The organism is Streptomyces sp. HNM0575 (genome assembly GCF_012726265.1).
GTDB lineage: Bacteria > Actinomycetota > Actinomycetes > Streptomycetales > Streptomycetaceae > Streptomyces.
This window is the reverse complement of sequence record NZ_JAASAG010000009.1, coordinates 287109-343314: the sequence shown is the minus strand read 5'-3', so window position 1 is coordinate 343314 and position 56206 is coordinate 287109. Positions and strand designations below refer to the sequence as shown.

Genomic DNA, 56206 nt, shown 5'->3' with positions numbered 1-56206 from the left:
CGCAGTCGTAACAGCAGCCGCGCCGCGTCCCGAACGGGCGTGGCGCGGCCGGGTGTTCGCGGCCGGTGTACTCCCGGCCTCCGGTCGGCAGAGGGCGCCGGCCACCGCCCACCGTGACCGGGCCGGGCTAACAAAGTCCGGCGCACAAGTCCGGCGCACAAGTCCGGCCCGCAAGGCCCGCAGAGCCTGGCCGCAGAGTCCGGCCCGCACGCGCTGATCCGTCAAGATCGACCACGATCGACGGCACACTGGGGCCCGGCCGTCGTCACTGCGCGGTCAGATGCCCCGCCAAGTCCTCGGCGGGCTGCGGGATCTCACCGAAGTCCTCGTCGTCGCCCAGCACCGGAAGCCGGTGGATGACGGCCTCCAGCGCATGCGGCAGCCGCGGACGCCCGCCCCCCTGGCACTCGCTCAGCAGCCCGTGCCGCACCCTGTCCGGCAGGAGGGGCCGCGCGTACGGCCGCTGCTGACGGCGGGGGAGCGCGGCACCCGGCGTACGGGCGCGCTGCGCCAGCCCCGCCGACTGCCCGCGCCAGTAGTCGGCGTCCCGGAACTCGCCGTGCCGCCGGTGGTGCAGACACAGACAGAAGGCGGCGGTCCGGCAACCGCCGCCGGCGGCGAACTGCCACCAGAACTGCGCCGCTTCGCGGTAGCGCGCCAGATGGAGCAGACAGCCGAAGACCAGTGCGCCCTCCGGAGCGATGGACTCCTGGTCGTCGACGAGTCCGGCGAGACCGTCGGCCGCACCGGGGGCGTTGACGACGAGGCTCACGGCCAAGTTCAGGTCGTGCGCGGCCTGTTCGCACTCCGTCGGGTAATGCCGCGCACGTACTCCCCTGTGTGCCGGGGCCGGTGACACATACGGGCCCGACGGCTCATCCCGCACGTCCCGCGCGCCCGGCACAGCCGATGCACCGGATGCAGGCGATGCACCGGATGACGCGTGCGCGGCGCCGACCGGACCGCCGGACTCCCCGGACGCCAGCAGTCGCCGGCGCACCGCGTCCACGTCGCGGTCGTCGTAGTCCTCGGCCAGCACCTCCGCGTCGCTCAACAGCGCGTCGATGGTGCGGTGTTCGTACCTCCCCCGCATCAGCCGTCCCCAGTGCCTGGCCCGGGCGCCGTACGCAGCTCACGGGCGAGCTTCCGTTTCGCATAGCGTATGTGGGAGCGCACCGAGGCCGTCTCGAAACCGAGAAAGCCGGCGACCTCCTCCTCCGAGCAGCCCAGCACGTACCGCAGCACCATCACGTCGTACTGCCGCTCCGGGAGACGCCCGATCGCCGCGTACAGCCCGATCTCGCCCTCCAGCACGGCGAATTCGTCCCGCAGCTCGTGCAGCAGCGCCTTCTGCACGGCCGCGTGGAAGGCCGCGGTCTCGGCCAGCCGCGGCCGCAGTCCCCGCTCGCCGAGCCAGTCGGCGACATGCTCCTTCAGCACCGTCCAGGCGTATCCGGTGAGCGACTCCTGGCGCAGCGCGTGCTCCCAGTGGTCCAGCAGGTGGCGGCACGCGTCCTCGACGATGCGCTCCGCGGCCTGACGGTTTCCGGCCTGGGTGTGCGCGTAACGAAGCCACAGCCGGTGGTGGGAGGCGTCGAAGGCGTCGAACGAGAGCAGCAGCCTTCGGCGGACGCTGTCCTGCGACGGGTCCACGGCGGCGTCCGCCGCGATTCCCGCACCGGCCCCGGGGCGCGGCGGCTGATGGTCCTCGGCGCTCATCGAGGAGCCCTCTCATGGGAGAACACAGGTCAGAAGGCGCGAACAGGCAGTCGATGCCCGTGTACGCGAAAGTCCGGCCAAACTACTACACAGAGTGAAAGTCCCGCTACCGGGCCCTCGCGGACGTGCACCTTTCCGGCCGCCCGCCCTCGGCTTCCGCTCCGGCTTCCTCGTCGGCTTCCGGACTCCCGGCCCCGCGTGCGGCCCCAGCCGCCGGCCGCCGCCCGCGTCGCCTTCCGAGGCGTCCTGACAGGCGTCTTCGCGCCACCGTGTGGCCGGTCCTGCCCTCAACTCCCATGTGCCCTGGGCAATTTCGCCCGAGTGGCGCACGATAGCTGCCTGGCACGGGCAGGTGGCGAGGAAACGGGAGAAAGGCGGAAACCTGTGGCCGTCGACGAAGGCGCAGTGGATCTGGACCTGGAGCTGGACAGGGCCCATTCGGCGAGGATGTACGACTACTTCCTCGGCGGCACGACCAACTTCCCCGCCGACCGCGAGAGCGCCGGCAAGGCCATGGCCGCATTCCCGCAGGTGCTGGTGGCCGCACGGGCCAACCGGCAGTTCATGCACCGCTCCGTGCGGCATCTGGCACAGCTGGGAATGCGGCAGTTCCTCGACGTCGGCACCGGCATCCCCACCTCGCCCAACCTGCACGAGATCGCCCAGCGGACCGCGCCCGACGCCCGCGTCGTCTACACCGACAACGACCCGATCGTCCTCACCCACGCACACGCCCTGCTGCGCAGCAGCCCCGAGGGCCGCACCGCCTACTCCCAGTGCGACGCCCGGGACCCCGAGGCGCTGCTGGCCTCCCCGGAGGTGCGCGCCACCCTCGACATGAGCCGCCCCGTCGCCCTCAGCCTCATAGCGCTCCTGCACTTCGTGCCCGGCGACCGCACCGCGCACGCCGTCGTCGAGCGCCTCAAGGACGCTCTGCCCCCGGGCAGCACCCTCACGGTCAGCCACGTCACGCCGGACTTCGACTCCGCGGGTCTGGCGCGTGCCCTCAAGGCCTACGAGGCGGCGGGCACTCCCGTACAGGCGCGTACGCGCGAGGAGTTCACGCGCTTCTTCGACGGCTGGGAGCTGCTCGACCCGGGCGTCACCGTCACCCACCGCTGGCGTCCCGACCCCGAGCACGACCTCACCCAGGTCACCGACGCCGAGGCGGCCTGCTACGGCGCCGTCGCGCGCAAGCCCTGACCCGCCGCCCGCCTCCTCGCGGCGCCCGGAGCGCGCCCCCGAGCACGCCTGGAGCACGTCTGAACCACGCCTGGAGCGTCCGATCCGTTTCGCGTGCAGTTGTTAGCAACCCGGGCCGGGGGGTAACCGGGGCACTGATTCCAACGCGAAACGCGAAACAGGAGGAGTCATGCCTGCTGGTTCGAACGCCAAGCGTGAGCGGCAGTACGAGCACATCAAGCAAGGCGCCGAGCAGCGCGGAGCCTCCAAGGGCCGCGCCGAGGAGATCGCCTCCCGAACGGTCAACAAGGAGCGTGCCCGTACGGGCGAGGCGGACCGTGCCAGCCGCACGTCCACCAGGGGCAAGTCGGCCGCGGCCCGCGGCGGCACCCGCTCCGGCAGGGGCATGGGCCCCCAGGGCGGCCCCACCCGCGACCAGCTCTACAACGAGGCCCGGCAGCGCGGCATCGAGGGCCGCTCCTCGATGAACAAGCGCCAGCTCCAGAAGGCTCTGGGCCGCTGATCGGGTTCGCGGCCGGTACGGCGAGGAGAACGGGCATGGCCCAAGAGGCGCCCCCGGTCGACGGCGCGCCCTGCTGGGTGAGCCTGGCGACCGGCGATCTGGAGAGCGCCCAGCGCTTCTACGGAGAGGTGCTGGGCTGGTCCTTCCGGCCGGGCAGCATCGGCGAGGAGTTCAGCGTCGCCTACGCGGAGGGGGTGCCCGTGGCCGGACTGGGCGCCATCGCCCGCACGATGGGCGTGGCCGTGCAGTGGACCCCGTTCTTCGCCGTGCCGGACGCGAACACCACGGCGGCCCGCGTACGCGAGCGGAGCGCCACCGTGGCCGTCGGCCCGATCCGCATGGGCGAGGGCCGTACCGCACTCGCGGCGGACCTCGCCGGGGCGACGTTCGGGTTCTGGGAGGGCGCGGTGCTCTCCAGCTGGGACGCCGCGACCCGCGACCTGCCGGCACGGCTGGAGCTGCGCACAAGGGACGCGTTCGCGGCGGCCATCTTCTACGCGGAGGTCTTCGACTGGGCGTCCGACACCGGACGTTGCGAGGTGGACTACCAGTACGAGGCGGTGATCGTGCGGGTCGACGGCCGGACCGTGGCCACCATCCGCGGCGGCGCGATCGAATCGGCGCCCGACCCGCACATCCGCCCCCGCTGGAACACCTCGTTCTCCGTGGACGACGTCGACGACGCCGCGAAGACGGCGGTGGCGGCGGGCGGCGCCATCGCCACGAGCCCCGCGGACAATCCCTTCGGGCGCTCCGCGGGCCTCTTCGACCCCGAGGGCGGCCTGTTCACCGTGCACTCCCGCGAGAGGTGACGGGCCGCCCCCGGCACCCCGCTCCTACATCGTCTTCATCTTGAAGTAGCGCACCGCGTCCGGAGCGCTGACCGCGGCCATCGCAGCCGCCATGACGACCACGGCACCGACGGCGACGCGTACCGCGACCGCCGGGACGAAGATCCCTTTCCTCATGTGCCTCACCTCCTTCCCCGCCTCCGGTTCCGCCTCGGGTTCCGCCTGCGAGGCCCGCCGCGGCGCCGTCCCGCCCCTCGCTATCGCAGGGCGGGGCTGCTCAGGTCGCGTTGCGGGTCGCACAGCAGCTCGCCGGTGAGGGACTCCAGCATGTCCGCGGCCCGCGCCACCGCTTCCCGTACCGGCCCGCTCAGCCCGACCACCACGTCCGGCTCGTCGCCCCGCATCCGTACGGACGGTTCACAGCCCAGTACGAGCACGCGCGGCAGCGGCTGCGGCGCTCCGGTCCCCTCGCCGAGGTGCCGCGCGAGCGCCAGCACCTGCACCGGGTCCATGCCGTGCGCCTGCGGCAGTACGCGCTCCGCGGGTCCGGGGGGCGCGGCGGGCAGCGGCCCCGGGTCGATGAGCTGGAGCGTGCCGGGCTCCTTGCCGCGCGGCGCCGCGTCGACGAGTACGGCCACGTCGTAACCGTCCAGCAGCCGGTAGGCGAGGTCCATGCCGCGGATCCCGAAGTCGGCGATGTGCACGCCCTCCGGGAGGCTGCGGCCGCGCATGGCCGCGACCACCTCCGGCCCGAAGGCGTCGTCGGCCATGAACATGTTCCCGATGCCTGCCACGAGGATGCGGGGCCCGGACGGGCCCTCCCCGACGGGCTCCACCTCTTCGGGAGTGAAGAAGAACCGGTGGCCCAGGCCCGTGCGGAAGTCCCGCCCCTCGTCCCCGTCGACCGTGACCACCACCTGTACCCGGCCCTCCAGGTCCTCCTCGACGGCGGCGACCTCCGCCGTGCGTCCCGTGAGCGCCAGATCGAGAACGTCCGCGGACCGCCCGGGACGCAGCCGCACCCGGCTGCCGCGGCCGATCCGTGCGCCCCCGGCGACCACCGACCGCTCCTGCTGCGTGCTCCCGTCGCCCATCGGCCCGTCCACCATCGGCCCTTCGCCTCCCGGCCCTTCGTCCCTCGGCCCTTCGGCGCTCAGCCCCTCGCCCGTGCTCATCGCATCTCCGCCACCGGCCCGAATGCGCGGATCGTGCCGTGCAGCGCCGCCATCTCCTCGGGTTCCAGGGACGCGCAGCGGTCCAGGATCTCCCGGGCCCGCGGGTCGCTGGCCCGCGCCTCCTCCTGCTCGCGCGGGGTCAGGCTGAGGACGCTGAGGATCAGCAGCTGGTCGATCTCGCCCCCGTCGAACAGGTCGCCCGGGGACTCGGGGGCGACGGCCGGATAGTCGTAGAGCGTGATCGGCGAGCAGAGCACCTCCGACGAGTAGTGCGGGCTGCGCACCCCGGCCTGCGGGTCCTCCGACACCAGCACGGGCCACACGCCGACGTTCTCGCAGGCCGCCGCGGCCTCCCGCAGCTCCTCCGGCGGGTCGGTCAGCGACACGAAGTCGCCGGTCTCGGTGTGCAGCACGACGTGCGTCGAGACGAAGGCGTACGGCGCCGCCGCGTCACGCGCGCCCGGCCCACCGTCCGCCGGCACCGGGCACGGCGAGGTGTTCTCGATGTCCGCTGTCACCCGCATCACGGTGTCCGTGACGGGCACGGACGTCAGCCGGACGCTCCCCGTCAGCCGCTGCCAGCTCCGTACCAGCGTGCCCGCGACGCTGCCGGACTCCGCGCGCAGCGCCTCACGGTCGGCGCCCGCCGCGATGTCGACGGTCGTGGTGCGCGGACCGCGCCGCGGCGACCACGGAGGGCAGATCCAGCGCCGCTCGGTCGCCTCCTGCCACGTCAGATGGCTGTGGCCCTCGACGCGCAGCTCGTCGACGGGTACGGGACCGGTCGGCCCGTTGCGGTACACCTGGCGGTCCACGACGTGCAGGAACCGCACGTGCACCGTCAGCCTCGCCGCCGGCCCGCCGCGCAGCAGCACCTCGGCGCGCATGCGCGAGGGCTCGCCCAGCACCCCGGCACAGCGCTGCGGATAGACCCCGCCGAAGGTCCAGCGCCGGGCGTTCTTCAGGGCACCCCTGCGGTACGGCCACAGCAGGTACCCCTCGTACAGGCACGCACGGGCGATCTTCTCTACGGAGTCCACGCCGCACCTCCCGCGGCGGTGCCGGTGGTCTCATCGGTGCCTGCGGCGGTACCGGTGATTCCGTCGGTCCCGGTCCCGGCGCCGGTCCCGGTCCCGGCGCGGGCGAGCAGGTCCGCGACCGTCTCGTCCCATCCGGTCAGCGCGTGCCGGTCCCTGTGTGCCGTGAGCCTGCCGTACGTGCCGGAGGAGAGCGGCAGCCAGCTCGTGCCGCGGTCGTAGCGGCCGGTCGCCTCGTGCCACAGCTCGGCGGGCAGCCGCCAGGCGGCGTCCTTGGACCAGGAGATCTGCGCGGTGCGCAGCCGCCCGTCGGGCCCGTCGTGGAAGACGGTCCCGCTGAAGAGGAAGTCCAGCGGGACCTCGCCGTCCCGCACGCCGTGGAAGTAGGAGGTGACGGCGAGGTCCATGTCGCGGCTGCACGGCACCGGCAGGTCCGTCTCGGTCTGCTCGTCGAAGGCCGGCACGACCGTGCTGACCCGGGCCCATGTCAGAGGGCGCATGCTCGTCGCCCACTGTTCCGGCTGGCCGAAGAGGCGGGCCATAACGAGCCGGTCGGCACGCTCGTATCCGCGGTGCGCGACCGCGATCCGTACGTCCGTGACGAGGGAGACCGAGCGGACCCTGCCGCCGCCGGTGCGGCTCACCGCCAGCCGGAAGGCCAGCGTCGGCACGGCCGCGTCACGCACCGCGCGGGCGCCGTTGACGGCGAAGTCCAGATCGGGGAGGTCCGTACGCGGCCCGGCGCCGGTCCCTGCACCGGCGCCGGGCATGGTCTGCGCGCTCACGCGGGGGAGAGGTTCGGCATGCCGGGCGCGATGGGGTTCTTCGCCTTCGCGCTGACGCCCGTCGACCTGCGGGACGTGGAGGTGTCGTCCGGACGGTGTCCGGGCTGCCGCTTGTACGAGCCTTCGTGGTTGCCCTGCCGTACACCGCACACGTGGGCCGCCTTGTCGAGCCTCACGTGGGGTTTGCCGAGCTTGATCTCAGACATGCTGACTCCTCGGTTCGTCTGCCGTGCGGGACGTTCCGGCGAGTCCCGCGAAGAACGCGTCGATGTGCTCGCGCACCTCGGGGCCGCCGGACAGCCCCCGCCAGTGGGTGCGGACCAGGGCGGCGAGCCGGTAGCAGTCGTCGAGCGGGACGATCCAGTGCCGCCCGCGGGCGTGCGCGGAACCGTCCGGTCCCTCCGTGCGGTGCACCAGGAGCGCCTCCACGTCGTCCGCGAGTTCCACCGGCTCCGGGTACCCCCGTACGACCTCTTCCCAGACCTCCGGACCGACGGCCGAACGGGCCACGCCGAGCGGGCTCGGATACCCCACCCGTACCTCCCCGGTCGCCCCGTCCCGTACGAAGAAGGCCAGGTCCACGGGCACGCCGAGCCGGGCCCAGACCATCGGGTCGATGCGGAAGCCCGGCAGTTCGGCCCTGCGCCCGGGCAGCAGCTTGTAGGTCCGGCCGCCCGCCGTGCTGTGCGCGAAGAGGAGCGCGCACGGTCCGCACGTGCACAGCACCTCGCTGCGCTGTACGTCGAGCATGTGACGGTGGCCGTCCTGGACCGGCGCGGCACACAGGTCGCAGCGCTCGGCGGGTTCAGCGGCGGCCGCAGCACCGGCACCCGGCGCGGGCCCCGTCGAGTGCGGGCGGTGCAGCAGCGCGCGGAGCGGGCCGCCGGGCACGCCGGGTGCCGCCTCGGCCGCCGCCCCGCCTGCGTTTTCGGCCGCATTGCCTGCCGTATCGCTTGCCGTACCGGTCGCCGTGCCGGTCCCCGTGCCGCTCGCCGCGTTCACGCGGTCCGCGGGCGTCACGGGCGTCACCGCTTTCCGGCGGGCTGTGCTGCCGCCCCCTGGAAGCCGTCCTTTCGGAAAAGCGAGTCCACCGGGATCACCGACGGTTCCGGCGCGGCCTCCTCCGTCTCCACCCGCGGCACCTCGGGCGCGGCCCGGGCCACCGCGTCCCTTACGGTCCGCGCCAGCTGCTCCGCCGGCGGGGAGCCGCAGCCCTGCGGGGCGATCCGCACCCGCACCGCCGACTCGTCGGCCGAGACCACCGTCACGCCCAGTACGTCCTCCAGCGCGCGGCGCACCCGCTGCCCGGCCGTCTCGGGGTGGAGTTCGTGCACGAGAAGCAGATGGCCGACCAGTTCGTCGTCCGCGAGTGCCGACCGGGCGGCCTCGTCCACGCTGCCCATCACGCGGGCCAGGCACTCGCCGTACATCTCGGCCAGTGCCTGGAGCGCGTCCAGTGCGCGGTCGCGTGCCGCGGTGTCGGCCACGGCGGTCAGCCCGGACAGCAACTCCTCGGTGCGGGCGACGTGTTCACGCGCCTCGCGCTCGGTCCATGTCATCACCGGCGCCCTTACGCGTGCGCGCCGAAGGTGGGCGAGTGGCTCTCGCGCACGGTCCGCCCGTCGCCGAGGTACATGTGCACGCCGCACGGCAGGCACGGGTCGAAGCTGCGGACGGTGCGCATGATGTCGATGCCCTTGAAGTTCTCCGGGGTGTTCTCCTCGAAGATCGGCATGCCCTGCACGGCGTCCTCGTACGGGCCGGGAGTGCCGAAGTGGTCGCGCGGGCTGGCGTTCCACGGAGTCGGCGGATACGGGTGGTAGTTGGCGATCTTGCCGTCGCGGATGACGAGGTGGTGGGAGAGCACACCGCGCACCGCCTCGTGGAAGCCGACGCCGATGGCCTCGTCGGGGACCTTGAAGTCCTCGAAGACCTTGGTGCGTCCGGCGCGCACCTCGGCGAGCGCGCGGTCCACGAAGTACAGCGCCATGCCCGCGGCGTACGCGACGAAGTACATCCGCGCGCGGTTGCGCTCCAGGGTGTTGGGGAAGGCCGGCGGCTTCCACTCCAGCCGTGTCTCGGGCGTCATCGGGGTCTTCGGGAGGTCGATCTGGACGCTGCGCCCGTTGGAGCGCACATACGGGGTGCTCACCTTGCCGGCCAGCGCCGTCGCCCACAGCCGTGCGATGGGGCCGCCGCCGGTGTCGAGAGCCAGGTGGTCGCCCGTGCGCTTGTCGAACCAGCGGGGGCTCATGACCCAGCTGTACTTGCCGCCGTCCAGGTCGCGCTTCTGCGGCTGCGGCAGGGTCGTCTGGTTCCAGGGGTGGCGCCTGTCGACGGGGTTGCCCAGCGGATCGCGGTCGACGTACGTCTCCTCGGAGGTCCAGTCCTCGTAGTAGCTGCTGCCGAGCAGGATGCGCATGCCGAGGTTGATGTCGACGAGGTCGGTGGTCACCAGCTCGTTGTCGACGACGATGCCGGGGGTCACGAACATCGAGTTCCCCCACGTGTTCATCGTCCGGTAGTCGTAGTCGACGACGTCGGGGTCCTGGAAGCAGCCCCAACAGGCAAGCAGCGTGCGTCTGCGGCCGACCTCCTCGTAGCCGGGCAGCGCCTCGTAGAAGAAGTCGAAGACGTCGTCGTTCATGGCGACCGCGCGCTTGATGAAGTCCATGCACCGCATCAGCCGCACCAGGTAGTCGGTGAACAGCTGCGGGGTGGCGACCGTGCCGACGCCGCCCGGGTAGATCGTCGACGGGTGGACGTGGCGGCCCTCCATCAGACAGCACATCTCGCGGGTCAGCCGGCTCATCACCAGCGCCTGCTTGTACGTCTCGCCCTCGAACGGGTTGAAGGAGCGCATGATGTCGGCGATCGTGCGGTGGCCGTGCGACCCGGCGCGCGGCGCGGGGGTGCGCTCGGCACGCTCCAGGACGCTCGGGTTGGTCTCCCTGACCATGCGCTCGCAGTAGTCGACGAAGACCATGTTGTCCTGGAAGATCGTGTGGTCGAACATGAACTCGGCCGCCTCGCCGAGGTTGATGATCCAGTCGGCGAGCGGCGGCGGCTTCACGCCGTACGCCATGTTCTGCGCGTAGACGGAGCACGTGGCGTGGTTGTCGCCGCAGATCCCGCAGATGCGGCTGGTGATGAAGTGCGAGTCCCGCGGGTCCTTGCCCTTCATGAAGACGCTGTAGCCGCGGAAGATCGACGAGGTGCTGCGGCACTCCGCCACCTCCCGGCCGGGGAAGTCGATCTTCGTGTAGATGCCGAGGTTGCCGACGATCCGCGTGATGGGATCGAAGGCCACGTCGGTCAGTTCGCGTTCCCCGCTGCCGGGCTTCCGGGTGGACTGCTGGGCGGTCGCCACTTCTCGTTCCTCTCGCAGGTCGCTTCGCTGACTATTCGCGGCCGGTCCAGCGGGGCTGGTAGCCGGAGGTGAGGGCGGGCTCGTTGTGCCGCCACTTCGGTTCCCGGTCCACCGACCGGTTGGTGATCGACCGCATGCTGCGGATGAACGGTCCGTAGAGACTCACCAGCGTCGAGGAGAGCGAGCCGCCGGGAGGCTCGTCCATGAACGGCATGAACTTGTCGGGGAAGCCCGGCATGGTGCAGCCGATGCAGATGCCGCCCACGTTGGGGCAGCCGCCGATGCCGTCCATCCAGCCCCGCTTGGTGACGTTGCAGTTGACGACCGGGCCCCAACAGCCGATCTTCACAAGGCACTTGGGGGAGTTGTAGTCCTTGGCGAAGTCGCCCTGCTCGTAGTACGAGCCGCGGTCACAGCCCTCGTGGACGGTCTTGCCGAACAGCCAGGTGGGCCGCAGCTGCTCGTCCAGCGGGATGGTCGGTGCGAGCCCCGCCGCCTGGTGCAGCACCCACAGCAGCGTCTCCATGAAGTTGTCCGGCTGTACGGGACAGCCCGGCACGTTGACGACCGGCAGGCCCGCCCTGGTGCGGTACTCCGGGCCGAGATAGTCCACCAGCCCCATGCAGCCGGTCGGATTGCCCGCCATGGCGTGGATGCCGCCGTACGTAGCGCAGGTGCCGGCGGCGACGACGGCCCAGGCGTGCGGGGCGAGCCGGTCCAGCCAGGTGTTGAGAGTGATCGGCTCCCCGGTGTCCGGGTCGTTGCCCATGGACGTCCAGTAGCCGTCGCCGTTGATGTTCTCGTTCGGGATGGAGCCCTCGACGACGAGGATGAACGGACCCAGTTCGCCGTCGGCCGCCTTGCGGAAGGCCGAGACGAAGTCCTCGCCGGTCTCGTACGCCAGGACCTTGTTGTGCAGGTGGACCTTCGGAAGGCCGGGGATCGCGCCGAGCACCACGTCCTCGAGGCTGGGCAGCGACGCCGCGGTCACCGAGACCGTGTCGCCGTCACAGCTCATGCCCTCGGAGGTCCAGAGGATGTGGATCTCGTCGATGACCTCCGGTGCCGCTGCCGTCGTGGTCGTTGCCGCCTCGTCGCCCATGGGACCGATCCCTTCGCACCGTCGCCGACCGCCCGTACAGCTCTCAGAGCAATGCCGCTGAAAAATCTGACATATACGTAGATACGCCACAACGTAAGCGCGCCGGGGCACGTGAGCCGAACGGATCACCTTGCCCGCGGAGGGCGGCGTGTCAGGGAAGCCCCCTCGGGGGCCGGGCCTGTAATGAACCGCGAAGCGGAGGGATCAGATGCACGAGATGTCCATCGCGGTCGCGATGGTGGAGCAGGTGACGGAGACCCCCGCTGCGGAGGGGCACGGAAAGGTGACCGCCGTACGGCTGCGGCTCGGTGAACTCGCCGGTGTGGTGGCCGACTCACTGCGCTTCTGCTTCCAGCTCGCCTGCGCCGGCACCCCGCTCGAAGGTGCCGTGCTCCTCATCGACTTCGTGCCGGGCCGTGCCCGCTGTGCCCCCTGCGGAGCGGAGTGGGCCACGGGCATGCCGCCGCAGCTGTGCTGCCCCCAGTGCGAAGGCGGCAGGACCGAGCTGGTGGCGGGGCGCGAGCTCCAGGTCACCGGCCTCCGCCACGCGGACGGCGACCCGGCCGGCCGCAACACCCACCCCGCGCCCGTACTCGCCGAGGAGAGCTGAGACGTATGTGCCGAGTCGTCGATCTACAGCAGACGGTGCTCGTGAAGAACGACGAGCGCGCCGGTGCTCTGCGCACCGAACTGGCCGCCCGCGGGACCACGGTCGTCAATCTGCTCTCCAGTCCGGGCAGCGGGAAGACGGAACTGCTCGAAGCCGAGCTCGCCCTCGCCGCCTCGCGCGGGGTGCCGGTGGCGGCTCTGACGGCGGACCTCGCCACGGAGCACGACGCGGAGCGCCTCGCGCGTGCCGGTGTGCCCGTCAAGCAGGTGCTGACCGACGGGCTGTGCCACCTGGAGGCCGACATGCTCGCGGCACAGCTGGAGGGCTGGCTGCCCGACGGCACGCGGCTGCTGTTCGTCGAGAACGTCGGCAACCTCGTCTGCCCGGCCTCGTACGACCTGGGGGAGTCGCTGCGGGTCGTCCTCGCGTCGGTGACGGAGGGCGAGGACAAGCCGCTGAAGTACCCCACGGCGTTCGGGCTGGCGCAGCTGGTGGTGGTCACGAAGGACGACATCGCGGAGGCCGTGGGGTTCGACGAGGAAGCCTTCCGGGCCAACGTCCGCCAGATCAACCCGGGGGTGGAGGTGGTGGTCACCTCGGCACGGCGGGGCGCCGGCGTGGGCATCGTGCTGGAGCGGGCGCTGGACGTCGCGGGCGGCGGCGCCGTGCACCGGCCGGTCATGGCCCGCACGGGCGCGGGCTCCGGTTCCGGCTCGGGTGCCGGGGCGGACGCGGGCACGGCGTACGGGCACACACATGTCCGTACGCTCCCGGATGCCGGCACGCATTCGCACCCGCACCAGCACCCGCACCCCGATACGCACGCGCATGCCCCGGCCGCCGGTGTGCCGGTACGCAGCCACTCGTGAACCCGCAGCACGGCACCGCGACCGCTGCCCTCACGGGGGCGGCGGAGGCGGCGGGTCCGGACGGTGAACGCGGCAGCGCGGAGGCCGCCCCCGGGGCCGAGCGCCGGAAGGTGACCGTCCGCGGAGTGGTACAGGGCGTGGGCTTCCGGCCCTTCGTCTACGCGCTCGCCGGGGAGCTCGGACTCTCCGGCCACGTCGCCAACACCGGCGACGGCGTCGTCGCCGAGGTCGAGGGCGGGACCGGCGCGCTCGCGGCGTTCTGCGGCCGCATCAGTACGGACGCCCCGCCGCTGGCCGTGGTCCAGTCGGTGACGCACGAGCCGATGGACCCGGCAGGGGAGCGCGGTTTCAGCATCGCGGAGTCCCGTGGCAGCGGCGGTACGGCCCGTACCCTCGTCGCGCCCGACACCGCGACCTGCGCGGACTGCCTCGCGGAGATGAGCGATCCGGCCGACCGGCGCCACCGGCACCCCTTCATCACATGCACGCACTGCGGGCCCCGGTTCACCATCGTCACCGGGCTTCCCTACGACCGCGCCCACACCACCATGGAGCGCTTCCCGATGTGCGAGCGGTGCGCGCACGAGTACGCGGACCCGAGGGACCGGCGCTTCCACGCGCAGCCCGTCTCCTGTCACGACTGCGGTCCGCGGCTGCGGCTGCACGTGCCGGGCGGCGGGGCCGCGGACGGTGAACCCGTCGCCGCCGCACGGCGGTTGCTCGCCGAGGGCGCGGTCGTGGCCGTCAAGGGCCTCGGCGGCTACCACCTGGCCTGCGACGCCTCGAACTCCGATGCCGTGCGGCTGCTGCGCCGGCGCAAGTGCCGCGGGGACAAGCCGTTCGCGCTCATGGCACGCCGACTGGAGGACGTGGAGCGGCTGGTGTGCCTCGACTCCGTCGCGCGCGGTCTGCTCAGCGGCGGCCGCCGGCCGATCGTGCTGCTGCGCAGGCGTACGGACCCGGAGGCGCCCGCCGGGCCCGGCGGTCTCGCGGTCGCCCCCGAAGTGGCCCCGCGCAGTGCGGACTTGGGCGTGATGCTGCCGTACACGCCGCTGCACCATCTGCTGCTCGGCCTCCCCGGCGACCCTCCCGGTCCGCGGCTGCTCGTGATGACCAGCGGCAACCTCGGCGGCGAGCCGATCGTCACGTCCGACGAGGACGCCCTTGAGCGGCTCGCACCGCTCGCCGACGCCTGGCTGATGCACGACCGGCCGATCCAAGTGCCCTGCGACGACTCGGTGGTGAGGGTCACGGACGGGGAGCAGCTGCCGGTGCGGCGCTCCCGCGGCCACGCCCCGTTCCCCGTCAATCTGCCGAGGCCCGTGACGGCGGCGCTCGCCGTGGGCGGCGACTTGAAGAACACCTTCTGCGTCGGCGAGGGCCATCACGCCTGGCTCTCGGCGCACGTCGGCGACATGGACGACCTGGCCACGCTCACGGCCTTCGACGGTGCGGTGCGGCAGCTGACCGGCATCACGGGAGTCCGCCCCTCGCTGCTCGCCGCGGACCGGCATCCCGGTTACCGCTCCGTGGGCTGGGCCCGACGCAACGCGGACGGGCGGCCGTTGCACCGCGTACAGCACCATCACGCCCATGTCGCCTCGGTGATGGCGGAGCACGGGCTGGACGGCGGCGAACCCGTCATCGGGGTCGCCTTCGACGGGACGGGATACGGGGACGACGGAAGCGTGTGGGGCGGGGAGTTCCTGCTCGCCGACTACGACGGCTACCGGCGGCTGGCCCATCTCAGCCCGGTGCCGCTGCCCGGCGGTGACGCGGCGGTGCGGCGCCCGTACCGGATGGCGCTCGCCCACCTGCGTGCGGCGGGCCTGCCGTGGGACGCCGCACTGCCCTGCACGGCCGCCTGTCCCGACGACGAACTCAAGGCGCTGGCCGTGCAGTTGGAGCGCGGGCTGGGCTGTGTGCCGACCTCCAGCATGGGACGGCTCTTCGACGCGGCGGCGTCGCTCGCGGGCGTGTGCCACCACGCCGGATACGAGGCGCAGGCAGCGATGGAGTTCGAGGCGGCCGCGGTGGGTTGGGAAGCGGGAGCCGGGGGTGGGCGGTGCGACGGCGAACCGGGCGGCAGGGACTGGGCGTTCACGCTGCGTACGACCGCGGGGGAGGCGCTGGCCTGCGACCCGGCGCCGGTGCTGGCGGGCATCGCGGCTGACGTACGGGCAGGTGTGCCCGCCGGGGCGATTGCGGCGCGCTTCCACCGGTCCGTGGCGGGGCTGGTGCTGCGCGTCTGCCGTACCGCGCGGGAACGGCACCGGCTCGGAACGGTCGCGCTCAGCGGCGGCGTGTTCGCCAACTCGCTGCTGTCGGCGGCCTGTGCGCGACGCCTGCGGGAGGACGGCTTCACCGTGCTGCGCCATCGCCTCGTACCGCCCAACGACGGGGGGCTGGCACTGGGCCAGTTGATGATCGCGGCCCGGTCCGGGGCCGACGCGGGCGTGGACGGCGCCGGTACGGCCGCGAACGGCCGTACCGGCGCCGTCCGCTGATCCGCACCGAGGCGAGTCGGCGAGCGCCTCACGAGCAGACCCACCCGAGGAGCGAGGAGAGACACCATGTGCCTGGCGGTACCCGGCAAGGTGCTGGAGATCAAGGAGCGGGACGGCACCCGCATGGCCACCGTCGATTTCGGCGGCGTGGCGAAGGAAGTGTGCTGCGAGTACCTGCCGGACCTGAAGGCCGGGGAGTACGCCATCGTCCACGTCGGCTTCGCGCTTCAGCGGCTGGACGAGGAGTCCGCGAGGCAGACGCTCGCGCTGTTCGAAGAACTCGGGCTGCTGGAGGAGGAGTTCGGCGACCCCTGGGAGCTTGCTGCGCAGGAGGCGGCGAAATGAAGTACATCGACGAGTTCCAGGACCCGGAGTTGGCACGGAGACTGGTGGACGACATCCACGCGAACGTCACCCGCCCCTGGGCGCTGATGGAGGTCTGCGGCGGCCAGACCCACTCCATCATCCGGCACGGGATCGACCAACTCCTGCCGGACGAAGTGGAGTTGATCCACGGACCGGGGTGCCCGGTCTGTGTCACGCCGCTGGAGGTCATCGACAAGGCCCTGGAGATCGCGTCCCGCCCGGAGGTGATCTTCTGTAGCTACGGCGACATGCTGCGCGTGCCCGGCACCGGCCGCGACCTGTACCAGGTGCGCGGTGAGGGCGGTGACGTGCGTGTCGTCTACTCGCCGCTGGACGCGCTGCGCATCGCGCAGGAGAACCCGGAACGCGAAGTGGTCTTCTTCGGCATCGGGTTCGAGACGACCGCGCCGCCGAACGCGATGACCGTGCACCAGGCGCGCAGGCTCGGCATCCGCAACTTCAGCCTGCTCGTGTCGCACGTGCTCGTGCCCCCGGCCATCGAGGCGATCATGCGCTCCGAGTCCTGCCGGGTGCAGGGCTTCCTCGCCGCGGGACATGTGTGCAGCGTGATGGGCACCGGTGAATACCCGGCGCTGGCCGAGCGGTTCAGGGTGCCGATCGTGGTGACGGGCTTCGAGCCGCTGGACGTGCTGGAGGGCGTACGCCGCACCGTGCGGCAGCTGGAGCGCGGCGAGCACACCGTCGAGAACGCCTACGCGCGGGTCGTGCCGCCCGAGGGCAACCCGGCGGCCAGGGCGATGCTCGCCGACATCTTCGAGGTCACCGACAGGGCCTGGCGGGGCATCGGCGTGATCCCCCGCAGCGGATGGCGACTCGCGTCGCGCTACCGGGAGTTCGACGCCGAGCACCGCTTCTCGGTGAGCGGCATCGACACTCGCGAGCCCGAGGAGTGCCGCAGCGGCGAGGTGCTGCAAGGGCTGCTCAAGCCGCACGAGTGCGAGGCGTTCGGCACCGCGTGCACTCCCCGCACACCGCTGGGCGCGACGATGGTCTCCAGCGAGGGGGCGTGCGCCGCGTACTACCTGTACCGCCGGCTGGAGCGCGGCGCCGGGGCGGCCGGTACCGCCGTCGCGGCGCCCCGCAGCGGGGACGGCACGGCCACGGCGCCCGGGCAGGCCATGGCGCCCGGGCCGGCGGCGTCCGCCGCCGCACCGGCGGGCCCGTCACGGGCCGAGATCGCCGATTCCGAGACCGCCCGATCCGAGGCCGCTCGATCCGAGGCCGCCCGATCCGGGGCCGGGCGCGGGTCCTCGGCAGAGCCGGGCCCCGGACGTGAATCCCGGCCCGAATCCGCACCGTTGGAGGGAAGCCCCGTTGTCTGAGACCACCGGCCTGGCCGAGCCGGGCACCGAGACCGCCGAACCCGACTTCTCCGGCTGGACCTGTCCCGCGCCGCTGCGCGACCAGCCGCGGGTGGTGATGGGGCACGGCGGCGGGGGAGCGCTCTCCTCCGAACTCGTACAGCACATCTTCGCGCCCGCCTTCGGCGGCGACCTGCTCGCCGGGATGCCGGACTCCGCGGCCGTCACGCTCGGCGGTACGCGGCTGGCCTTCTCCACCGACTCCTTCGTCGTGCGGCCGCTGTTCTTCCCCGGCGGCAGCATCGGCGACCTCGCCGTCAACGGCACCGTCAACGACCTGGCCATGAGCGGCGCGCGCGCCGCGTATCTCTCCTGCGGATTCATCCTGGAGGAGGGCGTCGAGGTGCCGCTGGTCTCGCGGGTGGCGGAGGCGCTCGGCGCCGCGGCCCGTACGGCGGGCGTCGAGGTGGCCACCGGCGACACCAAGGTGGTGGAGTCCGGGCACGGCGACGGGCTCTACCTCAACACCGCGGGCATCGGGCTGATCCCCGACGGCGTCGACATCCGGCCGCAGCGCGCCGCACCGGGCGACGTCGTCATCGTCAGCGGCGCGATCGGCGCGCACGGCGTGGCCGTGATGAGCGTCCGCGACGGGCTGGAGTTCGGCGTGGAGATCGAGAGCGACTGCGCTGCTCTCGGCGGACTCGTCGAGTCGATGCTGGCCGTCACCCCGGATCTGCACGTGCTGCGCGACCCGACACGGGGCGGGCTCGCCGCGGCGCTCAACGAGATCGCGGTGGCGGCGGCCGTCGGGGTCGTCGTGAACGAGCGGGCGGTGCCGGTGCCGGAGCCCGTGGCCAACGCCTGCGCGGTGCTGGGCCTCGACCCGATGTACGTCGCGAACGAGGGCAAGCTCGTCGCCTTCGTCCCGCGTGAGCACGCCGAGGCGGTGCTCGCGGCCATGCGGGACCATCCGCTGGGCGCGGAGGCCGCAGTGATCGGCGAGTGCGTGGAGCCGCATCCCGGCATGGTGGTCGCGCGCACCGGTCTCGGGGGCACACGCGTGGTGGACCTGCCCGTGGGCGAGCAGCTGCCCCGGATCTGCTGAACGGGCGCCGCGGGCAGGCCTGTTGACCGTTGCCCGCAGGCCGCCGCTCGCCGGCAGCCGGCCGCCGCCAGACCGGCAGCTGCCGCCCGGCCGCCCGTTCCGCCGCCGCCCGCCGTACGGACCCTCCCGTACGGCGGGCGGCTTCGCGCGTCAGGACGGCCGGAGGGCCGCAGGCCCGGCCAGCAGTCCGTGCTCCGCGAGCGGCCCCACCGTCCACCCCTCGGCCCTGCACCGCATCACCAGGTGCGGCAGCGCCTCCAGCCCCGAGTGCCATGCGCCGGGCGCGCAGGCGTGATCGGAGTCGTGCAGCAGTACCGTCGCGCCGCCGCCCATCCGTTTCGCCAGTTCGGCCAGGACGCTGTCCGCGTCGGCCTTCGCCGTCCAGTCACGGCCCCACGCGGTCCACAGCACAGGGCGCAGGCCCAGCCGCCGTGCCGCCTCCAGCCGGGTCGCGGTCAGCACGCCGTAGGGCGGCCGGTACCAGCGGGGCCTCGTACCGGCGACGCGGTGCACCGAATCCGTCGCCCGCGCCAGATCGCGCAGGTCGCCGCGGGGCCTCGGGCGCCAGAACCGTTCGTGCCGCCAGCCGTGGACGGCCAGTTCGTGCCCTTCGTCGACGATGCGCCGCCCCAGCTGCGGGAACCGCTCCAGACGGTTGCCGAGCACGAAGAAGGTGGCGCGTGCCTCCAGCCGTTCCAGCTCCTCCAGGAAGTACGGGGTGCTCAGCGGGTCCGGCCCGTCGTCGAAGGTGAGCGCCACATGACCGGGATCGCCCCGGCCGTCCAGACCCGGGCTGAGCACCCTGCGCACGCCGGGCAGCCAGCTCGCCGCCGGAACGATGTGCCAGGCCGCCGCCGTGAGGGCGGTGGCGCCCGCCCACAGCAAGCCGTCACGGGCGGCTCGTTGCCCGTCACGGGCGGCGACCGCGCTCACCACACTTCTCCCTGCTCGTCGCCCGAGACCTCCGGCGTCCTGGCCAGTTGGAGGCTGCCGGCGCCCACGAGTGCCAGCGCCCCAAGCTCCGGCACGACCAGGATTCCGAGCCGCAGCTGCTCGTCGAAGAGGACCGCGCCCAGCACGAGGCTCATCAGCGAGTCGCCCAGGGTGAGCGCCGGCTGGGAGGCCACTAGCGTTCCCGCGCGCAGCGCCATCTGGAGAAGCAGGAAGCTGCCCAGGCCCACCACGCCGACCGCGTAGGTCTGCCAGGCCGTGAACAGTGCGACCAGCCCGTCGGACAGGCGGGCCACGGCGTCCTTCATCAGGGCCGCCGTGGCGGAGAAGCCGAAGGACGTCGCCGCCCCCAGCACCGTCGCGCGCGGCGAGGACGGCAGCCGTGTAGCGAGAACGATCAGCAGGATCACGATGGTCAGCAGGACGGCGCCCGCCGCCAGCCACCGCCCGACCGGCACCCGCGTCGTGCCCACGGACGGGTCGATGAGGACGAGGAAGACGGCCAGCCCCGTCACCATCGTCAGGAACGCCCGCCACGCACGGGCGTCCGGGCGGCGGTGGAAGAAGACGCTCCCCACGACCAGCGTGAACAGCAGCTCCGTCGCCATCACCGGCTGCACGACCGCCAGCGGCCCGGTGGCCAGCGCCCCCGCCTGGAAGATCCCGGAGAAGATCAGCATCGCCGAGCCCCACATCCACACCGGGCGGTGCAGGAGGTGGGTCAGCCAGGAGAAGCGCCGGCCGCTGGGGGCGACCCGCTCCGTCGCCGCCGCACGCCGCTGGAGCACCGACGCCGCGGCATTGGCGAGGGCCCCGAACAGGGCGAGTACGACGGACAGCACCAACAGCCACACGTTGCAGCGACCCCTAACCGAAGCGCTGAGCGAGGGAGCGGAAGACACCGGGCGCGGCTCCGTGCAGCCGTGCGGGCATGCCGAGCCAGCCCGGTACGTAGGCGTCGGGCCGCCCGTATACCAGCGCCCTGCGCACCGCCTCCGCCACCTGCGCGGGCGGTACGGGCCGGGGTCTCGTGCGGTGGTACGGGACGCCGCGGCGCCCGAAGAAGGGGGTGTCCACGGCGCCCGGCATCACGATCGACACCCGTACGCCCGTGGACGCCAGCTCGTACCGCAGGCTGTCCGCGAAGGCCAGCAGACCGCCCTTGGTCGCCGAGTACACGGCCTCGTCGCGCACGCCCACGCTTCCCGCCATCGAGCCGATCAGCACGATGCGGCCCCTGCGGCGGGCGACCATGCCGGGCAGCAGCAGCCGCACCAGGTGCACCACGGCGGCGAGGTTGACCGCCAGCAGCCGGTCGATGGACTCGACGGGCTGTGCCGTGAAGGGGCCCGCCCAGCCGATGCCGGCGCCCGCGACCAGGGCGTCGACGCGTCCGCCGTGCGCGACGGCCTCCCGGGCGAGGCGGGCTCGGGCCTCCGGATCGGTGACGTCGGCGGGCAGAGCCGTGCCCCGGGTGCGGACCGCTACGTCGCCGAGCCGGTCCTCGTCCCGTCCGTTCAGCAGCAGGCGCCAGCTGCCCTCCGTGGCGAGCTGCTCGGCGACCGCCGTCCCGATGCCCGACGAGGCGCCGGTGATGAGCGCCACCGGGCGCTGCGTGCCGTGCGCCACGAGCCGGCCGGAACCCTCGAACATGACACCCTCCGGGTGATCAGGAGCAGGACTCTCAGAATGCTGGCTATCGGCCCGGGCCGCCTGTGGGGGTTTCCGCGCGCAGCAGCCCGGACCACTCGATCGGGCCCGGTTCGCGGGGGCACGGCGCGGCACCCAGCCATCTTGTACGGGCTGCCGGTTCGGACGTCCGGCGTCGATCATCGAACCTGGTGGGGCACTGTGCGGCAACGGTTTCTGCTGCTGAGCGCGAGCATGGGCGCGGGGCACGACGCCGTCGCGGGCGAACTCGCCGAGCGGCTGCGCGCGCGTGGCCACGAGGCCCGCGTCGAGGATGTGCTGACGCTGCTCCCCTCGGGGGTAGGGCTCGGGCTGCGTGCGGGCTACCGTGCGGCCGTCCGTCACGTACCGCGGCTGTACGCATGGATCTACGCCGCCTTTCTCGCGCCCGGGCCCGGAGCACCGGGCGGGCCGCCGGCGCCGCCGGACGGCGTGGCCGTGCCGAGGCCGGGCAGCGCGCCGCTGGCGGCGCTCGCGGAGCGTCCGCTGATGCGCGTCGTCGACGGATGGCGGCCCGATGCCGTGATCTCCACCTTCCATCTCTCGGCGCAGGTCACGGGGAGGCTGCGCGAGCGCGGTGTGCTGCGGGTGCCGAGCGTCGTGACGGTCGTCGACTTCGCGGTGCACCGCGGCTGGCTCCACCCGGGCAACGACGTGTATCTGTGCGTGACCGAGGCCGCGGCCCGTGCGGCGGGGGCCGCCACGGGCGCCGTGGCGGAGGCGAGCGGGCCCGTCGTGCCGGAGCGGTTCGCGCGGGGGAGTGCCGCGGCGGCGGGGGCGGCCGCCGCCGGGCGGTGGCGCGCCGGGTTCGAGCGGGTGGCGCCGGGGCTGCCGGTGGTGCTGCTCTCCGCGGGGGCGTGGGGGGTCGGTTCCCAACTGCGGCGTACGGCACTTCAGTTGGCGGAGCGCGAGTTCTGTCCCGTGCTGCTGTGCGGCAGGGACGAGCGGCTGCGGCGGCGGGCGGGGCGGCTGCCCGGGACGCTCGCGCTGGGGTGGGTCCAGGACATGGCGGGACTGATGGCGTCCGCGGACGCGCTCGTCGACAACGCGGCCGGGCAGACCGCAGCGCAGGCGCTCGCCGCCGGGCTCCCGGTGATCGGCTACCGGCCGCTTCCCGGTCATGGCGCCGAGGGGGTGCGGGCCATGGCCGAGGCCGGTGCGGCCGGACTCGCCCGCGACGACGGGGAGTTGACGGCGACGCTGGAGGAAGCCGTCCGGCACGGGCCGGTGCGCGAGGGGTATGTCGAAGGGGGCCGCGCGCTCTTCCATGCGGACGCCGCGCAGCGGATCGCGGAGCTGACCCTCGCGGGGGTGCGGGCGTCCTGACGGCGTTCCGCAGCCGGGCTGCGGGCCGGTACGGCGCGCGGTCGTGCCGTTGCGCGCCGGGTCGGTACCGGGTCCGCGCCGTCCGCTGTCTGTTTTGTCCCGTACGGGGCGGGAACCTGGAGCCGATGAGTGAACACGAGCGTTCCCGCACGGTGGCGGCCCTTCCCGAGGAGGTATTCGCCCAGGCCGCCGACGTGGACCAGATCGAGACGTGGATTCCGCGGGAGCTGCACGTACAGCGCGAGGAACCGCCCGCCGTCACCATGCACGACGACGAGACCGGCAGGGACAGCCCCGTGCTGCTGCGCGCGCGGCGGGACCAGCTCCGTCTGGAGTGGGGCACCAGGGACGGCGGGCGCTACGCGGGCTGGCTGCGGGTGGAGGGGATCGGCAGCGGCGCGAGCGCGGTCACGGTGCACCTGTCCTTCTTCGACGAGGGGCAGGCGCCGCCCGACCACGAGGTGACCCTCGCACTCGACGAGAGCCTGGACAGGCTGGCGGAACAGGTGCGGGTGCGGGCCGACCGGGCGGGGCACTAGCCGCGGCAGGTGTGGCGCGTGTGGTGCTGGCTGCGGTGCGGCAGGCGCGGTGCGGGCGGCAGTTACGGTGCGGGGCCGTGCGGACCGGCCCGGTTCCCTCACGTCCTTCGCGGGTGTCCGTCGACCGGTCCGGTCGTCGCCGGGACCTGACCCGCCCGGGGCGGACCCGGGGCGGACCGGGCGCGTGGGTCAGCCCGCTTCCGCTCTTCCGCTCTCCTCGGCGATCAACGCCACCCACCCGTACGGCAGTTCCTCGCCGTCGACCGTGATCGCCTCGACGGTGCGGGTGCGCGGATCGACGTCCGCCTCCACCCCTTCGCCCGCGTAGCGGGGATAGCCGCTCTCACCGGCTGCGCCCGTCGCCCGTACGGTGATCACCCGCAGTACCGGGCCGTGCTCGGGGTGGCCCTCGAAGTCGGCGGTCTGCGGTTGCAGACGGATGTCGTAGCGAGGCTCACCGCGGTGCATGTCTTCGACGATAGGGCCGCGGGTGGCGGGCCGCCTCCGGAGACGGGAGCCGGAGCGGGGGGGGGGGGGGGAGAGAGACGGGGAGCGGGGGACCGGCGGGCGGAGGCCGCGGGTAGCCTCTGCCTTCACCGCCAGGTCAACCGTCAGGTCATCCGTCCCCGTCGTCCCCCCCGTCATCCGATGTCTGGAGCGGCCGTGCGCATCCTCGTACTCAATCCGAACACCACCGCCTCCATGACCGCGGCGATCAGGGCGCTGGCGGAGGAGAGCGCCCGCCCCGGTACGCGGATCACCGCCGCCGAGCCCCTGTGGGGACCGGAGTCGATCGAGGGCCATTTCGAGGGGCAGTTGAGCGCCGCCGCCGTACTCGACCGGCTCGCCACCTTCCAGGACCCGTTCGACGCGCTGGTGATGGCGGGCTTCGGCGAACCGGGCCGGGAGGCCGCGCAGGAACTGCTCGACGTGCCCGTCTTCGACATCACCGAGTGCGCCGCGCAGATGGCGATGATGCTCGGACACTCCTACGCGGTCGTCACGACCCTCGACCGTGCCGTACCGCAGATCGAGGACCGGCTGCTGACGGCCGGCCTGCTTCAGCGCTGCGCCTCCGTGCGGGGAACCGGCCTCGGCGTGCTGGAGCTGGAGGAGGACACGGAGCGGACCGTGCGGGAGATCGTGACCCAGGCGCGGGCCGCCGTGGAGGAGGACCGGGCGGAGGTGATCTGCCTGGGCTGCGGCGGCATGGCCGGGCTGCGGGAGCGCGTCGAGGCTGAACTCGGCGTGCCCGTCGTCGACGGAGTCGCCGCGGCCGTCGGCTTCGCCGAGGCGGTGGTGGGGCTGGGCCTGACCACCAGCAAGGTGCGCAGCTTCGCCCCGCCGCGGCCCAAGAGCATCACGTCATGGCCGCTGAGCAGGCACCTTCCGCGTTCCGGCTGATCTCGCGGCAATGGCGTCGCAACGATGTCGCAACACACCTCGTGGACCGTAGGGTTCGGCCGGAACCGGTCGGGCGGAATTGTGTTTCCGCCCACCGGAGTGCCGGATCGACGGAAGGCATGCACGTGACGAATCCCCCCTCGCCCTCCCCGGACCCCCGCCTGTACAACGCGGACCTCGCACCCGCCGCGGAACGCAGATGGGGCGCGTACTCCATCTTCGCGCTGTGGATGTCGGACACCCACGCGATCAGCAACTACGCCTTCGCGGCAAGCCTGTTCGTGCTGGGGCTGCCGCCCTGGGAGGTCTTCCTCGCCCTCCTCGCCGGCGTCTGCGTCCTCCAGTGGCTGATGAACAGGATGGGCCACGCCGGGCACCGCACGGGCGTCCCCTTCCCGGTGCTCGCCCGCGCCAGCTGGGGTGTCTACGGCGCCAACATCCCCGCGCTGCTGCGGGCGATGATGGCCGTGGCCTGGTACGGCATCCAGACCTGGCTCGCCTCCAAGGCGCTGGTCCTGCTCGCCCTCCAGATCTCGCCCGGTCTGGAGAGCCTCGACACCGGCGGCCTGCTCGGGCAGACGAGGCTGGGCTGGATCTCGTTCCTGGTGATGTGGGGAGCGCAGGCCGTACTGCTCACCCGCGGCATGGAGTTCATACGCAAGGTCCAGGACATCGCCACGGGTCCCGTGGTGTGGGTCGTGATGCTCGCGCTCGCGGCATGGCTGCTGGTGAAGGCGGGCGGCGACATCTCGCTGACGAAGTCGGTGACGGGGCTGAGCGCGGGCGAGCAGTTCCACGAGAGCGCCGTCGCGGTCTCGCTGACGGTCACCACGTTCCTCACGCTCGTGCTCAACTACGCGGACTTCGCACGCTTCACGCCCGACCACCGGGCCTACCGGCGCGGCAACCTGTGGGGCCTTCCGGTGAACTTCACCGCGTTCGCCGTGGCCGCCGTGCTGATGACCGCGGGCACCGTCTCCGTCTTCGGTGACGCGGTCAGCGACCCCGTCGAGGTCATCCACCGCATCGACAATCCGTGGGTGACGGTGATCGGCGCCGTCTCCTTCATGATCGCCACGATCGGGATCAACGTCGTCGCCAACTTCGTATCGCCCGCGTACGACTTCGCCAACCTCCTGCCGAAGTACCTGGACTTCAAGCGCGGCGGCATGGTCACGGCGCTGCTCGCGATCGCCGTACTGCCGTGGAAGCTGTACTCCACGCCTGTGATCATCCAGTACTTCCTGGGAGGACTGGGCGCGTTCCTCGGGCCGATGGTGGCCGTACTGCTCGTCGACTACTACCTGATCCGGCGCGGCAGGATCGATGTGGACGCCCTGTTCAGCGCTGAGCGCAGCGGTGCCTACCACTTCCGGCGCGGCTTCAACCCGGAGGCGATCGTGGCCTTCGTGCCGTCGGCGGTCGTCTCCGCGGTGCTGGCTCTCGTGCCCGCGTTCTCGGACGTGGCGCCGTTCGCCTGGGTCTTCGGGCTGCTGCTGGCCGGGGGCATCTACTACGTGCGCTCCGCGGGCAGGCGCGAGGAGGGCCCGGTGGCGGACGAGGTCATCCCCGCCCTCGTACGGGGAGACGCGGTCGAGGCGGAGAAGGCGGGACTGCCGGACCATCCGGCTCCGGTGCGGGGCGGCTGAGCGGGCGGCGGCCCGGCTGCGGGTCACGGTGGGGCGGCGGGCGTATCGGTGCGCCCGGGGCCCGGTGCGCTCAACGCCCGGTGTGCTCAGGCCCGGTGTGCCCGGGTGCCCGTGCTCTCAGGGGGTCGGCACGCCCGCCGGCCGGGCGGGCCGCGAGAACCGCACGGGCACGCCCGGCGAATACAGCACGCTGACCGGGTCCCCGGCGGGCGCCGGCAGTCCCGCCGCCGTCACCAGGTCCTCGTCGCATTCGAGGAGTTCGGCCCGGTGCAGCGGCCAGCGCGGATGGTCGTTGGGCAGATACACGGGCCGGTCGAAGAAGGCGTTGTGCATTCCCCAGCGGGCCGTCAGAAAGTGTTCGAGCTCCGTCGGCTCCTCGATGGGAGCCCCGATGCCCACGGTCATCCGGCAGCGCGCGCCCCGCGGGCCGGGCCAGCGTCGCCTGCTGGCGTACGCGATGGACGTGCCCTGCCTCCGCATGGACATCCGCGCCCACCGGTACGGCATGCGGAACGCGGCGAGCGCGACCGTCACGGGTATCAGCCGGGATGCGTCGAGCGAGCGGAACACCACGCCGCGACGGCCGAGTTCGTCCACCGAGTACAGGCGTACGTTCGTCTCCGGGAAGCTGCCCAGATAGGGGACGCCGGGCAGCCCGAACCAGCCGACCCGGTGCATCCGGAAGGCCACCAGCCCGACGTACGTCGTGCCGTGCAGCACATCGGGGACGGTGCCGCGCGGCAGCAGCGGCGCCACGTCCGCGGGGTCGGCCGCCCAGTGCACGAACGACAGGTCGAGCCAGGACTGGGTGAGCAGGGGCGTGGGCGCGCGGCCGGGGCTGCGGCCCGGGGAGCGCGATGTGCCGTGCCCGTCGTATGTGCCGCCCGCGTCCGGCGGTCCGGCCGTGCTCGGCGGGTCGGGCGTTATGGGCTGCGGGTCGCGGGACGAGTGCGGCACCCGGTCAGCATCGCAGACGGCACGCCGCGGCCCGCCGCCCGGGAGAGCGCGGAAGAAGGGGGAGAAGCGGAAAGAGCGCGGAAGAAGGGGGAGAAGCCGCCCGGGTGCGGCACGGGGAGAGAAGAGAGGGATGCGGCCGGGGAGCGCGACCCGGCCGCACCCCTCTGTCAGGGCTGCCGCGTCAGGACAGCAGCCGTTTCCAGTCGGTCTGAGTGAGCCTGCCGTCGGCCGGGAGCGTGGTGGAGCGCCGCGACGTCCGCATCAGCGCACGGACCGCGTCGTCGGTGTCCTCGCCGCCGGCCGTACGGGAGGACGGGGTGATCAGGGGCCAGATGTCCGAGCCGAGGTATCCCGTCTCGTCGGCCGTGTTGTGGTGCGCGGCCGCGCAGGTGTGCCGCTCCACGCAGTGCCGCTCGGCGAGTTCGGCCACGGCGCGCTTGGTGTCCGTGCCGAAGACGCCGTCCACCGGCACCTTGTAGCCCTTGCCGCGCAGCAGATGCTGAGCCGCCCGCACCTGCGCCCCGACGGCGCCGGGTTTCAGCAGCGGCCAGGTCAGCACCTCGTCGGCCGAGGGGGAGGAGACGCCGAGGACGCGGCCGACGGCGTCCCGCAGCTCCTGAAGGCGTCCGTAGAGCACGTTGCCGGGGCATTCGGTGGAGTTGAAGTCCCGGTGGCCCTGGATGTTCTTCAGGTCGGTGCCGTACTGCGACGCGATCCACGCGACGAGCTGGACGAGGGAGTCCCACAGCGCCGCGGGCACGTCCACGTCGGTGTAGAGGCCCTCGTTCTCGATCCCGATGACCTCGCTGTTGTGACCGCCGACGTTGGCGCCCTGCACGTGCTGGGTGCCGCCCCGTACGACGGCCAGGCTCTGATGCCTGCCTTCGAGCCGGAAACCCCCTCGGGAGTTGGTGAACTGCTGGCCGGTGTCGGACCAGCCGTTGCCGTCCATGTGGTGGTCCTGGATGTCGCGGCAGATCTGCTTCGCGTGCTCCAGCGAGTAGTCCTCGCTGTTTCCGGGGTCGGCGGTGTGGTGGACGACGATGAAGGTCGGTACGTGGTCTTCGATGACGATCTCTTGAGAGGGGGGCCGCGCGCCCCACTCCTCGGTGGTGTAGATGCGCGGCTCGGCGGCCTTGCCGCGGGAGGCCCGCAGCGGTCGGGCCGTTCCGGCAGAGGGGGCGGCGTGCGCGGCGCCGGCGGTGCTCAGGCCGATGGCACCGGCGGCCGTGGCCGCCACGCCGCCGCGCAGCAGGGCACGACGGTCGAAGCCTGGCTGTCCAGCCATTCGGTCTCCTTCGGGAGTAGGAAGGAACGGTGACTCCCGCGCTCGGAGTTCGGTCACCGATGCGTGGGGACCCGTGCGGGGAGAGGGCTGCCCGCCCTCGCCCCGCACGGGCTGAAATCGGATTCCGCGCTTCGCCAGTAAAAGCAGCACGCCATGAACGCGACAACCCCAACGAAGCAACGCGTTACGACTTTCTGGGAGTTCTGAAAGAAACGCGGGCCACGAATCACCTGTAGCAGAGCGAACCGGGCCCCGCCTCCTGTGGTCGGCCCTCTGAAAGCGCAGGTTGGCGGAGCGTCAGCTGACGGCCCGGCAGATTCCGACGGCAGCGGCGGCGGTAGATCGGACGGCGCGTCAGTCGAAGGGGTTCCGGGGGTCTGCGCCAGGCGGGGCGGCCGGCGTGGCCGCCTCGGGCCGTCGAGGGCGGGGGCTTCCGGCCTCCCCGGGGCCGTGGAACGCCAGGTGGTTGCACGGTTCGCGCATCTTGCATGAAACACGCAGTGGGCGTTACGTTCCGCCGGAACGCAGCGCACGCCCCCACGGTGCGGCGCCCGGAACGTGGTGGACGGAAGGCGGACCGCACATGTCGATACCGATCAAGGCGAGCCTCGAGAGGGTCCCCGGCGGCATGATGCTCGTGCCGCTCCTGGTGGGCGCGGTGATCAACACCGCGCACGCGGGGACGGGGGAGTTCTTCGGCTCGTTCACCGGGGCGCTCTTCTCCGGTGCGCTGACCATCCTCGCCGTCTTCTACGTCTGCATGGGCGCGACGATCGAGCTGCGTACGACGCCGTACATCCTGAAGAAGGGCGGTGCCCTGCTCGTCACCAAGGCGGGCATCGCGGTCGTCGCCGGAGTGGTGATGGGCCGCTTCCTCGACGAGGCGCCCGTCGACGGCGGAGTCTTCGCCGGCATCTCCACCCTCGCGGTCGTCGCGGCGCTCAACGACACCAACGGCGGCCTGTACATGGCGCTGATGAGCCAGTTCGGGCGCGGCCGGGACGCCGCCGCGTACTCGCTGATGAGCCTGGAGTCCGGCCCGTTCCTGACCATGCTGACCCTCGGCGTCGCGGGCCTTTCCGCCTTCCCCTGGCAGACGATGCTCGGGGCGATCCTGCCGCTGCTCGTCGGGATGGTCCTCGGCAACCTCGACCCGCAGATGCGTACGTTCCTGGGCGCGGCCGTGCCCGTGTGCATCCCCTTCTTCGGCTTCGCGCTCGGTTCGGGCATCGACCTGGCCGCGGTGTGGACGGCGGGGCTGCTGGGCATCGGGCTGGGTCTGTTCGTGCTCGTCGTCAGCGGTGTGACCCTCTTCTTCGCGGACCGTCTCGTCGGCGGCAGTGGGCTCGCGGGGCTGGCCGCCGCCACCACGGCGGGCAACGCCACGGCCGTGCCCGCGGTCGTGGCCGCGGCGAACCCCGCGTACGAGGAGGCCGCCGACAAGGCGACGATCCTGGTGGCGGCGGCGGTCGTCGTGACCTCGCTGCTCGTGCCGGTCATCACGCTCGCCTACCACCGCAGGCTGGAGCGCCTCGGCGTGACGGACGGTCAGGACGCGAGGAACGCGCGGGCGGCGGAGGCCGAGCCGACGGGCGATACGGGCACGGGTACGGGCATGGACACGAGCACGGACGCGGACGCGAGCACCGGCACCGGTACGGACAGCGGCACGGACGCGGAGGGGGTGCCCGGGAGGCGGCGCGGGAGCGGGAGCGGCGAGCCGGCCGCCGTGGACGGGTCCGGGGAAGCGGCGGCGGAGTCCCGGTGAGCACGCTTCCGACGGGCCCGGCCCCCGGCGTACTGATCGTCGCCGACGACCTCTCGGGCGCCGCCGACAGCGCCGCCGCGCTGGCGCCGCGTGCGCGCACCGCCGTGACGCTGGACGCGTCCGCGGCATGGCCGCCCGCGGCGGACGTCGTCGCGGTGGACACCGACAGCCGTCATCTGCCCGCGGCGGACGCGGCCGCAGCCGCCGCGGCGGCCGTCGGCAGGGCCGCGCCGCACACCCTCGTCTACAAGAAGATCGACTCCACGCTGCGCGGCAGCATCGGCCCCGAGACGGCCGCGGCGCTCTCCGTCATGTCGGGCCGCCCGCAGGGCGAGGACGGCCGCGCGGCACCCGGCCGGCCGCGTTCGGGCCGTTTCCTCGCGGTGGTCGCGCCTGCCTTCCCCGCGACGGGCCGTACCGTCCTGCACGGCGAGGTACGCGTCGACGGCGAGCCGCTCGCGTACCGGCGTCCCGAACGGCGGCCGCTGACCGACCAGTTGCGTGCGGCGGGACTCGAAGTCGCCCGTCTCTCCCTCGGGGAGCTGCGCCGCGACCGTCCGGCGACGTCGCTGCGGGCGATGGCCGGGCACGTGGACGCCGTCGTCGTCGACGCCCTCACCGACGACGATCTCGCCCGAACGGTGCGCGCCTGCAAGGGACTTCGCGTGCTGCTGGTGGGCTCCGGCGGGCTGGCGCGCCATCTGCCGCTTCCCTCGAAGGGCGGCCCGGCCACCGGGCACCCGGCCGCCGGGCACCCGGCCGCCGGGCACCCGGCCGACTCGGCTGCGTGCGGGTCCGGAGCGGGCCGGGGTCCCGATCCCGTCCCGAGCCCTGTCATGGCTCCCGTCACGGACCCCGTCACCGATCCCGTCAGCGGCTCCGGAGCCGGATCCGCCCGGCCGCCCGTGCTCTTCTGCGTCGGCAGCCGCAGCGAGACCGCACACGCCCAGCGCCGCGCGCTGCTCGACGGTGTCCCGGCGGTGCCCGTGCCCGTACGGGCGGATGCCCCGGCAGACGCACCGGCAGACGTACGGGGACGCGCTCCCGCGGACGCACGGGGTGCGCGGGATGTCGCGGACGCCGCACGGCAGGCGGCCGCCGCCCTGGAGGACGGCCGGGACGTGGTCGTCTTCCCCGACCCGGACGCCCCGGTGGAGCCGCACCGCGCCGGTGAAGTCGCCGCGGCGCTCGCATCGGTGGCCTCCGCGGGCCTCTGCGCCGCGGGCACGCTCGTCGCCACCGGCGGCGAGACCGCGCGTGCGGTGCTGCGCCGCGCCGACGTGGCGACCCTGGAGGTGCTGGGGGAGAGCGAGCCGGGCGTGGTGTGGATGAGCACGCCGGGACGGCTTCGGGTGATCACCAAGGCCGGTTCGTTCGGGGACGCCGGGACGCTGTTGCGCGTCGCCCGCTCACTGAGCACGGACGGGGCCGCCGTCACGCCCGGACGTCCGCCCTGCCCGCTCTGACCCCGCGCAGCCCCTTCTCCCGGGCTCTCCCCGGCCCTCCCTCCCGACCGTCCCCGACCTCTGATCCCGACCCGCCGACACCGGCCTCCTGCCCACCGTGCCCTGCCCGCCGTCCCTGCCCTTGACCTCTCGCCGGGCCGCCGGGCCCGCCCCCCGTTTCGCGTCAACTCCTCGTCTGCGTAAGGCTGTCACCATGTCCCGACCCGTCATCGCCATCACCATGGGGGACGCCGCGGGCGTCGGCCCCGAGGTCGTCGTCAAGGCACTCGCCCGCACCGTCGGACCCGCCGGCACGGCCGGCGCCACCGACGCCGCCCACAGCGCGGCCTTCCGGCCGCTCGTCGTGGGCGACGCCGCCCGGCTGCGCCGCGCGGCCGAAGTGACGGGCGCGGAGCTGGAGATCGCGGCGGTCGGCTCGCCCGAGGAGGCCCGCTGGGAGCCGGGCACCGCCGACTGCATCGACCTGGCGAACATCCCCGCGGATCTGCCCTTCGGGGAACTCTCCCCGGTGGCGGGCGAAGCCGCGTACCGGTACGTCGAGACCGCGACCCGGCTGGCCACCGGGCACCGCGTCGACGCGATCTGCACCGCGCCCCTCAACAAGGAGGCGCTGCACGCCGCCGGGCACCGCTATCCCGGCCACACCGAGCTGCTCGCCGACCTGACCGGCACCGACGAGGTGTCGATGCTGCTGTCCGCGCCGTCCCTGCGCGTCATCCACGTCACCACGCACATCGGCCTCGTCGACGCCGTCGCGAAGATCGAACCCGGCCTCGTGGAGCGCACGGTGCGGCGCGGACACGAGACCCTGCGCTCCTCGGGCGTGGCCCGGCCCCGTATCGCCGTGTGCGGCATCAATCCGCACGCCGGGGAGAACGGGCTCTTCGGCCACGGCGAGGAGGAGACCAAAGTGGTGCCCGCCATCGAGGCCCTGCGCCGGGACGGCATCGACGCCCAGGGGCCGCTGCCCGCCGACACCGTCTTCTTCCGCGCCGTGCGCGGCGACTTCGACCTGGTCGTGGCGATGTACCACGACCAGGGCCACGGACCGGTGAAGGTGCTCGGCCTGGACGCGGGCGTCAACGTCACCGTCGGGCTGCCGGTCATCCGTACGAGCGTCGACCACGGCACCGCCTTCGATATCGCCGGTACGGGCGCCGCGGACGAGGCGTCGATGCTGGAGGCACTGCGTCAGGCCACCGAGCTGGCGCCGCGGCGCGCGGACGCCGCCGCATGAACGGCGCGGCGAGACGCGACGAGATCCGCGACCTGCTGCGGGTGCGGCCCATCGCGGTGGCCGAACTCGCCGGGCGCTACGGCGTGTCCGAGTCGACCATCCGCCGTGATCTGACGCGCCTTTCGGAGACGGGCCGGATCGTGCGGACGTACGGCGGGGCCCTCTCGCATGGCCACGGCGAGGAGCAGACGCTCCACGAGCGCGAGGGGATCGCCGTCGCGCAGAAGGCCGCCATCGCGCGCGCGGCGGAGCCTCATGCGGCGGACTGCCGGATGGTGCTGCTGGACGCCGGTACGACGGTCGGCGCGCTCGCGGAGCGGCTGGCGGCACGCGGCGGGCTCACGGTCGCCACTCCGGGGCTGACGTCGATCAACATCCTGGCCGGTGTCCCGGGCATCGATCTGGTCGTACTGGGCGGCAGCGTACGGCAGTTGAGCCTCGGCATGGTCGGCCCGCTGGCCGAGGCCGCGGTCTCCAGGCTCAGCGCCGACGCCGTCTTCCTCGGGGCGGACGGAGTGGTCGCCGGGCGCGGCATCTGCGAGGCGTCACCGGAGCAGAGCGCGCTGAAGCAGCTGATGATCGACCGCTCGCGCGACGTCCACGTCCTCGCGGACGCGGGGAAGCTGGGCCGCGCCGACTCCCACTGGTGGTCCGTCTTCGAACGCCCCTGGAATCTCGTCACCGACGGCGGCGCGAGCGAGGAGCAGCTGGCGCCGTTCCGCGACGACCCGCTGTGCACGGTGCGGGTGGCTTCGGCGGCAGGCTGAACTCCCATGCGGGCGGGGCCCGTTGAGGCCGGACCCCGCCCGCGCGGCGGCCGTCCCTCAGGCCCTGCCGCTCGCCGAGTCCGCCGCGAACGCGTCCACGCCCGTCAGTTCGGCCGACAGCGCCCACAGCCGTGCCGCCTCCCGCGGATCGACCGCGTACTCCCGTACGCCCGACGCCGTGCCCGGAGGGGTCACCGACGTCTGGTCGCCGGACGCGACGGGCGCGATGTCGCAGTCCTCGCAGTAGACGCCGCCCATGCCGTCCAGCTGCGGCGAAGTCGCGGCCCACACCTGCGTCGCCGCGCCCTGTTCGGGGGTCTTGAAGGAGGGGAGCAGCGGATTGCCGTCCTCGTCGATCCACCCGGCGCGGACCATCTCCTCGGCGGGCAGGTGGCGTTGGAGAGGGGTGAGGATCCCTCCGGGGTGGAGTGAGAAGGCCCGTACGCCGAACTCGCGGCCGCGCGCGTCGAGTTCGACGGCGAACAGCGCGTTCGCGGTCTTGGCCTGCCCGTAGGCCTGCCACTTGTCGTAACCGTGCTCGAAGTGGACGTCGTCCCAGCGGATCGCCGAGCGGTGGTGTCCCCGGGAGGACACGGAGACCACGCGTGCTCCGCCGTCCCGTACGAGGGCGGGCCACAGCCGGTTGACGAGCGCGTAGTGGCCCAGGTGGTTGGTGGCGAACTGGGCCTCCCAGCCCGGGCCCACCCGGGTCTCGGGACAGGCCATGATCGCGGCGCTGCCGATCAGGACGTCGATGCCGCGGCCGGTGGAGAGGAAGCGGTCGGCGAAGGACCGGACGCTGTCGAGGTCGCCGAGATCGAGGGCGTCGGTCTCGACGCGCGCGATCCCTTCGAGGGCCTCACGCGCGGCCTCGGGCCGCCGGGCCGGCACCACGACATGGGCGCCCGCTGCGGCGAGCGCGCGTGTGGTCTCCAGGCCGAGTCCCGAGTAGCCGCCGGTGACGACTGCGAGCTTCCCGGACAAGTCGATTCCGTCGAGGACTTCGGCGGCGGTGGTGCCGGCGCCGAAGCCCGAGCCGATGGGGCGCTGCGGGGTGGGTGCGGGGGAAGAAGTGGATGGGGTCATGGACGGAACGCTACGAATTGGAGTGCGCTCCAGCGCAAACGAAATGCGCAGGTTCACCCGTCGCGGTGCGCGGGCCCGCCCGGAACGTGATCCGGAGTCGCCGGACCCCTGCGAGCCGCGGGAGGAACCCGCGGAGCGTGACCGGACGCGGAGACGCGCCGCGCCGGACCGTGAGGCCCGGGGCGGCGCTTCCCTCGATCGGGGTCCCGCTCCGTACGGCACGAGCCGCAGCGGACCGGAGGGCGGACCGGAGAGCACTCGGCTCCACGGGGCTCCGCTCCGGCAGAGAGGCCCCACTTCAGGCAGAGAGGCCCCTCTCCGGCGGTGAGCCCCCTCTCAGGCGGTGAGGAAGTCGGCCGCGCCGGCCTTCGCTCCCTCGATGAACGCGGTGATCTCCTCCGGGGTGTAGAGCAGGACGGGGCCCTCGGGATCTGTGGACTGTCGCAGCGCCACCCGGCCGTCGGGCAGCTTCTTCGCCTCTACGCAGGCTCCGCCGTTCTGCCCGCTCCAGGGCTTGTGCCAGCCCTCGGTGCCCAGTTCACGCGCGGGCATCCCGTTACGCAGACGGCCGGTCTCGGGGGTTGCAGCATCAGGGTTCATGTTCCGGACTCCTTACGGAGGTTGATCAGTACGCGCGCGGTCGGGGTGCACGTACGCGTGGTGCTCCGGCAAGAGACGTGTGTGAGCGCTTCCAGAGGACCGGGCCCCCGAACCCGGCTGCCGGTCCCGGCACATCGCACGGAGCTGCTGTATGAGCGTCAACACAAGCGTTTTCCTTGCCACTTACTTTGAAATTATCAGAACGATGCTTGCGGCTTGAAGCCCACAAGGACATAGTGTCAACGTGATGCTGAACACCGGCCACCGGTTTTCAGTCCGCCAACCTGCCGGGGCAGGGCCGGGCTTGGGGGGTACGGCGTCGTGCTGCGGGGGAGTGCGGCGTCGTCCAAGCGCTATCCGGCCCGCGAAAGGGCGCCGCTCCCGGACCGCTTCGCTGCGGCCTGCGAAGCCGGACCGGGAGCGGCGGCCCGTCGGCGGACGGGCCGCCCCGGGGCGCCGAGGCCCGGCGGTACGGCGATTCGGCCGTCGCTGAGCGGTAGTTGACCGGCGGACCCCGCGGTCCGTGCGTACCGCCGCTGCGGCACCGGTCGCGCGGGTCGCATCGATCGCCCATCAGCGCACGGCACTCGGGCACTCTCCGGCGAATCCGAACCGGAACCCGAAGCGGAATCCGAAGCGGGCGTCCGCCGACGTACCAGGCATACGCGACTCCGAGGGATCCGAGGGACGCTACGGGGCAGCAGGTGACGGGACCTCCGGGCTCCCGGACGCGGAAGGCGTGCGGCGGGTACCGTTCACCCGGACACGGACGGCACGCACCACCCGGGCGGCACCGGGACGGGCGGGAGCCGGCGCACCGACCAGCGAACGAGGGCTTCGAAGATGCGGATCCTGATCATCGGTGGCGGCATCGCCGGAACCGCCGCGGCGCTCGCCCTGAACAAGGCGGGCATCGACGTCGGCGTCCACGAGGCCCATCCGGACAGCGGTGCGGACATCGGGGCCTTTCTGACCCTCGCGAGCAACGGCATGCTCGCGCTCGCGCAGTTCGGCGCGGCGGAGGCCGTCGCACGCGCCGGTTTCGAGCTGACGGCGATGCGCCTCACCGGTGACAAGGGGTCCGTGGTCTCCACCGTTCCGCTGGGCGAGACCGGCGATCCGCTCCGGCGGTTCCGTTGCCTGCGCCGCGCCGAACTCGGCGCCGTGCTGCGGGAGGAGGCCGCGGCGCGCGGGATCCCGGTCCGTTACGGGGAGCGGTTCGTGTGGGCCACGGAGGACGAGGAAGGTGTCACGGCCCGCTTCGCCGACGGCAGCACCGCGCGCGGCGATCTGCTGCTCGGCGCGGACGGAATCCACTCCGTCGTAAGGCCGTTGACGGATCCGGAAGCCGAAGGGCCGCGCTATGCGGGTCAGCGAGTCTTCTACGGATACACCACCGAGGCGGCGCCGCCGAACGCACCAGGGCGCATCGAGATGCTGCGCGGCAGCTCGTCCGCCATGGGGTACGCGGTCTCGCCGGCAGGGGAGACCTACTGGTTCGCCCGTGTGTCGGCGGAGGAGCTGACCGACGCCGAGATCGCGGACACCACTCCCGCTCAGTGGCGCGAGCAGCTGCTGCCGCTGCTGCGGCCGGACGCGACGCCCGCAGCGGACATCGTGGAGGCCACCGGCAGCAGGCTGATGGTGACCAACGCCCGTGACCTGTCGACCGTGACGAGGTGGCGTACGGAGCGCATCCTCCTCATCGGCGACGCCGCGCACGCGGCCTCACCGGCCACGGGGCAGGGCGCTTCGATGGCGCTGGAGGACGCGGTCGTGCTCGCCAAGTCCCTGCGTGACGCGCCCGATACGCCGTCCGCGCTGGAGCGGTACGAGAGGCTCCGCCGGCCGCGCGTGGAACGCAACATCGTCAACAGCGCCCGGCTCACGCCCCGTCGGGCACCGAACCGCATGCAGCGGACGCTGGAGAACTACCGCGCGCGGTGGAAGAGCCGCAACGGTGCCGCCGGGCCGGGCTCCTCGTCCGCGTCTCCCGCCGACGAGGAACTGGCCGCCCAGCTGGACTGGAACACGCCGCTGCCCGCCGACTCGCCCGCCGTGCAGGGAAGTTGAGGCACGAGGCACAGGGCACAAGGACATAAGGCACACGGCACAAGGGCACAGGGCGCCGCGCGCCCGTCCCGTACGCGTGCCCGGCGCGCTCCCGGCCGCGCCCCCTCGGGCCGGGTACGGGTACGGGTACGGCAGCCTCAGCCGCTCACCGGCGCGGCCGCCCGCGTCGCCGGTGAGCGCCGGGCGAGGTGCAGCGCCAGCCCGCTCGGCATGAGCGTGAGCCGCTCGGAGACCCGCAGCCGGTAGTCCGGGTCGGCCCGGAAGTCGTAGCGCCGCAGCAGCAGTCCCAGCACCAGCGTCGCCTCGTGCAGCGCGAACTGCCGCCCTATGCACGCGCGTGCGCCCGTACCGAACGGCTTGAAGGCGTGCGGAGGGCGCCCGCGCACGGCCTTCGGCTCGAAGCGGTCCGGGTCGAAGTCCTCCGCGTGCTCGCCCCAGACGGCGGGGTCGCGGTGCAGCATCATGATCAGTACGAGCGCCCAGGCGCCCTTGTTCATCGGGTGTTCGCCGCCGAGCACGGTGTCGCGCAGCGCCTCGCGGGAGAAGGCCGGTGCCGTGTGGGCCACAGCCGCAGCGACTCGTCCAGTACGCGGCGTACGTAGCGCAGCCGTGCGACCTGCTCGTACGCCGGCTCCTCCACGTCGCCCCAGACGTCCTCCACCTCTGCCCGCGCACGTGCCGCGACCTCCGGGTGCCGGGAGAGGTAGTGGAGCGCGAACGAGAGCGCGCCGGAGGTGGTTTCGTGCCCCGCGACGAGGAACGTGACGACCTGCCGCCGGATGTTCTCCGCCGACAGCCGTTCGCCGGTGGTGGGGTGGGCCGTCTCCAGCATGCGGTCCAGCAGGTCGCCGCGCGCACCTGAGGAGCCGGCGCCGCGCCGTGCCTCGACCACCTCGTCAACGGTGTCGTTGAGGTACGCGCGGTCGGCCGCGTTGCGCTTCGCGGCGCCGCGCTGAAGCAGCGGGCCGAGCAGCGGCGGGACGGTGTTGCGGCGCTGCGCGTACGACAGCGCCCCCACCATGGCCGTCACGAACGGGTGCGGCCGCGACCGTTCGAAGGAGCCGAAGTCGTGGCCGAAGCCGGTGCGGGCGATGGTCTCCAGGGTCAGATTCGTCATGTCGCCCGGCACGTCGACGGCGTCCCCCGCGCGGCTGCTCTCGTCCCAGTGCGCGGTCAACTGCCCTGCCACGTCCAGCATCAGCGGGTGGTAGCCCTCCATGGCCGCGCGGCTGAAGCCCGGAGCGAGCACGTCGTGCGCGAGCTGCCAGTTGGGCTCGTGGTTGTAGGCGGTGAAGAGGCCGTCGCCGGCGAGCGGACGGAGATTGGCGACGCCGAGACCGACGTGCTTGGCGAATCGGGACTCGTCGGCGAGCTCGGCCACGAGGTCCGCGCCCCACGCGAAGACGATCTCCCTGTCGAAGGCCTTGCGCCGGAAGATCGGGCCCAGTTCGCGGGCGATGCGCATGGAGTCCTGCACCGGGGACTGCACGCTCGCGTTCGCTATGTCCCCCAGCACCGGCACGCGGCGAGGCGGATGCGGAATGCGGTGCAGTTCGGGCCAGCCGAGCCGGGCGCTGCGGAACCCACGGGCGGGGGCGCCGTGTTCGGATCGCGGACTGCTTCCGGCTTCCGCGGTGCCTTCCGCTTCGGCGGTATGTCCCGCTTCCGCGGTGCCTTCCGCTTCCGCGGTGCGTCCCGCCTCCGCCGTGCCACCGGCATCCGTGCCCGGCCGCACCTGCGGCCGGGCCTCCTGTGAGCGGGTCCCGGTCATCTGCCTCAACTCCCCGCGCCGTACGCCGACATGGCTTGTTGTACATCGGTTCAATAGGGCTCCAGTCTGGGCGGGCCGCTGTACGGGCGTCAAGTAAAGTGACGCCATGGGCGAGAGGCAGGGCGGGCGCACCCGCGAGCGGACCCGCCGCCGGCTCAGCACCGAGGAGCGCCGCGAGGAGCTTCTGGCCGTAGGGGCGAGGCTGTTCGCGAGCAGCGCGCACGAGGACGTCTCGATCGAGCAGGTCGCCGAGATCGCCGGTGTCTCGCGCGGGCTGCTGTATCACTACTTCCCGACCAAGAACGACTTCTTCGCCGCCGTCGTCGAGCGCGAGAGCCGGCGGATGCTGCGGCTGACGGCCGCCGTGCCCGGCGTGCCCGTGCGGGAGCAGCTGACGAGCGGCCTCGACTGCTTCCTGGAGTACGTCGAGAGCCACGCGCAGGGCTTCCGCGCCTTCCACCGCGCGGAGGCCGCGGGCGACCCGGCAGTGCGCCGCGTGTACCAGGAGGGCCTGGCCGCGCAGGAGCGGCAGATCCTCGACGCCCTCGCCGCGGACCCGGAGGCCGCCAGCATCGCGGGGGACGTGCCCACGCTGCGCATCGCCGTGCGCGGCTGGCTGTCGTTCATGGTGACGGTCTGCCTGGAGTGGCTGGCGGAGGAGCCCCGTATGCCCCGCGACCACGTACGCGACCTGTGCGCACGCGCACTGCTGGGCGCGATCACCCCGCCGCGGGACGGGCACTGCTGACAGGCCCGCGAGCACCACGGACAGAGCACGAAGGCTCGCGTAGGACCACGAGCATTCGTGAGCCCACGAGCACTTCCCGAGATCCCGAGGAGAGCATCACGTGCCGTCCCAGCCGAAGGCCCTCGTACGACCGCCCGTGCCGCGCCTCGCGGAGGGCCTGGTCACCCACGTCGAGCGGGTGCCCGTGGACCGGGAGCTCGCGGTGCGCCAATGGGAGGGCTATGTGCGGGCGTTGCGGGACCACGGCTGGCAGACGGTGGAGTTGCCGCCCGAAGAGGCGTGCCCGGACAGCGTGTTCGTGGAGGACGCCGTGGTCGTGCTGGGCGGTACGGCGCTGGTCTGCCGTCCGGGAGCACCCTCCCGCCGGGCGGAGACGCGGGCGGCGGAGGAGGCGGTGCGCGCCCTCGGCTACGCCGTGCGCCGCGTGGAGGCACCCGGGACGCTCGACGGCGGCGACGTGCTCAAGAGCGGCGGGACCGTGTACGTGGGGCTCGGCGGCCGTACGGACGAGGGTGGCGTCCGTCAACTGCGGGCCGCCTTCGAGCCGTTGGGAGCCCGCGTCGTCCCCGTGCCCGTCACGCGGGTGCTGCACCTGAAGTCCGCCGTGACGGCGCTGCCCGACGGCACGGTCCTCGGCCACCCGGACCTCGCCCCCGATCCCTCGTGCTTCCCCCGGTTCCGGCCCGTGCCTGAGGAGGCGGGAGCCCATGTCGTACTGCTCGGCGGGGACCGCCTGCTCATGGCTTCGAGTGCGCCGCGCAGCGCGGAGCTTCTCGCGTCGCTCGGCTACGAGCCGGTCCCGGTCGACATCGGCGAGTTCGAGAAGCTGGAGGGCTGCGTGACCTGCCTGTCCGTGCGGCTGCGGGACCTGCCCGAGCCGCCCGCGGGGTGACCGCCCGTGCGCGGCGGGCCCGCGTCCGGTGCGCCCAGGGCACGTGAGATCGCTGCCGCCGCGACCTGCACGAGCGGGATCAGGGTGTGCGCGGGCACGGTCTCCACGTGGGCGACGACCGAGACGGCCGCGACGACCTCGCCCGGTCCGTGACCGGGGCCGTGTCCGGGGCCGGTCACGGGTCCGTGTCCCGGCCCGTGCACCGGAGCGGCCACGGAGACGCTGTCCATCGTGACCTGCCGCTCGCACACGGCGACCCCGGTCTGCCGCACCTCGGCCAGCGCCTGCCGCAGCCGTACGGGATCGCACTCGGTCCGCTCCGTATAGCGCACGGCCCGCTGCGCGAGGGCGCGCTCCTGCACGTCGGCGGGCGCGTGCGCGAGCAGTACGCGGCCGACGCCGGTCGGCGTGAGCGCGAAACGGCCGCCGACGCGCGTGAGCACGGGCACCGAGTCGCGTCCCGCCAGCCGCTCCACATACACCACGGACAGCTGCTCGCGCACCGCCAGCTGCACGTTCTCACCGGTCACGCGCGCCAGGTCGGACAGGTGGGGCAGGGCGACCTCGCGCAGGCCCAGGCCGCGCGGTGCGAGCGCGGCGATCTCCCACAGGCGCAGGCCTATGCGGTAGCCGCCCTCCGGGTCGCGCTCCAGGGCGCCCCATCCGGCCAGCTCGCTGACCAGCCGGTGTGCCGTGGTCAGCGGGAGTCCCGTGCGGCGGGAGATCTCCGTGAGCGTGAGCACGGGGGCCGCGGGCGAGAAGACCTCCAGCACGCGCAGCGCCCTGCCGGTCACCGAGCCGGTGCCCGCCCCCGTCCGGTTCCCCTCGTGCATGTGGCTCTCCTTCGGACGAATCGGACGGGCCGCCTCGGCGAAAGCTAGACAGGCGTGAGTCATCCGTCAACGCAAGCGACGGAACGACCTGGGAGGACCATGAGGCCCGGGCCCCGGGGACCACGAGGCCCCGGGCCGCCCCGCAAGGAATCAGTCCTTGATCAGCCCTTCCGTTTCTGTGGCCGGGGCCTTGCCGCCCGGCGGGCCACCGCGCACGCTGCCCGCATGGCCACCCTTCCGGCGCGCACGCCCGCCCACCTCGCCAATCTCGACCTGAACCTGCTGGTCACGCTGCGCGAGCTGTTCCGGGAGCGCAACGTGACCAGGGCGGCACGGCAGCTGGGCGTCTCGCAGCCCGCCGTCAGCGCCTCGCTGTCCAGGCTGCGCCGGCACTTCGGCGACGAGTTGCTGGTGCGCACAGGGGGCGCATATGTGCTGACTCCTCTCGCCACGCAGCTGACGGAGCAGGTCGAGACGGTCTGCGGTGCCGCCGAGCGGCTCTTCGCCACCGGCAGCGGTTTCGAACCGGCCGCCTCCCGGCGCGAGTTCACGCTGCTGATGTCCGACTATCCGGCGACCGTGCTCGGCGACCGGCTCTCCCGGCTGCTGGCACGCGAGGCGCCGCGGGCGTCGCTGCACATGCGGCTCGTACGGGAGACGATCGGCGGCGACATCGTGGAGACCATCAGGCTCGTCGACGGGATGGTCTCACCGCGCCTGGGCCACTTCCGTACGCCCGTCAGCTCGCGGCCCCTGTTCACCGACCGCTGGATGTGCCTGCTCTCCGAGGGGCATCCGCTGTGCGGGGCGGACTCGTTCGGGCTGGAGGACCTCACGCCGCTGCCGTGGGTGGTGCCGTACCACCGGGACGCCGGATATCCCTCCGCCTCGCCCGCCACCCGGCAGCTGACCGCGCTCGGCATACGGCCGCGGATCGCCGTGCGCGTGGAGAGCTACCGTGCCGTGCCGGACTTCGTCGCCGGTACGGAGCGGGTCGCGCTGTACCCGGCGCGGCTCGCGGCACGGCTGCCGGCGGAACGCGGCGTACGGGCCCTGGAGTGGCCGGTCCCGATCGACGGCATCGACGAACTGCTGTGGTGGGACACCGTCTACGACAAGGACCCGGCGAACGTCTGGCTCCGCGGCCTGGTGGCGCGCGCCGCTGCCGAGGCCGCCCCGAGCCCGTCCCTGCGGCCCGCGCCATAAACGGGGTTGATGGCAGCCAGCCGAAAGGCCTATTGAACCGGACGTTCCCTTTCCGGACGCGGGCTTCCTAATCTGCCCCGCGAAACAGTGCTCCGTCGTGCTCCGTCCCGTACGGCCGATTTCCGCGGTCTGCCGTGCTCTGCCGCGTCCACCGTGCGCCGCCGCACCTCGCCGAAGGAGGCCGCATGCCCCACGCGCTGACCGAACTCACCCTGCACACCGTCACCAGGGCGGCGCGCCCGGAGCCGCACGCCCTGGATGCGGACGTGTGCGTGGTCGGCGCGGGAGTCTCCGGGGTCTCGGCCGCGATCGAATCGGCCCGGCTCGGACGCGACGTCGTGCTGGTCGACAGCCTGCCCGTGCTCGGCGGCCAGATGGTCAACTCCCTCATCGGGCTCTTCTGCGGAGTCTTCGGCAACGCACCCGGCTACCGGCAGCTCACCCACGGCATGTTCGACGACATCTTCGACGGCCTCGGAGCCGACGGGGACCTGCACTTCAACCGCGGACACACCATCACCGTCAGTTATGACGAGGTGGCGCTCGGCCGGTGGGTCGAGCGGAGGATCAGCGAACTGGGCATCCGCGTCGTGCTGGGCGCCTCGATCACCGGCGCGGAGCGCGACGGCCGCCGCATCGACGCCGTCACCTTCGCCACCCGCTTCGGCGACGTACGGGTCACGGCACCCGGCTTCGTCGACTCGACCGGCGACGCGGCCCTCACCTGGGAGGCGGGCCTGCCGTGCCGGGTGCCCGAGCGCACCATCTACGGCTCGCAGCAGATCGTCCTCGAACACCTCGACGAGACACACCAGCCGGGACGGGAGGAACTCGCGGAACACGTCGCCCGCAGCGCCGACCGGTACGGGCTGCTGCGCCGCGACGGCCTCGCCTTCTTCTTCCCCGGCCGCAACACGGCGGTGATGAACATGACCCACATCGAGGCGCCGCTCGACCCCGTACGCGCGGCTCAGGCACAGCTCGAAGGGCGCGAACAGGCCGACCGCGTCGTGGAGTTCCTGCGCGCCGAATACCCGAAGGCCTTCGGGCGGGCACGGGTGCGCTCGTACGGGCTGCCGGGCCGCCGCCAGACCCGGTGGATCAAGTCGGTGCACGCGCTAAGCCTCGACGAGGTGCGCGCGGGCACCCGCTTCCCCGACTCCGTCGCGCGCACCGCCTGGCCGATCGAGCTGCACGACCGTGCCGAGGGCTACGTGTGGGAGATGTTCGACGCCGACCACCTGCACTACGTGCCGCTGCGCTCGATGCTCTCCCCGGACGCCGACAACCTCGTCGCCGCGGGCCGCTGCGCCGACGGCGACGCCGCCGCGCTCTCCAGCGTCCGCGTGATGGGCCCGTGCGCCGCGATGGGAGCGGGGGCGGCGCACGCACTGGACCTCGCGGGAGGTGACGGCAGCGTGCACGAGACCGACGTGACGGCACTGGCCCGCCGGCTCGCCGCGAACCTCGACGACTGACCGGCGAGACGACGGCCGCGGAGACGACCGGCCGGCGGCACGAATGACCGGCGAGACGAATGACCGGTGAGACGACCAACGAGAGCAGGCACCCGGGAGAGAAGGGGCAGGCCATGACGCGGCTGCGCAGCAACTACCGGCCCGGCACATCCCCCTGGGCGGTCCGCCGGGCACAGTGGCGCGCCCTCGGGCTCTCCGACGAGGACATGGCCAAGCCGAAGATCGCCATCGTCAACTCCTCGTCGTCGCTGGCCACTTGCTACAGCCATCTGGACGCGGTCGCCGCGGCGGCGAAGGAGGCCGTGGCGGAGGCGGGCGGCCTCGGCTTCGAGATCCGCACCGTCGCGCCCAGCGACTTCATCCACTCCGCGGGCGGGCGCGGCGGCTACATCCTCTCCGCCCGCGACCTGATCAGCCACGACATCGAGGCGGCCGTGGAGGGCGCACAGCTGGACGGAATGGTGTGCCTCGCCTCGTGCGACAAGACCGCGCCGGGCCAGCTGATGGCCGCCGCCCGCATCGACCTGCCCACCGTGATGGTCGGCTGCGGCTACCAGGCGTCCGGCACGTACCGCGGCCGGCACTGCGACATCGAGGACGTCTTCCTCGCCGCGGGCCACCACGCCCAAGGGCGGCTGTCCCTGGAGGAGTTGACCGGGATGAGCGAGAACGCCGTCGCCGGTCCCGGGGTGTGCGCGGGCATGGGCACCGCCAACTCCATGCACATGGCCTGCGAGGCGCTCGGTGTGGCGATGCCCGGGACGACGCCCGTACTCGCCGGAAGCGGGAAGATGTGGGACGGCGTGCGCGCGGCCGCACGCCGCGCCGTCGCCCTCGTCCACGAGGACCTGCGCCCCCGCCGGCTGCTCACGCGGCAGGCCTTCGAGAACGCCGTGACGCTGATGCTCTCCGTCAGCGCCTCCGTCAACTCCGTGAAGCACCTCCAGGCGGTCGCCGAGGAGGCGGAGTCCGGAGTAGACGTATACGGGCTGTACGAGCAACTCGCCGACCGGGTGCCGCTGCTCGCGGCCGTACGTCCCAACGGACCTGATTCCATCGAGGAGTTCGAGGCGGCGGGCGGCGCCGCGGCCGTGCTGCGCGGCCTCGGGGACCTGCTGCACACCGGTGCCGTCACGGTGACCGGCCGCACCCTCGGCGAGGACCTGGCCGACGCCCCGCCGCCCGACGGGCGCGTCATACGTCCCGCGGACCGGCCGCACGGGCGGCGGCCCACCATCGTCCTCGTCCGCGGGAGCCTCGCCCCCGCCACCGGCATCGTCAAGCTCGCCGTCGACGAGCGGCGCGAGACGTCGTTCACCGGACCCGCCAGGGTCTACGAGGACCCGCAGACCGCGCTCGACGCCCTGCGCGACGGCGCCGTGCAGCCTGGAGACGTGCTGGTGCTGCGCGGGCTCGGCCCCAAGGGCACACCCGGCATGGGCATGGCCTCCCGGCCCGTCTTCGCGCTGGACGGCGCGGGGCTGACCGGACGGGTCGCCGTCGTCACCGACGGACAGCTCTCCGGCCTCGTCAACAAGGGCGTCGTCGTCGGCGAGGTGTCGCCGGAGGCCGCGGACGGCGGCCCCCTCGCGCTCGTACGCGACGGCGACACCATCACCGTCGACCTCACCGCACGCCGCGCCGACCTCCATGTGCTCGACGGCGAACTCGCCGAGCGCAGGCGCCTGTTGGAGGCCGGAGCGGAGCGGGACGCCCGGTCCGCGGAACCGGAGCCGCGCGGCTGGCTCTCGGTCTACCGGCGCACCGTGCGCCCCCTTCAGGAGGGCGCCGTCCTCTCACCACGCGCGCAAGGAGACCGCCGCTGATGCTGCTCACCGACTCCGACAAGGCCATGCTGGACGGCGCCGAAGGCCCCGCCACGGCGGCGGCCATGGACCTGCTCGTCCGCTACGGGCAGGCGCTCGACGCCGAGAAGCTGTGCGACGTGCGCAACGTCGCCGGGACGATGACGCAGCCCTCGCCCGTGAAGGCGCAACTCGTGCGCGAGGGCGGCTGGGACAAGGCGTACGCGGTGATCAACCTCGACAGCGACGAGGACCTGGAGATCCCAGCCATGCGGGTGCCGACGTGCCAGCTCCAGCAGTCCTTCGGACCGGACTCCGAGGGCGTCGCCCCGTACCCCAAGGAGATGATCGAGCTCCAGAGCGACGCCGAGTCCTTCTACGGCCGCAAAGGCGTCAACATCCTTGCCACGTGCACGCCTTACCAGGTCGGGAACATCCCCGTACGCGGCGAGCACGTCGCGTGGATGGAGTCCTCCGCGGTGGTGTACGCCAACTCGGTGCTCGGCGCCCGTACCAACTGCGAGGGCACGGCGTCCACCGGAGCCGCGTCGCTGACCGGGCGCATCCCCTGCTGGGGCAACCACCACGAGGCCAACCGCCGCGGCACTCACCTCATCGAGGCGCACACGCCCGTGGAGGGGCCGCTGGAGTGGGGCATGCTCGGCTACTTCGCCGGCGGGCTCGTCCAGGACGAACGGCCCGTCGTCACCGGTGAGTTGAGGCAGCCGGACCTGCTGGACCTCAAGCACTTCGGGGCGGCCGCCGCCTCGTCCGGGGGAGTGGAGATCTACCACCTGCCCGGCATCACGCCCGAAGCCCCCACCCCACAGGCCGCGTTCGGCACGACGGCCGCCGCACTGCCGGAGTCCGTGCCGTACGGGGAACGCGAACGCCGGGCCGTCTACGAGGACCTCAACTCCCAAGGGCAGTGCGCCGACGTCGACTTCGTGCTCCTCGGTTGCCCGCACGCCTCCCTCGACCAGGTCCGCGAGACCGCCCGCCTGCTCGAAGGCCGCACGCTGCACTCCGCCACCCGGCTGTGGCTGATGGTGCCCAGAGCGCTGCGCACCACCGCCGACCGCAACGGCTGGACCGCGACGATCGAAGCGGCAGGCGGCAGCGTGCTCACCGACTCCTGCCCCGCCATGTCCCGTTCCGCACCCCCCGGCACCAGGGTCTTCGCCACCGACTCGGCCAAGCAGGCCCACTACCTGCCCGCGATCCTCGGGATCGAGGCCTGGTTCGGCACGCTCCAGGACTGTGTCTCCGCAGCGGTCACCGGCCGCTGGAAGGGAGAGCTGCGATGAGCCTCCACCGCGCGCGGGAGAGCGCCGCGTCCCCCGCACCGCCCCCGGTGTCCGCAGCCCAGGGCGAACAGCCTGGCGGCGTACTGGAGTTGTGGGGCAGGACCGTCGTGCCCGGTACGGCGGAGGGCGAGGCGCTCGTCTCCTACGAGACCATCTCCGGCTGGGGCGGCATCGACCCCGCCGAAGGCGTGATCATCGAACGCCGGCACCCGCTTCACGGGCAGTCCTTCGCGGGGCGGGTGCTGGTCTTCCCCGGTGCCAAGGGCTCCTCGGGCTGGGCCGGGTTCTTCCAGTCCACGCGGCTGCTCGGCACCGCGCCGCTCGCGATGATCTACGTGACGACGACGACCAAGGCCGCACTCGGCGCGGTCGTCACCCGCGTCCCCACCGTCACCGGGCTCGACCAGGACCCGCTCACCGTGATCCGTACCGGCGACCGCGTGCGCGTCGACGCGGACCGCGGCCTGGTCTCCGTACACCCCAAGCACCCCGCGCACCTCGCGCGACCTCAATGACGAGGAGCTTCCCATGCCCACCGCACCGTCGTCCCCGGACGGGCACGCCTCACCGCCCGTCGTCGAACTCGCACCGCTCATCGAGCGGCAGCAGGGCCGCAGGGCCTGGTACCGGGTCTTCGCCGTCTGCTGTCTGATCACCTTCCTCGACGGCTTCGACTTCCAGATCCTCTCCTTCACCGCCACATATCTGAAAGGGGACTTCGGCCTCAGCGACACCCAGCTGGGGACGCTCGGCACGGTCGGCCTCTTCGGCACGCTCGTCGGCGGTCTGTGCATGGGATATCTGGGCGACCGCATCGGCCGTAAGCCCTCGATCGTCGTGTGCGTGGCCGGATTCGGCGTCTTCATGCTGGCCTTCGCGCTCGCCGGGACGTACGCGCATCTCTTCGCGCTGCGCTTCGTCTCCGGCTTCTTCCTCGGCGGGGTGCTGCCGCTGTCCTGGGCGCTGACGGCGGAGTACGCGCCGAAGCGGGTCCGCGTCACCGCGATCTCCGTGATCATGGTGGGCTACACGCTGGGCGGGGCGGCCGGCGGGCCCGTCTCCAACCTGCTGGTGCCCGGCCACGGCTGGAGCTCCGTGTTCGTCGCGGGCGGCCTCTGCTCGCTGCTGGCCCTCGTGCCCGTGCTGCTCTTCCTGCCCGAATCGGTCAAGTTCCTCGCCCAGCGCGCCCGTCCGGACGCCGACCGGCGCATAGCTGCGACCCTCGCTCGGCTCTGGCCCGCCCAACGGCTCGCCGACGGGGCGCACTTCGTGCCCGGCGACCCCCAACCGCCCGCGCCCGAGAAGAAGTTCACCCCGGCCACGCTCTTCCGCGGCTCGCTCGCACGCATCACACCGCTGCTGTGGATCGTGTACGTGTGCTCGTCCGCGCTCATCTACTTCATGGTCTTCTGGACCCCGATGATCAACGAGCGGATGGGCTTCAGCGTCAGCGCCGCCGCCCTCATCGCCGCGGCGGCAAGCGTCGCGGGTGCCGTCGCGCAGCTCGCGATCAGCCGCTTCGTGGACCGCAGGGGAGTGGGCAGCATCCTGTGGATGCCGCTCGCGGCCACGGCCGCGATGCTGATGCTGGGCCTGGGGTCGCCGGGGCCCGCGCTGTACATCTGCGTCATCATCTCCGCGAAGATGTTCGTCAACGGCGGCCACGGCGGCATCACCAGCATCGCCGGCACGTTCTATCCGACGGCGATACGGGCCAACGGCGCCGCGTGGGCGTCGTCCGTCGCCAAGGTCGGGGCCATGGTGGGGCCTTGGCTGGGCGGCGTCCTGCTGGACGCGGGCATCGGCACGTCCGGCGCGTTCACCAGCTTCGCGCTCTGCCCCGCGATCATGATCGTCGTGCTGTTCGCGATGGGCCGCGTGCAGAGGGGGCTCTCGCCGGACACGGAGGGCGCGCTGGCGACGGCCTCCGTGCCCGCTGCGCTCGCCGCGCCGGATGGAGCCGGTGCCGGGGCCGGTACCGGTGCCGGTGCCGTGGCCGGAGACGGGACGGAAGCGGTGGCGGCGCGTACGGGAGCGGACGCCGTGCCGGCCGCGTCCGTACCGGCGGGCGGTGACGGTGACGCTGAAGTGGCCGCCCCCGGGCGCCAGAAGCCGGAGCCGCAGGCCTGAGCCGAAGCGGGCCCCGGTGGCGCCCTGGCGACTCGTGGAGGGTGGCTAATCGGTCCGGGCCCGGACCCGAGGAGCGGCGCCCCGAGGCCGTTCGGTCGCCGGTCCGGCCCCGGGCCCGAACTGGGGCCGGGGGAGCGGTAGTTCTGGCGCGCCCAGCCGAAGGTTCGGGCAGCCGGGCCCCAGTGGCCCTGGCGGCTCGTCGACGGTGACCCGTGGGACGGCGGGATCCGTGGCCGGGCCGCGCGGTCCGTTCCGGTCAGCCGCGGGCGGGGCCCGGCGGGCCCGGGACCCGGGGCGTGACCTGGGTGCCCGGCGGGTGCGGAGCCGCGCCCGGCGACATCGAGCGCCGTCCCACCTCGCGGATCCTCGAATCGAGCGTGGCGGCCGGGTCGTCCGAGAAGCGGTGCAGCGCGACCGCAGCGGTCAGGATGACGTCGCACAGCTCGGAGGCCACGTCCTCGGTGGTGTGCGTGTGGCCCTTGCGCGGGTTCTGGCCCGTCGCGCCGATGTACGCCTGCATCACCTCGCCCGACTCCTCGGCGAGCTTCATCAGCCGCATCGCGGTCTCGTGCTCGCCGTCGCCGTTGGCGGAGTCCAGCCACTCCACAAGCCGCTGGATCGTCGCCCACTGATCGGGCGTCATCGGTAGCCCCCTTCGTTCACGGACTCGCCCCGGCAGCGTACGGGGGAGGAGCCGGACGCCCGCGCCGAGCCCGGTACGTACGGGCGCCGGCTCCCGGCCGGATGTGTCCGCAAACGGCCCGCAAACCGCCGGGCCAGTCCGCGAGTTGGCATCGCCCGCCTCCGGGACGGACACAGGCGGGACTCCGCGGGACCGACCTCCCCGGACAGCACGCCTAGTTCCAGATGTCGGGGCCGCCGCCGCGCCACTCGATGAGGTTCGGGTCGTCGAGCTGGATCTCGTCCTCGCTCAGGCCCGCGGTCCGCAGGAACTCGCCCACGTCCTCGGGGCGGAAGGCGATCCCCAACTGCTCGGCGTGCGCGGTGACCCGGCGGCCGCCCCCGGCCGTCGGCGGGTGCACGACGATGGGCGGCGTCATGCGGTCGCCTCCCTTCGCGCGGCGGTGCGGGCCGGACCGGCCGGCCGGCGGCACCGGTCCGGCGGGCCGGACCGTGCGGACCCGGCGGCCCGGTCCGTCACCGCCGTGGGCCCGCGGAACAGCGGGGCCGTCGGCGCGGGCGCGGCCACGAGCGCGGGCAAGGGCGCGGGATCAGCTTTCATCTGCGGCTCCGATCCATGGAGGGGGCACGGCCGGTCCGGCCCATCACCGACGACCGTAGGAACGCGCTCTCGCGGCCCGGCCGCGCCACTCGCCCCCTTCGACCGAATGCCCCGCAGGTGCCTACCTTCCGGCACCGCGGCCCGGTGCGCGGTGCACTGCGGCGGCCCTGTTGACCGGCGGTGCGGCGCCGACAAGACTGCCCGCCATGGTGATCACAGGACGTTCGGCAGGGCAGCGGATCCGCAGGGCGGCGGCAGAGGCCGTGGCGCGCACCACCCGGCCCGACGGCTCCGGCCGCGGCTCGCTCGTCGCGTTCGGCGCTCTCGCCGCGGCCGATCTGGCAGCGGTCGCGGGCGACCGTACGCGCGGGGTGCGCCGCGCGGCCAAGCCGCTGCTGATGCCCGCCCTCGCCTCGTACGTCCTGCGCCGCCGTGCCGGCGAGCGGACACCCGCGCCCGCCCCGCTCGTCGCCGGTCTGGCGTGCGCCGCCGCGGGCGACACCGCGCTCCTCTTCGACGAGCACGAACCGGCCTTCCTCCTCGGCATGGCCGCCTTCCTCGGCACCCAGGCGGGGTACACGGCGGGCTATGTCCGGCTCGGCGCGCTGCGCGGCCTGCGGCGCAGGCCCTGGCCGGCGGTCGGCTGCCTCGCGGGCTGGGCCGCCGTGAACGCGGCGCTCGCACCGTCGCTGGAGAAGCGGCTGCGGCTGCCCGTCGCGGGGTACAGCCTCGCCCTGACCGCGATGGGCGCCGCCGCTCTCGGGGTCGGCGGCAGGGTCGCCGCGGGTGCCGCCGCGTTCGTCGGTTCGGATCTGCTGATCGGGCTTCAGGCGGCGGGCCGCAGGGTCCCTTCGCAGGAGCTGCTGATCATGGCCGGGTACATCCTCGGGCAGTACCTGATCACCACCGGCTGGCTCGACCGCCTCGACGAGCCCGTCCCCGGCGCCGGGCGCGAGGCGGACACCCGTGCCGGCGCCGGCGGCGCACCCTCCGAGCGCTCCGCGCCGCGACTCCGGGCCGTATGAGCCGTATCCGCATGGGCTGTATGGGCTGTATGGGCCCGCCGCGGCCCCGCTGCGGGGCCGCCCAAGCCGCAACTGCCCCAATCCGCCCTGAAAGGCGGGTACTTGATGCGTACCCGGACTTCAACGGCGCCATGAACTCCTGATATTTTCAACTCGACGGCATCGGGCTGAAGTTCACAACGAAGTTCACGACAGCGCCGTTCAACTGAGGTGCTCCTGTACGCCCTTGTCACCCCCCGGTCAGGAGGTAGCGTGAGCGGCTCGCTGCCGAGCGGTCAGAGCGCGCCCACGGTGCTGCGCATCATCCTGGGCAAGCGGCTGCGTGAGCTGCGCGAGGAGCGGGGGCTCGGCCTCGCCGACGCCGCCCGCGTGCTGGACGTCAACCAGCTGACGGTGCGCCGTCTCGAGAGCGGCCACGTGGGCTTCAAACTGCCCTACGTCAGGCTGCTGCTGGAGCTGTACCAGGTACCGGCCGCCGAGGCCGCGGAGTTCACCGGCATGATCGAGCAGGCCAACAGGCCCGGCTGGTGGCATCCGTTCCGGGAGGCGCTGCCCGACTGGTTCCGCGCGTACATCAGCCTGGAGACCTCCGCCCTCGTGCTGCGCGTCTACGAACCGCACTACGTCACCGGCCTGTTGCAGACCCGCGACTACGCACGCGCCGTCATACGCGCCGGGTTCCCCGAGGCCACCAGGGACGCCCTCGAGCAGCGCGTCGAACTGCGGCTGCGCCGGCAGGACATGCTCGGCACACCGGACGCGCCCGTGCTGTGGGTGGTGATGGAGGAGGCCGCGCTGCGCCGCGTCGTCGGAGCGCCGCGGGTGATGCGCGACCAGATCAGCCGGCTGATCGAGGTGCTGGACGACCCGGGCATCACGTTACGCATCGTGCCGCTGGCCGCGGGCGCGCACTCCGGCACCAGCGGCCACTTCACGTATTTCCGGTTCAAGGAACGGGAGTTGCAGGACATCGTCTACACCGAGGTGGGTCTCACCAGCGCCCTCTACTACGACCAGCGCCGCGACGTCGTACCCCACCTGGAGACGCACACCCGCATATCCCGGCTCGCCGCGAAGCACATACCCGACGCGCGCACCTATCTGACCGGACTCCACAAGGAGTTCGGCCGATGACCGCGGTGGATCGGCTGCCTCGCTAGTACCGGCTGTCACCGGCCCGCAGCCGTGACGACGGTGCGCATCACTTCGGGTTCGAGGACTACGGCCATGCCGAACTGATGCAGATCGCCGAACCCATGGTCGCCGAGGAGAATTTCCGTTTCGACGAGCATGCCCGGCTGACCGGCACCTCCGCTCTCCGAATTCCCGTCCCGGCACCGGAAATTCATCGGAACAAGGATTCCGCATTTCCGGGCGCCGTAACAGCGCCCGGCCGTACCGAAACCGCAGAGAAGGGGCTGAACGTGGTCATAGACGCCGTCTATGAGGGCATCGAACGCTTCTGTTTGACCCGCGTCGGCGGCTGCCGAAGAATTGCCCTTCGCGTACACCGACGCGGATGCAGAAAAGGGCAAACGGAAAAGAGGTTGAGGCAGGCCCATGGGCACGATCGAGGATCCGAGCGAAGACCTGGCCGTCGAACCGCCCAAGACCTGGGCGGCAGGCGTGCCCGCGGTGGCCCACGCCCTCAAGTACTCGCTGGAGGAGAACTCCGTCCGGCGCACGGCGCTGACCCTGCTCAACATCAACCAGGCCAAGGGCTTCGACTGCCCGGGGTGCGCCTGGCCGGAGCCCGGCGGCCACCGGCACATGAACGAGTACTGCGAGAACGGCGCGAAGCACGTCAACGACGAGGCCACCACGCGCCGGGTCACCCCGGACTTCTTCCGCGAGCACTCCGTCGCCGAACTCGACGGGAAGTCCGATCTCTGGCTCAACCAGCAGGGGCGGCTGACCTCTCCGATGGTCAAACGCCCAGGGGCGACGCACTACGCACCGATCGAATGGGACGAGGCCCTCGAACTGATGGCGCGGGAGCTGCGTTCCCTGGACTCTCCCGACGAGGCTCTCTTCTACACCTCCGGCAGGCTCAACAACGAGGCCGCGTTTCTGTTGCAGTTGTTCGCCCGCGTCTTCGGCACCAACAATCTCCCGGACTGCTCGAACATGTGCCACGAGTCCAGTGGTTCCGCGCTGGGGGAGACGCTCGGAATCGGCAAGGGCAACGTGTCCCTGGACGACATCCACAACGCCGACCTGGTCTTCGTCGTCGGCCAGAACCCCGGCACCAACCATCCCCGTATGCTCTCCGCGCTGGAGGAGACCAAGCGGAACGGCGGCCACGTCGTCGCGGTGAATCCGCTGCCCGAGGCGGGCCTGATGCGCTTCAAGAACCCGCAGAAGGCACGCGGGGTGATCGGCCGGGGCACACAGATCGCCGACCAGTTCCTGCGCATCCGCTCCGGCGGCGACCTCGCGCTCTTCCAGATCCTCAACCGGCTGCTGCTGGAGGCCGAGGACGAGGCACCGGGCACCGTGCTCGACCACGAGTTCATCCGGACCCGCACCACGGGCTTCGAGGCGTTCGCCGAACAGGCCGTGAAGACCCCCTGGGAAGACGTGCTCGCCGCCACGGGACTGACCCGGGACGAGATCGAGCAGGTGCACCAGCGCGTCCTGAAGAGCGAGAAGGTCATCGTGTGCTGGGCGATGGGCCTCACCCAGCACAAGCACGGGGTGCCCACCATCCGGGAGATCGTCAACTTCCTGCTGATGCGCGGCGGTATCGGCGGCCCCGCCGGCGCGGAGGGAACCGTCGGGGGAGTGTGCCCGGTGCGCGGGCACAGCAACGTGCAGGGCGACCGCACCATGGGCATCTGGGAGCGGATGCCGCAGCCGTTCATGGACGCGCTCGGCAAGGAGTTCGGCTTCACCCCGCCCGCCGAGCACGGCGTCGACTCCGTCGGCGCGATCCGGGCCATGCGCGACGGGAAGGCGAAGGTCTTCGTCGGCGTCGCGGGCAACTTCGTACGCGCCGCCCCGGACAGCGGCGTGACGGAGGAGGCGCTGCGCCGGTGCCGGCTGACCGTGCAGATCTCCACCAAGCTCAACCGCTCGCACACCGCATGCGGCGAGACCGCGCTGATCCTGCCCACGCTGGGCCGCAGCGACCGTGACGTCCAGGCCACCGGCGAGCAGTTCTACACGGTCGAGGACTCCATGAGCGAGGTGCACGCCTCACGCGGACGGCTGGAGCCCGCGTCTCCGCATCTGCTCAGCGAGGTCGCGATCCTGTGCCGACTGGCCCGGCGCACGCTCGGCTCCGAAGTGGCCATCCCCTGGGAGGAGTTCGAGAAGGACTACGGCACCGTACGGGACCGGATCTCCCGCGTCGTACCGGGCTTCGAGGACTTCAACGAGCGCGTCGCCGAGCCCGGCGGATTCCGGCTGCCCAACCCCGTCAACCGGCACGACTTCCCCACCCCGAGCGGCAAGGCCGTCTTCACCTGCAACGCGTTCACGATGCTCAGCGCGCCCCGCGGCCATCTGGTGCTCCAGTCCCTTCGCTCGCACGACCAGTGGAACACGATCCCGTATGCGATGAACGACCGCTACCGCGGCATCCACAACGCCCGCCGCATCGTGATGGTCAACCCGGACGACGTGAGCGAACTCGGCCTGTCCGACGGCCAGCAGGTCGACATCGTCAGCGTGTGGGACGACGGGGTGGAGCGCCGCGCGGACGGCTTCCGGGTGGTGTCCTACCCGACGGCTCCGGGCTCCGCCGCCTCGTACTACCCGGAGACCAACGTCCTGGTGCCCCTCGACAGCGTCGCCGAGATCAGCAACACCCCGACGTCCAAGGGCGTCGTCGTGCGTCTGGAACCGGTGGCCGCCCCGGCGAGCTGAGACGAGCCGAGCGGCCCGGCCACACCGAGCAGAAGGGAAGGGCCGCTCAGGCATGCCCGTTTCGAACGCCACACGCGGTTGGCTTCCGGTGGCGTCCGCGCTGTACGTCGCGGGTTGGGGGGCCAGCCAGTTCGCTCCGCTCGCCGTCGTCTACCGGGTGCGGGAGGGCTGGGCCGCCCTCGCGGTGGCCGCGATGTTCACCCTGTATCTCGTCGGCCTCGTCCCGGGGCTGCTCCTGGGCGGCCGGATCGCCGACCGGTACGGCAGACGGCGCGCCGTGCGCGGTGCGCTGGCGATGTCATCCGCGGCGAGCACGGCGCTGGCGGCAGCGGTGGTCACCGAGGACGCGGTGTATCCGAGCCGTCTGGCCACCGGGCTCGCCGCCGGGATCGTCCTGTCCGCGGGTGCGACCTGGCTGGAGGAGATCTCCGAGGCCCGGGGTCAGGACGCCGGGAACCGCCGTGCCCTGTACGCCACCGGCGCCGGATTCGCCTCGGGGGCGCTGGCCGCCGGAGTCGTGGCCGAATGGCTGCCCCAACCGATGGTGCTGCCCTGCCTGTTGCACGGCGTCCTCGTGCTGCTGGTGTTCTTCGCGACGCGCGGCTCGCCGGACACGACTCCGTCCCGCGAGG

The 56206-nt window shown here is 72.7% G+C and carries 52 protein-coding genes and 2 pseudogenes (1 of these 54 running past the window's edge); 30 read left to right on the top strand and 24 right to left on the bottom strand.

What is annotated here, in order from left to right; genetic code table 11:
• Positions 1–265 precede the first annotated feature (265 nt).
• Positions 266–1093, bottom strand: coding sequence for a hypothetical protein (locus HCC61_RS22430; protein WP_206322836.1), 828 nt, complete (start codon positions 1091–1093; stop codon positions 266–268).
• A complete protein-coding gene (locus HCC61_RS22425) occupies positions 1093–1719 on the bottom strand; it encodes a sigma-70 family RNA polymerase sigma factor (protein WP_169138046.1) in 627 nt (208 codons plus the stop codon). Before HCC61_RS22425 ends, HCC61_RS22430 begins: the two co-directional genes overlap by 1 nt.
• A gap of 384 nt (positions 1720–2103) precedes the next feature.
• Between HCC61_RS22425 and HCC61_RS30880 the strand changes: the two genes are divergently transcribed.
• From HCC61_RS30880 to HCC61_RS22410, 3 genes are all read left to right on the top strand, one after another.
• Positions 2104–2922 carry an SAM-dependent methyltransferase gene (locus tag HCC61_RS30880; RefSeq protein WP_346777329.1) on the top strand — a complete coding sequence of 273 codons (819 nt, stop codon included), beginning with the start codon at positions 2104–2106 and terminating at the stop codon, positions 2920–2922.
• 169 nt (positions 2923–3091) lie between these two features.
• Positions 3092–3424, top strand: coding sequence for a plasmid stabilization protein (locus HCC61_RS22415; protein WP_169138042.1), 333 nt, complete (start codon positions 3092–3094; stop codon positions 3422–3424).
• Positions 3425–3459: 35 nt separating this feature from the next.
• On the top strand, positions 3460–4236 hold the full coding sequence (locus tag HCC61_RS22410; protein ID WP_169138040.1) for a VOC family protein: 777 nt from the start codon (positions 3460–3462) through the stop codon (positions 4234–4236).
• Between the two features lie 24 nt (positions 4237–4260).
• Here HCC61_RS22410 and HCC61_RS31305 read toward each other — a convergent pair whose 3' ends face one another.
• The 9 genes from HCC61_RS31305 to HCC61_RS22370 all read right to left on the bottom strand — a co-directional run bounded on the left by HCC61_RS31305 (position 4261) and on the right by HCC61_RS22370 (position 11684).
• Positions 4261–4392, bottom strand: coding sequence for a hypothetical protein (locus tag HCC61_RS31305; RefSeq protein ID WP_277349078.1), 132 nt, complete (start codon positions 4390–4392; stop codon positions 4261–4263).
• Positions 4393–4472: 80 nt separating this feature from the next.
• Complete coding sequence (locus HCC61_RS31555; protein WP_346777328.1) at positions 4473–5390, bottom strand: hydrogenase maturation protease; 918 nt, start codon at positions 5388–5390, stop codon at positions 4473–4475.
• Positions 5387–6430: a hypothetical protein gene (locus HCC61_RS22400; protein WP_169138038.1), complete on the bottom strand. Its 1044-nt coding sequence runs from the start codon at positions 6428–6430 to the stop codon at positions 5387–5389. Before HCC61_RS22400 ends, HCC61_RS31555 begins: the two co-directional genes overlap by 4 nt.
• The gene (locus HCC61_RS22395; RefSeq protein ID WP_206322835.1) at positions 6418–7212 is read right to left on the bottom strand and encodes a DUF6084 family protein; all 795 of its coding nucleotides are present in this window, start codon (positions 7210–7212) and stop codon (positions 6418–6420) included. Before HCC61_RS22395 ends, HCC61_RS22400 begins: the two co-directional genes overlap by 13 nt.
• Positions 7209–7418, bottom strand: coding sequence for a hypothetical protein (locus tag HCC61_RS22390; protein WP_169138036.1), 210 nt, complete (start codon positions 7416–7418; stop codon positions 7209–7211). Before HCC61_RS22390 ends, HCC61_RS22395 begins: the two co-directional genes overlap by 4 nt.
• The gene (locus tag HCC61_RS22385) at positions 7411–8232 is read right to left on the bottom strand and encodes a DUF5947 family protein (protein ID WP_346777327.1); all 822 of its coding nucleotides are present in this window, start codon (positions 8230–8232) and stop codon (positions 7411–7413) included. The genes HCC61_RS22390 and HCC61_RS22385 overlap by 8 nt, the downstream gene beginning before the upstream one ends.
• Before the next feature lie 5 nt (positions 8233–8237).
• On the bottom strand, positions 8238–8771 hold the full coding sequence (locus HCC61_RS22380) for a nitrogen fixation protein NifU (protein ID WP_169138034.1): 534 nt from the start codon (positions 8769–8771) through the stop codon (positions 8238–8240).
• Between the two features lie 11 nt (positions 8772–8782).
• Positions 8783–10582: a nickel-dependent hydrogenase large subunit gene (locus tag HCC61_RS22375; protein WP_169138032.1), complete on the bottom strand. Its 1800-nt coding sequence runs from the start codon at positions 10580–10582 to the stop codon at positions 8783–8785.
• 31 nt (positions 10583–10613) lie between these two features.
• Positions 10614–11684, bottom strand: coding sequence for a hydrogenase expression protein HypE (locus tag HCC61_RS22370; protein ID WP_169138030.1), 1071 nt, complete (start codon positions 11682–11684; stop codon positions 10614–10616).
• Positions 11685–11892: 208 nt separating this feature from the next.
• Between HCC61_RS22370 and HCC61_RS22365 the strand changes: the two genes are divergently transcribed.
• From HCC61_RS22365 to hypE, 6 genes and pseudogenes are all read left to right on the top strand, one after another.
• On the top strand, positions 11893–12294 hold the full coding sequence (locus tag HCC61_RS22365; RefSeq protein WP_169138028.1) for a hydrogenase maturation nickel metallochaperone HypA: 402 nt from the start codon (positions 11893–11895) through the stop codon (positions 12292–12294).
• A gap of 5 nt (positions 12295–12299) precedes the next feature.
• Positions 12300–13163: a hydrogenase nickel incorporation protein HypB gene (gene hypB / locus HCC61_RS22360; RefSeq protein WP_169138026.1), complete on the top strand. Its 864-nt coding sequence runs from the start codon at positions 12300–12302 to the stop codon at positions 13161–13163.
• Positions 13164–13273: 110 nt separating this feature from the next.
• Positions 13274–15670, top strand: a complete 2397-nt coding sequence (gene hypF / locus HCC61_RS22355) for a carbamoyltransferase HypF (protein WP_346777336.1) — start codon at positions 13274–13276, stop codon at positions 15668–15670.
• A gap of 66 nt (positions 15671–15736) precedes the next feature.
• Positions 15737–16015 carry a HypC/HybG/HupF family hydrogenase formation chaperone gene (locus HCC61_RS22350; protein WP_169138022.1) on the top strand — a complete coding sequence of 93 codons (279 nt, stop codon included), beginning with the start codon at positions 15737–15739 and terminating at the stop codon, positions 16013–16015.
• Positions 16012–17097, top strand: a pseudogene (hypD, locus tag HCC61_RS22345) (hydrogenase formation protein HypD); the annotation flags it as partial. The gene HCC61_RS22350 and the pseudogene hypD, both read left to right, overlap by 4 nt.
• 292 nt (positions 17098–17389) lie before the next feature.
• A complete protein-coding gene (gene hypE, locus HCC61_RS22340; protein WP_277349085.1) occupies positions 17390–18466 on the top strand; it encodes a hydrogenase expression/formation protein HypE in 1077 nt (358 codons plus the stop codon).
• 150 nt (positions 18467–18616) lie between these two features.
• Here hypE and HCC61_RS22335 read toward each other — a convergent pair whose 3' ends face one another.
• The 3 genes from HCC61_RS22335 to HCC61_RS22325 are packed head-to-tail and all read right to left on the bottom strand — an operon-like array spanning position 18617 to position 21070.
• Positions 18617–19351 (bottom strand): polysaccharide deacetylase family protein, encoded by a 735-nt coding sequence (locus HCC61_RS22335; RefSeq protein ID WP_169138159.1) that lies wholly within the window; start codon positions 19349–19351, stop codon positions 18617–18619.
• Between the two features lie 44 nt (positions 19352–19395).
• Positions 19396–20265 (bottom strand): DMT family transporter, encoded by an 870-nt coding sequence (locus tag HCC61_RS22330; protein WP_169138157.1) that lies wholly within the window; start codon positions 20263–20265, stop codon positions 19396–19398.
• 19 nt (positions 20266–20284) lie between these two features.
• Positions 20285–21070 carry an SDR family NAD(P)-dependent oxidoreductase gene (locus HCC61_RS22325; RefSeq protein WP_240969170.1) on the bottom strand — a complete coding sequence of 262 codons (786 nt, stop codon included), beginning with the start codon at positions 21068–21070 and terminating at the stop codon, positions 20285–20287.
• Positions 21071–21268: 198 nt separating this feature from the next.
• Here HCC61_RS22325 and HCC61_RS22320 point away from each other — a divergent pair, with 198 nt between their 5' ends.
• Positions 21269–22432, top strand: coding sequence for a galactosyldiacylglycerol synthase (locus tag HCC61_RS22320; protein WP_346777326.1), 1164 nt, complete (start codon positions 21269–21271; stop codon positions 22430–22432).
• Between the two features lie 125 nt (positions 22433–22557).
• On the top strand, positions 22558–22971 hold the full coding sequence (locus HCC61_RS22315; RefSeq protein WP_169138018.1) for an SRPBCC family protein: 414 nt from the start codon (positions 22558–22560) through the stop codon (positions 22969–22971).
• Between the two features lie 189 nt (positions 22972–23160).
• Here HCC61_RS22315 and HCC61_RS22310 read toward each other — a convergent pair whose 3' ends face one another.
• Positions 23161–23439 carry a hypothetical protein gene (locus tag HCC61_RS22310; RefSeq protein WP_169138016.1) on the bottom strand — a complete coding sequence of 93 codons (279 nt, stop codon included), beginning with the start codon at positions 23437–23439 and terminating at the stop codon, positions 23161–23163.
• Positions 23440–23634: 195 nt separating this feature from the next.
• Here HCC61_RS22310 and HCC61_RS22305 point away from each other — a divergent pair, with 195 nt between their 5' ends.
• Complete coding sequence (locus tag HCC61_RS22305) at positions 23635–24375, top strand: aspartate/glutamate racemase family protein (RefSeq protein ID WP_169138153.1); 741 nt, start codon at positions 23635–23637, stop codon at positions 24373–24375.
• A 125-nt stretch (positions 24376–24500) separates the two neighbouring features.
• Positions 24501–26024, top strand: coding sequence for an NCS1 family nucleobase:cation symporter-1 (locus tag HCC61_RS22300; RefSeq protein ID WP_346777325.1), 1524 nt, complete (start codon positions 24501–24503; stop codon positions 26022–26024).
• 117 nt (positions 26025–26141) lie between these two features.
• Here the strand turns inward: HCC61_RS22300 and HCC61_RS22295 are convergent, their stop codons facing one another.
• Positions 26142–26840: a DUF2071 domain-containing protein gene (locus tag HCC61_RS22295; protein ID WP_206322890.1), complete on the bottom strand. Its 699-nt coding sequence runs from the start codon at positions 26838–26840 to the stop codon at positions 26142–26144.
• A gap of 322 nt (positions 26841–27162) precedes the next feature.
• Entirely contained in the window at positions 27163–28269 is a 1107-nt protein-coding gene (locus HCC61_RS22290; protein ID WP_169138010.1) for an N-acetylmuramoyl-L-alanine amidase, read from the bottom strand.
• Positions 28270–28852: 583 nt separating this feature from the next.
• On the opposite strand from HCC61_RS22290, the gene HCC61_RS22285 reads away from it, so the two are divergent.
• The 4 genes from HCC61_RS22285 to HCC61_RS22270 all read left to right on the top strand — a co-directional run bounded on the left by HCC61_RS22285 (position 28853) and on the right by HCC61_RS22270 (position 33507).
• A complete protein-coding gene (locus tag HCC61_RS22285; protein WP_169138008.1) occupies positions 28853–30037 on the top strand; it encodes a 2-keto-3-deoxygluconate permease in 1185 nt (394 codons plus the stop codon).
• Positions 30034–31503, top strand: a complete 1470-nt coding sequence (locus HCC61_RS22280) for a four-carbon acid sugar kinase family protein (RefSeq protein WP_169138006.1) — start codon at positions 30034–30036, stop codon at positions 31501–31503. The genes HCC61_RS22285 and HCC61_RS22280 overlap by 4 nt, the downstream gene beginning before the upstream one ends.
• A 193-nt stretch (positions 31504–31696) precedes the next feature.
• Positions 31697–32740 (top strand): 4-hydroxythreonine-4-phosphate dehydrogenase PdxA, encoded by a 1044-nt coding sequence (gene pdxA, locus HCC61_RS22275; protein WP_169138004.1) that lies wholly within the window; start codon positions 31697–31699, stop codon positions 32738–32740.
• Complete coding sequence (locus HCC61_RS22270; RefSeq protein WP_169138002.1) at positions 32737–33507, top strand: DeoR/GlpR family DNA-binding transcription regulator; 771 nt, start codon at positions 32737–32739, stop codon at positions 33505–33507. The genes pdxA and HCC61_RS22270 overlap by 4 nt, the downstream gene beginning before the upstream one ends.
• A gap of 57 nt (positions 33508–33564) precedes the next feature.
• Here the strand turns inward: HCC61_RS22270 and HCC61_RS22265 are convergent, their stop codons facing one another.
• Entirely contained in the window at positions 33565–34593 is a 1029-nt protein-coding gene (locus tag HCC61_RS22265) for an SDR family NAD(P)-dependent oxidoreductase (protein ID WP_169138000.1), read from the bottom strand.
• Positions 34594–34929: 336 nt separating this feature from the next.
• Positions 34930–35193: a DUF397 domain-containing protein gene (locus HCC61_RS22260; RefSeq protein ID WP_169137998.1), complete on the bottom strand. Its 264-nt coding sequence runs from the start codon at positions 35191–35193 to the stop codon at positions 34930–34932.
• 843 nt (positions 35194–36036) lie between these two features.
• Between HCC61_RS22260 and HCC61_RS22255 the strand changes: the two genes are divergently transcribed.
• Entirely contained in the window at positions 36037–37266 is a 1230-nt protein-coding gene (locus HCC61_RS22255; RefSeq protein ID WP_169137996.1) for an FAD-dependent monooxygenase, read from the top strand.
• Between the two features lie 137 nt (positions 37267–37403).
• Here the strand turns inward: HCC61_RS22255 and HCC61_RS22250 are convergent.
• Positions 37404–38863, bottom strand: a pseudogene (locus HCC61_RS22250) (cytochrome P450); the annotation flags it as partial.
• A 280-nt stretch (positions 38864–39143) separates the two neighbouring features.
• Between HCC61_RS22250 and HCC61_RS22245 the strand changes: the two are divergent.
• Positions 39144–39785: a TetR/AcrR family transcriptional regulator gene (locus tag HCC61_RS22245; RefSeq protein WP_169137994.1), complete on the top strand. Its 642-nt coding sequence runs from the start codon at positions 39144–39146 to the stop codon at positions 39783–39785.
• Between the two features lie 100 nt (positions 39786–39885).
• Positions 39886–40677, top strand: a complete 792-nt coding sequence (gene ddaH / locus HCC61_RS22240; protein ID WP_169137992.1) for a dimethylargininase — start codon at positions 39886–39888, stop codon at positions 40675–40677.
• On the opposite strand, the gene HCC61_RS22235 is transcribed toward ddaH, so the two are convergent.
• On the bottom strand, positions 40572–41510 hold the full coding sequence (locus HCC61_RS22235) for an IclR family transcriptional regulator (protein WP_169137990.1): 939 nt from the start codon (positions 41508–41510) through the stop codon (positions 40572–40574). The two genes, ddaH and HCC61_RS22235, sit on opposite strands and share 106 nt — an antisense overlap.
• 225 nt (positions 41511–41735) lie before the next feature.
• Between HCC61_RS22235 and HCC61_RS22230 the strand changes: the two genes are divergently transcribed.
• The 6 genes from HCC61_RS22230 (at position 41736) to HCC61_RS22205 (ending at position 49436) form a co-directional block, all read left to right on the top strand.
• Positions 41736–42716 carry a LysR family transcriptional regulator gene (locus tag HCC61_RS22230; protein ID WP_169137988.1) on the top strand — a complete coding sequence of 327 codons (981 nt, stop codon included), beginning with the start codon at positions 41736–41738 and terminating at the stop codon, positions 42714–42716.
• Between the two features lie 185 nt (positions 42717–42901).
• Entirely contained in the window at positions 42902–44194 is a 1293-nt protein-coding gene (locus HCC61_RS22225; RefSeq protein WP_169137986.1) for an FAD-dependent oxidoreductase, read from the top strand.
• A 59-nt stretch (positions 44195–44253) separates the two neighbouring features.
• Positions 44254–46020: a dihydroxy-acid dehydratase gene (locus tag HCC61_RS22220; RefSeq protein ID WP_240969169.1), complete on the top strand. Its 1767-nt coding sequence runs from the start codon at positions 44254–44256 to the stop codon at positions 46018–46020.
• Positions 46020–47306, top strand: a complete 1287-nt coding sequence (locus HCC61_RS22215; RefSeq protein ID WP_169137984.1) for an aconitase X catalytic domain-containing protein — start codon at positions 46020–46022, stop codon at positions 47304–47306. The genes HCC61_RS22220 and HCC61_RS22215 overlap by 1 nt, the downstream gene beginning before the upstream one ends.
• Positions 47303–47821, top strand: coding sequence for a DUF126 domain-containing protein (locus tag HCC61_RS22210; protein ID WP_169137982.1), 519 nt, complete (start codon positions 47303–47305; stop codon positions 47819–47821). Before HCC61_RS22215 ends, HCC61_RS22210 begins: the two co-directional genes overlap by 4 nt.
• 13 nt (positions 47822–47834) lie before the next feature.
• The gene (locus HCC61_RS22205; protein ID WP_169137980.1) at positions 47835–49436 is read left to right on the top strand and encodes an MFS transporter; all 1602 of its coding nucleotides are present in this window, start codon (positions 47835–47837) and stop codon (positions 49434–49436) included.
• 256 nt (positions 49437–49692) lie between these two features.
• Here the strand turns inward: HCC61_RS22205 and HCC61_RS22200 are convergent, their stop codons facing one another.
• A complete protein-coding gene (locus tag HCC61_RS22200) occupies positions 49693–50079 on the bottom strand; it encodes a MazG-like family protein (protein ID WP_240969168.1) in 387 nt (128 codons plus the stop codon).
• 214 nt (positions 50080–50293) lie between these two features.
• Positions 50294–50497, bottom strand: coding sequence for a hypothetical protein (locus HCC61_RS22195; protein WP_169137978.1), 204 nt, complete (start codon positions 50495–50497; stop codon positions 50294–50296).
• Between the two features lie 388 nt (positions 50498–50885).
• Here HCC61_RS22195 and HCC61_RS22190 point away from each other — a divergent pair, with 388 nt between their 5' ends.
• Together HCC61_RS22190 and HCC61_RS22185 are read left to right on the top strand one after the other, a co-directional pair.
• The gene (locus HCC61_RS22190; protein WP_169137976.1) at positions 50886–51704 is read left to right on the top strand and encodes a lysoplasmalogenase; all 819 of its coding nucleotides are present in this window, start codon (positions 50886–50888) and stop codon (positions 51702–51704) included.
• A gap of 252 nt (positions 51705–51956) precedes the next feature.
• Complete coding sequence (locus HCC61_RS22185) at positions 51957–52838, top strand: Scr1 family TA system antitoxin-like transcriptional regulator (protein WP_169137974.1); 882 nt, start codon at positions 51957–51959, stop codon at positions 52836–52838.
• 35 nt (positions 52839–52873) lie between these two features.
• Here HCC61_RS22185 and HCC61_RS22180 read toward each other — a convergent pair whose 3' ends face one another.
• The gene (locus tag HCC61_RS22180; protein WP_206322833.1) at positions 52874–53266 is read right to left on the bottom strand and encodes a hypothetical protein; all 393 of its coding nucleotides are present in this window, start codon (positions 53264–53266) and stop codon (positions 52874–52876) included.
• Here HCC61_RS22180 and HCC61_RS22175 point away from each other — a divergent pair.
• Both HCC61_RS22175 and HCC61_RS22170 read left to right on the top strand, forming a co-directional pair.
• The gene (locus tag HCC61_RS22175) at positions 53265–55574 is read left to right on the top strand and encodes an FdhF/YdeP family oxidoreductase (RefSeq protein WP_169137970.1); all 2310 of its coding nucleotides are present in this window, start codon (positions 53265–53267) and stop codon (positions 55572–55574) included. The genes HCC61_RS22180 and HCC61_RS22175 overlap by 2 nt on opposite strands.
• 52 nt (positions 55575–55626) lie before the next feature.
• Positions 55627–56206, top strand: partial view of an MFS transporter gene (locus HCC61_RS22170; protein ID WP_169137968.1) — the beginning only. The gene runs 704 nt beyond the window's last position; 580 of the gene's 1284 nt are visible here — the first part of the coding sequence; its start codon is at positions 55627–55629; the stop codon falls past the right edge of the window.

Coding starts and splice junctions, on each gene's coding strand:
- HCC61_RS22430 (WP_206322836.1), bottom strand. CDS start 1,093: ATGCGGGGGAGGTACGAACACCGCACCATCGACGCGCTGTTGAGCGAC.
- HCC61_RS22425 (WP_169138046.1), bottom strand. CDS start 1,719: ATGAGCGCCGAGGACCATCAGCCGCCGCGCCCCGGGGCCGGTGCGGGA.
- HCC61_RS22415 (WP_169138042.1), top strand. CDS start 3,092: ATGCCTGCTGGTTCGAACGCCAAGCGTGAGCGGCAGTACGAGCACATC.
- HCC61_RS22410 (WP_169138040.1), top strand. CDS start 3,460: ATGGCCCAAGAGGCGCCCCCGGTCGACGGCGCGCCCTGCTGGGTGAGC.
- HCC61_RS31305 (WP_277349078.1), bottom strand. CDS start 4,392: ATGAGGAAAGGGATCTTCGTCCCGGCGGTCGCGGTACGCGTCGCCGTC.
- HCC61_RS31555 (WP_346777328.1), bottom strand. CDS start 5,390: ATGAGCACGGGCGAGGGGCTGAGCGCCGAAGGGCCGAGGGACGAAGGG.
- HCC61_RS22390 (WP_169138036.1), bottom strand. CDS start 7,418: ATGTCTGAGATCAAGCTCGGCAAACCCCACGTGAGGCTCGACAAGGCG.
- HCC61_RS22380 (WP_169138034.1), bottom strand. CDS start 8,771: ATGACATGGACCGAGCGCGAGGCGCGTGAACACGTCGCCCGCACCGAG.
- HCC61_RS22370 (WP_169138030.1), bottom strand. CDS start 11,684: ATGGGCGACGAGGCGGCAACGACCACGACGGCAGCGGCACCGGAGGTC.
- HCC61_RS22365 (WP_169138028.1), top strand. CDS start 11,893: ATGCACGAGATGTCCATCGCGGTCGCGATGGTGGAGCAGGTGACGGAG.
- hypB (WP_169138026.1), top strand. CDS start 12,300: ATGTGCCGAGTCGTCGATCTACAGCAGACGGTGCTCGTGAAGAACGAC.
- HCC61_RS22350 (WP_169138022.1), top strand. CDS start 15,737: ATGTGCCTGGCGGTACCCGGCAAGGTGCTGGAGATCAAGGAGCGGGAC.
- HCC61_RS22325 (WP_240969170.1), bottom strand. CDS start 21,070: ATGTTCGAGGGTTCCGGCCGGCTCGTGGCGCACGGCACGCAGCGCCCG.
- HCC61_RS22315 (WP_169138018.1), top strand. CDS start 22,558: ATGAGTGAACACGAGCGTTCCCGCACGGTGGCGGCCCTTCCCGAGGAG.
- HCC61_RS22310 (WP_169138016.1), bottom strand. CDS start 23,439: ATGCACCGCGGTGAGCCTCGCTACGACATCCGTCTGCAACCGCAGACC.
- HCC61_RS22290 (WP_169138010.1), bottom strand. CDS start 28,269: ATGGCTGGACAGCCAGGCTTCGACCGTCGTGCCCTGCTGCGCGGCGGC.
- HCC61_RS22285 (WP_169138008.1), top strand. CDS start 28,853: ATGTCGATACCGATCAAGGCGAGCCTCGAGAGGGTCCCCGGCGGCATG.
- pdxA (WP_169138004.1), top strand. CDS start 31,697: ATGTCCCGACCCGTCATCGCCATCACCATGGGGGACGCCGCGGGCGTC.
- HCC61_RS22270 (WP_169138002.1), top strand. CDS start 32,737: ATGAACGGCGCGGCGAGACGCGACGAGATCCGCGACCTGCTGCGGGTG.
- HCC61_RS22265 (WP_169138000.1), bottom strand. CDS start 34,593: ATGACCCCATCCACTTCTTCCCCCGCACCCACCCCGCAGCGCCCCATC.
- HCC61_RS22260 (WP_169137998.1), bottom strand. CDS start 35,193: ATGAACCCTGATGCTGCAACCCCCGAGACCGGCCGTCTGCGTAACGGG.
- HCC61_RS22255 (WP_169137996.1), top strand. CDS start 36,037: ATGCGGATCCTGATCATCGGTGGCGGCATCGCCGGAACCGCCGCGGCG.
- HCC61_RS22245 (WP_169137994.1), top strand. CDS start 39,144: ATGGGCGAGAGGCAGGGCGGGCGCACCCGCGAGCGGACCCGCCGCCGG.
- HCC61_RS22235 (WP_169137990.1), bottom strand. CDS start 41,510: ATGCACGAGGGGAACCGGACGGGGGCGGGCACCGGCTCGGTGACCGGC.
- HCC61_RS22230 (WP_169137988.1), top strand. CDS start 41,736: ATGGCCACCCTTCCGGCGCGCACGCCCGCCCACCTCGCCAATCTCGAC.
- HCC61_RS22225 (WP_169137986.1), top strand. CDS start 42,902: ATGCCCCACGCGCTGACCGAACTCACCCTGCACACCGTCACCAGGGCG.
- HCC61_RS22220 (WP_240969169.1), top strand. CDS start 44,254: ATGACCGGTGAGACGACCAACGAGAGCAGGCACCCGGGAGAGAAGGGG.
- HCC61_RS22215 (WP_169137984.1), top strand. CDS start 46,020: ATGCTGCTCACCGACTCCGACAAGGCCATGCTGGACGGCGCCGAAGGC.
- HCC61_RS22210 (WP_169137982.1), top strand. CDS start 47,303: ATGAGCCTCCACCGCGCGCGGGAGAGCGCCGCGTCCCCCGCACCGCCC.
- HCC61_RS22205 (WP_169137980.1), top strand. CDS start 47,835: ATGCCCACCGCACCGTCGTCCCCGGACGGGCACGCCTCACCGCCCGTC.
- HCC61_RS22200 (WP_240969168.1), bottom strand. CDS start 50,079: ATGACGCCCGATCAGTGGGCGACGATCCAGCGGCTTGTGGAGTGGCTG.
- HCC61_RS22195 (WP_169137978.1), bottom strand. CDS start 50,497: ATGACGCCGCCCATCGTCGTGCACCCGCCGACGGCCGGGGGCGGCCGC.
- HCC61_RS22190 (WP_169137976.1), top strand. CDS start 50,886: ATGGTGATCACAGGACGTTCGGCAGGGCAGCGGATCCGCAGGGCGGCG.
- HCC61_RS22175 (WP_169137970.1), top strand. CDS start 53,265: ATGGGCACGATCGAGGATCCGAGCGAAGACCTGGCCGTCGAACCGCCC.
- HCC61_RS22180 (WP_206322833.1), bottom strand. CDS start 53,266: ATGGGCCTGCCTCAACCTCTTTTCCGTTTGCCCTTTTCTGCATCCGCG.